The sequence below is a fragment of the Photobacterium sp. HL06 genome, assembly GCF_059552575.1.
Genome location: NZ_CM183914.1, coordinates 172,611 through 228,976 on the forward strand (window position 1 = coordinate 172,611; position 56,366 = coordinate 228,976).

Genomic DNA, 56,366 nt, shown 5'->3' on the forward strand with positions numbered 1-56,366 from the left:
GAGGAGGGCTGCCATTAGCGTCTCGTAGTCGAGGCGCATTTCCGCAAGGATGCGGGCTACGGCAATCGGATGGATAATATATGGTTCGCCGCTGGAGCGGGTCTGCCCTTCGTGGGCATCTCGCGCAACGAGATACGCCTGCCTGAGCGCCTCAATTTGAGACTCAGGCAGGTATTCGATTGCGACTTCTTTCAGGCTATCAAAAAGATACAATTCGCCCGGTTCCCTGAATTAACGGTGGTCGCCTGCAATAGCGCTAACGGCTGCTAGCTCTGCTGCTTCTTGCTCTTGAAGTTCCTGACGCTCGCGAGCATCCAGGATATCTTTAGTGATAAGGCCTTCTTCGATTTCACGAAGCGCGATCACTGTATACTTATCGTTTTCTTCCGGAACCAGTGGATCCTTACCGCCAGTTTGCATCTGACGAGCGCGGCGTGAAGCAATTTGGATCAGATCGAAACGGTTGCCAATTTTATCAACAGCGTCTTGAACGGTTACGCGTGCCATGGAGGACTCCAGTGGTTATATATAAAAGAAGGAAAATTGTACAAAAATACTTACTGTTCTGCCAGTAGGGCATTAAGCATGCTGTTATATTTAGCAGCTTGTTTGTCTTGCTTCAATCGTTCTGCACGGATAATCGATTTAAAATCCATTAAAGCAGCATCGAAATCATCATTAACGATGACATAGTCGTACTCGTTGTAATGAGAGATTTCCGAGCGTGCGTCCTGCATACGACGGGCAATCACGGCTTCGCTGTCCTGGCCACGAGCGTTCAGGCGACGCTCCAGTTCCTCTTTTGACGGAGGCAGAATGAACAGGCTCTTGGCTTGTGGCATTTGTTTGCGAATTTGACGCGCACCCTGCCAGTCGATATCCAAAAAGACATCGATGCCTTTGTTAAGCTGCTCTTCAATCCAAGGACGAGACGTACCGTAGTAGTTACCAAACACTTCGGCATGTTCAAGGAATGCACCTTGTTCTGCCAGCTCAGTAAACTCCTCGACACTAATGAAATTGTAATGAACACCGTGTTCCTCACCCGGACGCATACCGCGTGTTGTGTGGGATACGGATACTTTCATGTCATAGGTCGGATTGGTTTCAAGAAGTGCGTTAATCAAGCTTGATTTACCAGCGCCACTTGGTGCCGACACGATGTATAGAGTACCTTTGCTCATTGCCTATTTCACTCAGTGATAGAAGGGCGCGCAGATTATCATGAACTGCGAGTAATTTGAATCAGGTAGTCAAAGAATAACCAATATTATTTAGTATCGTTAATCTACTGATCGCTCTATTAAAAGTAGCATGCGGATTTTACACTAAGTCAGCAAAGTTATTTAGCATCCCCTCAAAGCTGTAAACGTCAGCCACTTTTCGGCGATTGGCCGCTCCAATTTCCTGCCATTGTTCGGGGGTGGCGAGTAGTACCTGGAGGGCTTTAGAATAACCTTCGGGGGGGCTCACAAAGCGCTGGTTTTCTAAGGAAAGCATATTTTTGATATCCCCTACGTCCGTGGAAACAACGGGTAAGCCCATAGCCATTGCCTCTAGTATGGAAATGGGCATCTGCTCGGTGTCGGACGACAGGCAGAAGATATGACCTTGAGAGAGGAACTCCCATATATCCGTGATATACCCTTGAAATTTAATGCGTTCTGTTGCGTCTTTATCATTCACATATTGCTGCAGTTCAGCCAGTAAAGGGCCGCCACCTCCGATTAATAGCTTGCCCTGAGGAACGGTTTTGATAAACGTATCGATTAGTCGTGGAATATTTTTTTCGGCCCTCAGTGTGGCGAGGGTGATCAACACGGGGCTGGCTATTTCTTCTGAGGGATCGGGAGCTGAAAACCGTGGCGGGGCAGTGGGTACACCAATGCCATTGGGGAAATACGTCAGTCGATGGGCGGGGATGTGCCAGTATCTGTGAGCAATGGCCATCAGGTTCTGGGAGGGGACGACGACCCGGGTGTTTCCTGATAATGCCAAACGGCGAAAGAGATTGCGCCGGGGCAGGGGCGCGGCTTGCTCCTCTGGCCCAAATCCATCCTCCCAGTGAATGTGTTTGCTGGTGCCTGCATAGAGGCGATTGACTAATGCCCATTCCATGGCTCCCCAGTTGTATGTCATTAACACATCGTGCCGATGGCTGTTGAGGATGCACTTGATTGCGTGAAAACGCTGGACAAGGGTGAGTGCTTTCATCTCTCCGGAAGCAATAAACTCAATATCGACCTTGGCTGTGAGTTTGCTTTTTGCCTCGGTATTGCCATCGAGGGCGATGACTGAATGGGTGTAGTCCTTATGGCGAGCATTGGCGATTTGAGCGAAACGCACCTGAGGGCCGCCAATGGAGAAGGTTGAAAACACATGCAGCAAGTGTTTGGCCATTAGGCTTTTCTCTCTGGGGAATTGTCGGCGTGCTTGTGAACCTCGATGGCACGGCGGATGAATTCAGCCCTGTCTGAGACAGGTTGCCAACCCAGTAATGCCTTTTCCTCTCTATTATCAAAGGTGGCTGTCATTGCCCGGGAACGTAAATCGCGTAACGCTGGGATGGGGAGTTGCCGGCCTGCTATACGCTTTACTACCCACTTTCCTACTTCCTGGGCATAGAGCCACTCTGTCGGCTGTGGAATATATCTAAAGGGGCGATCAAGCTGGCTGTGTAGCATCGCCACATATTCTTTGGCATTCGGCCGGACATCACCAACGATATTCAATGCTTTTCCTTTGATATCGGGGGCGGTGAGGGCTGCCACGGTGGCACTGGCTACATCTTCGACCAATACAAAGGGTAAGGCATTATTGCCCATATTCCAGCCAATAAAGTGTTGGCAGTTATTGAAGAAACCAACACCGGTGTGGTTCAGTAATCCCCCTTCACCAATGACAACGCCGGGGCGCAATAGCACGAAATCCAGGCCCGGGCACTGATTGAGCAACTGCTGATCAGCCTGTGCTTTGGCCCGTGAATATTCAGCGCGGAGCTCGGGCTGGGGATCGGGTAAGGTGGCGCTAGTGATTGTCGTTTTACCTCCGAGGTAGAGAGAGGCGATAGAGCCGACATGAACCAGGCGGTGGGTGTTATGAGCCAAGCAGGCATCCGCGATGGTTTTGGCAGAGACGACCATTGCCTCGCGAATATCCTGCCATGAGCCGCTGCCGCCGCCATGGGCCAGGTTGATGACATAGCGAGCTTTGCTCACGGCGTTGTTGACGGTTTGTTTGTCGCGGACATTCCCCCGAAGTAGGGTGATCCCAGGCTGGTGAAATAATTCAGGCAATGCATTGAGGTTACGAGCCATGACGCCGACCGTGTAGTCGGCGGCCAATAACTGCTTGACGACCTGCTTGCCGATAAAACCCGTCCCGCCAATGACCAGTACATCAAACCGTCCATTATCTTCAAAAATGGGAGCTTCAAAAATGGGACCTGTTTTAGCCTCAGGCCCGGTATGGAAGGAGGGGAATCCTTCCTCGGCCAGTGTATGGCAAAAGCCGATGATATCCCGGCCCAGCTCGGCATTATGGAGCGGTGGTCTTTTCTGAGCCAGCGACTGGTAAAAGTGTTGCATGCTGGTCAGCATAGAGAGATAAAACGGGTCTTGTGACGGCCCTAGCCCGGCAATGGCGGTCGTATAATGAATGAGCTGCCGCATTCCTTGATAGAAGGTGGCACCAGCTTGGCGTGTTGCATTAATAGCAATATCGAGCGCGGGAAGAAACCGGCTGCGGGTGTGGCAGAGAAGCTGGTTATTGATGATGTCTATATCGATAACCCCATCTTCGCCGATAATTTTTATTTGCCACACCGGAAAATCTTGCCCCATGGCAAATGAAAAGTGAAAAGGGACACTCAGTTCACCGATCACATCAAGCCGTTGTACAAATGGCAGGCGTCCAGCAAGATACCGAGGCTTGCTGCTCCGGCACCGAATAGTGCCTTGAGGTTGCCCGAGCATGGCAAAGAGTTGCGACAGCGGATGGACGGCTTGTTCGAGTAATATATTGACGGGATCGCTAAACATCCAGTGGCCAAACTGCCCGGCATCGAGCTGGCGAAGCGGCATCTCGTAGTTGAGAGTGACGGATTTTACCGGGCCGATCTTCTTTTGTTCTAATAAAGCCTGGGCCTTGATAAGGGCGGGATGAAAGATGAAGTTCTGGTTAACTGCCAGGGTGAGCCCTTGTTGCCGGGCGAGATCTGTTAACGTTTCACACTGAGCCGGTGTTTCTGCCAGCGGCTTTTCAACCAAGATATGTTTGCCATGAGCAAGCAGGGTATGTGCCAGTGAATAATGATGGTTTGGGGGAACCAGAATATGCGCCGCATCAAATTCGATAGCATTAAGCACCTCGTCGACAGCGGCGAAAGTCTGTGTGATGCCGTACTTCTGGGCGAGGGAGTGTGCTGCTTGGATATTTGGATCAACTATCGCAACAATGTCGGCTTCCTTGATATTGGCGAGTGCTCTTACATGTATATCTGAAATGAAACCTGCGCCAAATAATACGACGCGGTAGGTCTTTCTTGCTTCCATTCATCAGCTCCAAGCGTTCATCCTATGACAAGTCGGTGTGATGCGACGGTTTGTTATCAATATCGGCGCATAACCACACGGCGACAATGTTAACTATAGCAAGAGAATAGGAGGTGGTTATCCTGGCGTGCCAGTTGGTAAGAAAAGAAGAAGTAGGATGGGGGGGGAAGTAAAGCCCTGATTAACAGGGCTTGGGTGGAATATTACTCAATATTCTGGATCTGTTCGCGCATCTGCTCGATCAAGACCTTCAGCTCAACCGCTGAGGCGGTGATATCGGTGCTGATTGATTTTGACGCCAGGGTGTTCGACTCACGGTTGAATTCCTGCATCATGAAATCAAGACGGCGGCCACATGCGCCCCCTTTTTTCATGATTTTCTGGGTTTCTTTGACGTGAGAGTCAAGGCGATCCAGCTCTTCTGCCACATCGCTTTTTTGTGCCATCAGGATCAATTCCTGCTCGATGCGGTTGGCATCCAGCTCCACCTTGGCTTCTTCAAAACGGGTTGTCAGGCGCTCACGCTGCCAGTTGATGATTTCCGGCATCTGCTGGCGGACTTTGGCCGCTTCGACAGCAATCGCTTCCAGGCGCTGGTCGATCAGGGCTTTCATGTTCTCGCCTTCGCTGGCACGGGCGGCGATGAAGTCTTTGATGGCTTCGTCAAAACCGGCTAGCAAATCTTTGTTGATAGCATCCAGATCCTGCTCCGGTGCTTCCATCACGCCCGGCCAGTTCAGAACCTGAAACGGCCCGATACTGCCTTCGCCGGAGGTTTCTTTGACCCACTTGGCGGCCTTGATCACTTGCTTGGCCAGATCTTCATTGATGCTCAGCTCACTGCTTGCGGCGGTGCTGGCTTCAAAGCGTAGGTTACACTCCACCTTGCCGCGGGCCAGGCGTTTGCGGAAACGCTCGCGCAGTACAGGCTCCAAGCCTCGGAATTGCTCTGGCATACGCAGGTATGTTTCCAGATAACGCTGATTGACAGAACGAATTTCCCAAACGGCAGTGCCCCAGTCGCCTTTTACTTCACGACGGGCATAGGCGGTCATGCTATGGATCATTGGCTGATGGCCCTTTTTCTATGATGGAATGTAACTACTTATTAGGCTTACTGCCATATAGCAGGAAGCGTAATAGAAAGAAGAGGATCGTAGTTACCAGATAGCGTTGATTATACTCACCATTAATGACAAAAGAAATGAAGTGCAAGGCTGTGCTTTTCATTTCGCAGCAGGGAGGCGATAGGGATTAACGTGCACTGCGCTTGAGAACTGGCTATAATCGCCGGTTAATGTAGCCCAGCTAAAGGTAAAGCCCCGATGCGTCCAAGCGGAAGAAGCACCAGTCAAGTACGTCCGATTACGATCACTCGTAATTTCACAGCACACGCTGAAGGTTCAGTATTAGTCGAGTTTGGCGATACGAAAGTGATCTGTACAGCCAGTGTAGAAGAAAATGTACCTCGCTGGTTAAAAGGCAAAGGACAGGGTTGGGTTACGGCTGAATATGGCATGCTGCCACGTGCGACCCATTCGCGTAATCGCCGTGAAGCTGCGAGTGGCAAGCAAGGCGGTCGTACGATGGAAATCCAGCGCCTGATCGCACGTAGCCTTCGCGCTGCTGTTGATTTGGAAGCCTTGGGTGAGCAGATGATCACCGTTGACTGTGATGTTATCCAGGCCGATGGCGGAACCCGTACTGCCTCGATCACCGGTGCGATGGTCGCGTTGGTTGATGCTATCAATTATATGATTGAAAAAGGGCTGCTCAAGAAGAGCCCGTTGAAAGGTATGGTCGCTGCAGTCTCGGTCGGTATCTATAAAGGTGAGGCAATCTGCGATCTTGAGTACCTTGAAGACGCCGCCGCCGAAACTGATATGAACGTGGTGATGACCGAAGAAGGCAAGATGATCGAAATCCAAGGCACCGCCGAGGGTGAGGCCTTCAGCCATGAAGAATTACTGGCAATGCTGGCTTTAGCAAAATCCGGCATTGACGACATTGTCAGCGTTCAGAAGCGAGCGTTGGAAAGTTAATGATTGAGCGACTCTATTGAGTCGCTTTTTTTTGTCTAAATTTTGGTGAAGCTGTGGTTCGGCAAAGTTTAGAACACGTTTAAAGCACGACTATTGCAATACAAAGGAGAAACCATGAAAGCATATCAGCGTCAGTTCATCGAATTCGCCCTGGAAAAAGGTGTTCTTAAGTTTGGTGAGTTTACTCTGAAATCTGGCCGTAAAAGCCCGTATTTTTTCAATGCGGGCCTGTTCAATACAGGTCGTGATTTAGCGCGCCTTGGCCGTTTTTACGCTGAAGCTTTGGTGGATGCCGGCATTGACTATGATGTGTTGTTTGGCCCGGCGTACAAGGGGATCCCAATTGCAACAACCACCGCGGTTGCGCTGGCTGATCACCATGATGTCGATACCCCATATTGCTTCAATCGCAAAGAAGCCAAAGCTCACGGTGAAGGCGGTAATCTCGTCGGCAGCGCGCTGGAAGGCCGCATCATGCTGGTTGATGATGTGATCACCGCGGGTACGGCAATCCGTGAGTCGATGGAAATCATTAAGGCAAACGGTGCTGATTTGGCCGGTGTATTGGTTGCGATTGACCGCCAGGAAAAAGGCAAGGGTGAGTTGTCGGCGATCCAGGAAGTTGAGCGTGACTTCGGCTGCGCGGTGATTTCTATTGTTTCGTTGGGGGATGTGGTGAGCTACCTGGCAGAGCAAAAAGGGATGGAAACCCATTTGGAAGCGGTGAAAGCGTACCGTGCGGAGTATGGGGTTTAGATATAGATCCTGCGCATCGGAGGCGGGATTGCGGGTTACGCTGCGCTCCGAGATGCGGGAAAGAGCGGTTCTGTGGCCCTGAGGTGAGGCTCTATGGAAATCTCATCTCCAGGAGCATAGGACTCCTCAAAAACGAAAAAGCGAGAGCCGTTGACTCTCGCTTTTTCGTTTTCATAATTTGCGCTTCTCGCTTCTCGCTTCTCGCTTCTCGCTTCTCGCTTCTCGCTTCTCGCTTCTCGCTTCTCGCTTCTCGCTTCTCGCTTCTCGCTTCTCGCTTCTCGCTTCTCGCTTCTCGCTTCTCGCTTCCGCTCTTAACCGAGCTCTGCACTCAGCAATCGCCAGTATTCATCAAAGCTTTCGGTTGGCTTGTACTTGAAATTAGAACGTACGAAACGGTTCAGGCTGCCTTCTACCTGGCCAAGCAGCTGAGCGGCGAGGATAGTTTCATCGACAGGGAAGCCTTTACCCTCACGTAGCTTACGCTCACGGAGGATTTGGCGCAGTTGGGTTTCGATACGCTCAAACAGCTGGTTGATCCGTGCCTGGAGGCGGTCCTGCTCAAACATCAGTGCGTGGCCGGTCATGATACGGGTCAGGCCTGGGTTGCGTTCGGCAAAGCCCAAGATGAGCTGCAGCACCATGCGCAGGCGGTTGAGGGTATCTTTCTCGTCATCGAGAATACGGTTGATGCGGGTTGTGATGGAATCCTCGATGAATTCAATCAGCCCTTCGAACATCCGCGCCTTGCTTGGGAAATGGCGGTACAGGGCGGCTTCGGAAACACCAACCTGTGCAGCCAGTTTGGCGGTAGTAATGCGTTGGCTGCCCTGGGCAGACTCCAGCATTTGCGCCAGCGCTTGCAAAATTTCTTCGCGGCGATTGTTTTTTTTGTTGCCAGCCATGAATAACCGTTCCTTTTCGAAATGAGTCTGTCGCCAGACAGCTTTGAAACCCGCTTATCTTAGCGATGCAGCTGCGCTGTGAAAAGCGCTGGCTGCAGATACTGATCTCTTTATCGACAAAAAAAGCCCAACCTGAAGAGGTGAGCTTTATATTTGATCTCATTCGACTAATTCGCCATCAGTTGATGGCGAATATCCGCGCCCTAATGTCGGTGCTTCTTAGCTACGGCCTGAGTGACCGAAGCCGCCTTCGCCACGATCGCTGGCATCAAAGTCAGACACGATATTGAAGTCGGCCTGTACCACAGGAACGAAGACTAGCTGGGCAATGCGATCGCCCGGCTCAATGGTAAAGGTGCTGTGTCCGCGGTTCCAAACCGATACCATCAGCTGGCCTTGATAGTCTGAGTCGATAAGGCCGACTAGGTTGCCCAGTACGATACCGTGCTTATGGCCAAGGCCTGAACGCGGCAAAATGGTTGCTGCCAGGCTCGGATCGGCAATGTGGACTGCAAGGCCGGTGGGTACCAGGTGTGTCTGGCCTGGTTCAACGGTTAGTGCCTCATTCAGGCAAGCACGTAGATCCAGGCCTGCAGACCCTTCCGTTGCATAGGCCGGAAGCGGAAACTCGTTACCAACACGAGGGTCGAGGATTTTTAGATCAATTTTTTTCATGCTTGTTCTCTTTGTAAAGTGCAATGATTTCACTGATCAGCTGCTGTCCGAGATCCTGCTTTGACGTTAGGGGTAGCGCTTTATCACCGGCTGGCCAGAACAGGTGCAGGGCATTACTGTCGCTGTTAAATCCTTGGCCTTGCTGGGACACATCATTGGCACAGATTAAATCTAGGTTTTTACGGCTGAGTTTGCCGCGGGCATATTGTTCCAGATCCTGAGTTTCGGCGGCAAACCCGACGGTGAAAGGACGCTGCTCGGTTAGCCCTGCGACACTGGCGACGATATCCGGGTTTTTGATTAGTTTGAGAACCATTTCATCTTCGCCGGATTTTTTCTTCATTTTCTGATCAGCAACGTCTGCCGGACGAAAATCGGCCACCGCGGCACAGGAGATAAAAATATCGTGGCTGGTGGCGGCTTCCATAGCAGCCAGGTGCATTTGCTTGGCACTTTCGGTGTCGATACGGCTCACACCTGCAGGGGTTGCCAGGTTGACCGGGCCGCTGATCAGGGTGATCTGTGCGCCGCGTTTGGCGGCGGCGTCGGCGATGGCATAGCCCATTTTGCCCGAGCTGTGGTTGGTCAGGTAACGAACCGGGTCAATCGCTTCCCGGGTTGGGCCAGCAGTGATCGCAATTTTGATACCGTTCAAGTCGGCTGGCTGGAAAAAATCTTCGGCAAGGTGGACTAGCTGCATTGGCTCGAGCATCCGCCCCGGGCCGACATCACCACAGGCCTGCTCGCCGCTGGCCGGGCCCCAGATATGAAAGCCGCGGCGCTTCAGGGTCGCAAGGTTTTCTTGGGTTGCGACGTTGCTGTACATCTGCTGGTTCATTGCCGGGGCAACAACGATCGGAGAGTCTGTTGCCAGGCATAGGGTACTCAGCAGATCATTTCCCATCCCGGCACCGATGCGGGCAATCAGATCGGCAGTGGCTGGTGCGAGTAACACTAGGTCGGCCCACTTGGCTAGCTCGATGTGGCCCATTGAAGCCTCGGCTGCGGGATCGAAAAGGCTGTCAGAGACCGGGTATCCTGAGACCGCTTGCATGGTCAGCGGAGTAATAAATTCCTGGGCGGCTTTGGTCATCACCACACGAACCTCGGCACCACGCTCAATCAGACGTCGGGTAAGTTCTGCGCATTTATAAGCCGCAATACCGCCGCTGATCCCCAGAAGTATTTTTTTTCCTGCCAGTGTTTGCATTGTTCTGCCTGTCTCTGTGAACCGATTCAATCTGGCCCACAAGATAGCATCAAAGAGCATGATATTCACCGCTTGATATCAAGGTACAACTTAGAGGAGGGGAAAGTTTTTGCTGTGAAAGCAGCCAATAAATGCCAAGAACATTCTAATTCAAACAGGATTTACCCAAGATAGAATGACGTTGTCGTAGCAAACTGTTGTTACTGGTTTTATTGTCCTGACGGAGGTTGGCAGCCTCTGGTGAACAGATGAGAGAGCTCGTAGGGCTATTCAACGTGTAATGTAACTGGCGTGTTTTTTTGCGAAGGTTTTCTCATAAGCTATCGCGAGTACTTGCCTCATTGTATGCAACGTCCTCTTCTGTACCTATTACAGAAGGGGAACGTTATGTCTTTAAAGCTTTTACCACCGGCTTCCCGTCCGCGGGAAAAGCTATTATCCCATGGCCCTGAAGCGCTAACCGATGCGGAGCTGTTGGCGATTTTCCTGCGCACAGGCATCGCAGGAATGAATGCACTTGAGCTGGCGACATACCTTCTCGATGAATTCGGGTCGCTACGAGCGTTGCTGGCTGCCACCAAAGAGGACTTTTGCCAGCATAAAGGCCTGGGGCCTGCCAAATACGCCTTGCTCCAGGCGGTTCTGGCCATGAGCCACCGGCATTTTGAAGAAACATTGAAAAGGGATGATGCGTTGACCAGCCCGGCACATACACGTCGTTACCTGAGCCAGAAGTTGCGAGATAGGCATCGTGAAGCCTTCTATGTTTTATTTTTGGATAACCAGCATCGGGTGCTGGCAGGAGAGGTACTCTTTGAAGGAACAATCGACTCAGCGAGCGTTTATCCGCGGGAAGTTGTAAAAAGATCACTGGAACTTAATGCAGCCGCGCTCATTTTAGCGCATAATCACCCGTCAGGCGTAGCAGAGCCGAGTCAGGCAGACCGTCGAATTACACGAAGAATCAGCGATGCGCTGGCCTTGGTCGATATTCGCATCCTAGATCATTTTATTGTCGGTGATGGGGAAATAGTTTCTTTTGCCGAGCGGAATTGGCTATAAAACAGCCAAAATTCGATCAAAAAGTTGAGAAAGGACTGCTCGGGACTTGAGCAACTGGTTTTGACTTAGTATAATGCGCGACCTTTGATAGCTGTGGTTATATGTGAAAAGTTTTTTTTGCATTGAATTAACCATGGTAGATATCGAGCTGAAACGATTTGGAGAAGACAGTAATGTCCCGAGTATGCCAAGTAACTGGTAAGCGTCCTGTAACGGGTAACAACCGTTCACACGCACGTAATGCCACCAAGCGTCGTTTTCTGCCGAACCTGCAAACTCATCGTTTCTGGGTAGAAAGCGAAAAACGCTTCGTTAAACTACGCCTTTCTGCGAAAGGTATGCGTATCATTGATAAGAAAGGCATCGATGCCGTTCTTACAGATATGCGTACTCGCGGCGAGAACGTTTAAGAGGATTTGAACAATGGCAAAAGGCATTCGTGAGAAGATCCGTCTAGTATCATCTGCTGGTACAGGCCACTTCTACACTACCGACAAAAATAAGCGTAACATGCCAGGCAAATTTGAGATCAAGAAATTTGATCCTGTAGTTCGCAAGCACGTTATGTACAAAGAAGCTAAAATCAAGTAATTGATTTTCTCTGTTCTTTGATAAAAACCCGGCATTACGCTGGGTTTTTTTATGCCTGCAATTTGCCACTTCCCTATTTCATTTTCTTCACTATGCCGTCCTGTTTGGGCTTTGGTGTTATGATTCATAGAGAGATAGGGGTTTGGGAGCAAAGGGAGAATCATGGGGATCAAGTTGTCACGGCGTGGCTGGAACAATGTCATTATTATTGCCGTTGTCCTATTTATTGCCGTCATTCAGTTTCCAGATTTGATCAGAGCACGGCTTGAACCGGATGGTGTAGCACCGCCCCCGGCCCTGCAGTCACTGTTGCCGGAGCAGGCCGCTGTTTCACGCTTAGTCCTGCCGCAGAATGTGCTGATGCTTCAAGGAAACCAGTGGGTTGCCGATCCTCAGATAGAAGGGGCACCCCAGAAGATTGTCGAACACTGGCAGTCCATTGCCGGCACTGTCGTCGATGAAGCAATGATAGCCCAGTTGAAGCCGCAGTTGAACGCACCGAGAACGGTTGAGGTATGGCTACAGTCTGCTGAAGAGCCGATACGGGTGACTGTGTATCAGTTACCGCAATTTTGGCTGCTGAGAAGCTGGCAGGGCGTTTGGCTGGCGGTTACAGTCGATGAGTCTTATCTATTTCCAAACTGATTTTATTACGGAATTGAACCATGCCTGAATTACCCGAAGTGGAAGTCAGCAGAATGGGGATCTCCCCCCATATCGTTGGCCACAGGGTGGCCGAAATAATTATCCGCAATCCTAAGTTACGCTGGCCAGTGCCAGAAGAGATCAGGCAAATTGAAGGGCAGGTGATCCGCAAGGTCAGCCGGCGGGCAAAATACCTGTTGCTTGAAACCGATATTGGCTATGCCATTGTCCACCTTGGTATGTCAGGTAGCCTGCGTATTTTGCCGGCTTCGGTGACGCCAGAAAAGCATGATCATGTTGATTTGGTACTCTCCAGCGGGGAAGTGCTGCGTTATAACGATCCGCGACGATTTGGTGCCTGGCTGTGGCAGCAGCCATTGGGGGAAGATCATACGGTACTGAGCAAGCTAGGGCCTGAGCCGTTAAGTGATGTCTTTACCGCCGATTACTTGATTGAAAAGGCCCAGGGAAAGCGAACGGCAATCAAGCAGTTTATTATGGATAACCAGGTTGTGGTCGGTGTGGGGAATATCTACGCCAACGAATCCTTGTTTAGCGCAGGGATCCATCCCAAAAGGGCGGCAGGCAATATATCTCGGCAACGCATGACGCTTTTGGTGGCTGAAATCAAAGCGGTGCTGGCCTTTGCCATTGAGCAAGGCGGTACGACCTTGAAAGATTTTAAAAATGCCGACGGCAAGCCGGGTTATTTTGCCCAGGAGCTGCTGGTCTATGGCAAGGGCGGCGAGCCGTGTCCGCGCTGCGATACGACACTGAGCGAGATGAAAATCGGCCAGCGGGCGACGGTGTACTGCAGCACCTGTCAGACCTAGGGTTAGTATTGCTTAACCCGGGATTCAGGATCATTGATGGTCTTTTTGCTGCTGGCGTATATCGCCACCACTGGCGGAGTGATATGATCCTGCCGTTTTTGAATCATTTGCTGTGGGCCTGAGGTGGCACATTGGCTGGGGTTGTAAGCGTATTATGAAATATCTTGTTACCGGTGCGGCCGGTTTTATTGGCAGTGCAGTCACCGAGCGGTTGTGCGCACAGGGCCATGAAGTTATTGGTATCGATAATCTGAATGATTATTATGATGTCGCCCTTAAGCAGGCTCGTCTGGAGCGGATTGCCCATCCGGCATTCACTTTTATCAAGCTGGATCTGGCCGATAGGGAGGGCATTGCTGCCCTGTTTGCGGAGCAGCAGTTTGACCGGGTGATCCACCTAGCAGCCCAGGCAGGGGTGCGTTACTCCATTGATAATCCGATGGCCTATGCCGACAGTAACCTGGTGGGGCACCTGACGATACTGGAAGGCTGTCGCCACCACAACATCCAGCACCTGGTATATGCCTCTTCGAGTTCGGTATACGGCCTGAACCAGAAAATGCCGTTTGATACCGCCGACAGTGTCGACCATCCGATCTCCCTGTATGCGGCGACGAAAAAGTCCAATGAGCTGATGGCCCATACCTATTCCCACTTGTACGGCGTGCCGACTACCGGTCTGCGCTTCTTTACCGTTTACGGTCCGTGGGGACGTCCTGACATGGCGCTGTTCAAGTTCACCAAAAAGATTGTTGATGGCGAGCAAATTGATGTCTACAACAATGGCGATATGCGCCGTGACTTTACCTATATTGACGATATTGTCGAAGGTATCATCCGTATCCAGAATGTGATCCCAGAGAAAACGGCAGACTGGAGCGTTGAAGCCGGCACGCCGGCAACCAGCTCGGCACCTTACCGGGTGTACAACATCGGCCATGGCAGCCCGGTCAAGCTGATGGGGTTTATCGAGGCGATGGAAGAGGCGCTGGGTATTGAGGCGAAGAAGAACTTCATGCCGATGCAACCGGGCGATGTCTATGCAACCTACGCCGATACCCAAGACTTATTCGAGGTTACGGGTTACAAGCCTGCAGTGAAAGTGAAGGAAGGGGTAAAAGCCTTTGTCGACTGGTACCGTGAGTTTTATCAGTGTTAACTGTTTATCACTACGGATGAAAAAAGGAGGCATCAGCCTCCTTTTTTTGCCTTTCGTACCGTTATCAGCCATGAAGTTTTTTGACCAGGGCCTCTGTCACATACGGGTCGACAAACTGGCTGACATCGCCTTTGTGCAGCGCGACTTCCTTGACGATAGTCGAAGAGATAAACGAGTTTTCTTCTGCCGGGGTCAGGAAGACGGTTTCCAGCTCCGGCATCAGGCGGCGGTTCATGTTGGCCAGCTGAAACTCATATTCAAAATCCGAGACCGCACGCAAGCCCCGTACCAGGATATTGGCCTGGTATTCCTTGGCAAAATCGACAAGCAGCCCTGAAAAGCCCACTATCTCAACATTATCAAGATGCTTGGTGATGGCTCTGGCCAGTTCTACCCGTTCCTCCAGGTCAAACAGCGGCTTCTTGCTCGGGCTGTATGCAATACCCACGACGACATGGTCGAACATGGCCGCGGCGCGCTCGATGAGGTCAAGGTGGCCGTTGGTGATGGGATCAAAAGTGCCGGGATAGATTACACGGGTTGTCATAATTAATACCAATAATAGTGATGTTTTTGAGCTTGACCGAATTTAGGCTATAAGCATATCGAGTGTAGATTTAACCCTGTCGACGTCAATATCTTTCATGATATCAGTGCCTTTGACACGGGTTCCCCAAGCCAGTTCGCCAATCGGTTTGCCGTACTGTTGCTCGGCATGCTGGCTGTAGACACTCGCGACATAGTCAAGGCTGTTATACGGTCCGGTTCTTTTCGGGTTACTGTGGGCGTACAGGCCGATCACCGGGGTACCCTGGGTGGTGGCTAGGTGGGCTGGCCCGGTATCCGGAGCCAGTACCACGTTGGCCTGGCCCAGCAGGGCGGTCAGCTGTTTCAGGCTGGTCTGGCCGATCAGGTTAGTGACCGGGTGCTGGCACAGGCCTTCAATCGCTTTGCCGAGTTCGATTTCGCGCGGGGCCGGGGAGCCGCAGAGGATCACCTTCATCCCCTTGTCGGTGGCATAATCGGCAAGCTCTGCATAGCGCTCGGTCAGCCAGTTACGTTCATCCTTGCTGGCAGCCGGAGAGATCACGAGGGTGGGGGTGCCTTCGGTATATTGCTTGGCAAAGCTGATATCCTGATCTGACAATGGAATATGCCACTCGGGGCGTTCAAAGGGCACGCCGAGGTATCTGGCGAAATCGGCAAAGTTATCCAGCACATGGAAGGCATTGGTATTCGGCAGGTGCTTGTTGGTAAACAGCCACTGCCCTTCTTTGGTGCGGCTGCGGCTAAAGCCGATCCGATACTTGGCCTTGATCCCCAGTGACAGGACGCTGGCTCGCAGTGCGGCCTGCATGTGCAGCAGGGCATCGAAGCGTTGTCCTTTCAAGGCTGACCAGACAGCGCGCATGCCGGCCAAGCCGGCTTTCTTGTCGAATATGACGACTTTGATGCCGGGAAGATTGCCAACCAGCTGGGCCTCTATTTTCCCTGTGATCCAAGTGATTTCGGTTTGCGGCCAATGTTTTTGAATAGCCTGGACAACGGCAATGGCGTGGCAGACATCACCGATGGCAGATAGCCGAAGAATACATAATGATTTTGGCGGAGAAGAAAAGAGCGCCATTGCTTATACCCAGTAATGATTTGAAGATGGAATTATGCAGTTCAGGTAAGTGATTGTAAAATACTCTGTCAAATCCAGCCTGGAGTATTAGCGTGCAAGAAATCCTATCCGGCAACCAGCGTATCTGGTTCGATCCTGAATTATTGCCCGAGCAGCCTGAAGCCTGCTTCGATCCTGATTACTGGCAGCAGGCCGGGCGGGTGATTGGTTCAGCTCAGGGAAGAGGAACAACCTGGTTTGTCCGTGGCGAAAAACTGGATATGGCACTGCGCCACTACCGCCGCGGCGGGCTATTCGGCAAGCTGGTCGAAGACTCATACTGGTTCAGCGGCTGGCACAAGACCCGCTGCGCCGAAGAGATCGCCCTGCTGGACAAGCTGGTGAGGGGCGGGGTGCGGGTGCCGCGACCGGTAGCTGCCCGGGCCAGCCGTAACGGCTTGCTTTACCAGGCCGATATCCTGGTAGAAAAGATTGCCGATGCCCGTGATCTGGTCGGGATCCTGCAACAAGAAGAGCTGCCGGAAGCGATCTGGCAAGCCGTCGGGGCCATGGTGCGCAGGATGCACGATCTTCAGGTGTGTCATACCGATCTCAACAGCCACAATATCCTGCTCGATAGCCGGCAGCAGGTATGGCTGATTGACTTTGATAAATGTTATGAGCAGGCTGGCGAATCCTGGAAAGTGAACAACCTGTCCCGCCTGCAACGTTCCTTTATCAAGGAGCAGGGCAAGCGGGGGATCCGTTTCACCGAGCCATGCTGGCAGGCTTTGCTGGAAGGCTACGGCAAAGCCTAGGGCGCTTCCTGGTTAGCCAGCTGCTGATTGAGGGTTGCCAGCGTTTTGTCGACCGCTCCCTGGTTTTGTTTGACGACCTGTTGTGCTGCAGCCCCCATTTTCTGCTGCTGCTCATCATCACCAAGGAGGGAGATAAGCATCTTAGCCAACGAGTCAGGCCCGTCGCAGACCCATACCGCCCCGGCATCCGTCAGCTGCTGGGTGATATCGGCGAAATTGTAATAGCTTGGTCCGGTAATGGTCGGCTTGCCCAGTGCGGCCGGCTCGAGCATGTTGTGGCCGCCGACGGTATCGCCGAGCAGGCTGCCGCCCATAAAGGTGATGTCCGCCGCGCCCTGGAAAATCAGCATCTCACCCATGGTGTCGGCCAGGTAGATCTGGGTGTCGGTGGAAACGGCTTTGCCGCGTGTGCGGCGGACATAGCTGAAATCGTTGTCGAGACACAGCTGCTCTACCTGATTGAAGCGCTCGGGGTGGCGTGGCACCAGGATCAACAGGCTGTCAGGCAAGGCTTGCAGAACTTGGTCGAAAGCCTTCAGAACCTGCTCATCCTCTCCCTTGTGGGTGCTGGCCGCCACCCAGACCGGACGTTGAGAACCTAGCTGTTGGCGCAGGGCGCCTGCCTTGTCGCGCACTTCCTTTGATATCTGGATATCAAACTTGATTGAACCGGTGACCGTGACGCGACTGGTCGGAATACCGAGGCTTATGAAGCGGTCTGCATCATCCTGGTGCAGGCAGAGCAGGTGGTCGAGATGCCTGCCCAGTAGATTGAAAAGTGGTTGGAAGCGGTGGTAGTTGCCGGCAGAGCGGGCGGACAAGCGGGCATTCATCACCATCACCGGCACACCGGATTGATGGACAGTGGCAAGTGTATTAGGCCATAGCTCAGTTTCCATGATCAGCATTGCCGAGGGGCGGACTGCCTTGAGAAAACCGCGGACACACCAGGCAAAATCGATTGGCATATAGCGATGCTCAACCAGATCCCCGAGCTTGGCAATTTGCTCTGCGCCGGTGCTGGTCGTCGTGGTTACAACGATAGCCTGGCCTGGGTTTAGTGCTTTCAGGGCCTTGATCACCGGGATGGCGGCAATGGATTCGCCGACAGAGACCGCGTGGATCCACACGGGATGTTTTCCGCTCGTCGGCGGGGTAAAACCGAAGTGCTCTTTCCAGCGCGGGCCGAACTTGGGTTTGTTGGGCTTGCTCTTGTAGAGCGGGTACAGCAAAAGGGGCGAGAGCAGTGCAAGCAGCAGGGTGTACAGGAGGCGAATAAACATAATTTGACGTTCAGCATTAGGGGATAGCCATATTATAACGAGTTATACGATCGAGAACAGGCTGGGAAATTTCACAATCTTCAGCGTGATTCAGTTAGACTATGTGCCATCAAAGAGCACTATTGATGACGGGGGTCGTACAAGTGGGGCAGCATAGCAGACGTTATTTGATGTATATCGCCCAGAATTATTCTTATGCCATCTTGCGGCCATTGCAGAAAGCGATTTTGCAGCAAGGTGGTGAGGTTTGCTGGTTTCTTGAAGGCAAGCAAGTGAACCCGGCTTTCTTACATCCCGACGAGCAAGTATTGCATTCGGTTGAAGAAGTAAAGGCCTGGTGCCCAGACGCAGTTTTTGTTCCGGGCAATGTGGTGCCAAGTTTTATTCCTGGAATAAAAGTTGGCGTCTTCCATGGCTTTAATTCAGGCAAGCGCAATCGCCGTGGCCGGGAAGATCATTTTGAAATCCGTGGCTGTTTTGATATGTACTGTACCCAGGGGCCAGATACCACACTGCCCTTTGAGCAGCTGGCGGTAGAGCACGGCTTCTTCCGTGTAGCCCAGACCGGCTGGCCAGCTTTAGATCCGCTGTTTATTCCGATGCAGGATAATCCATACATAAGCCAAGATGATAAGCGTCCTACAGTGCTGATGTGCTCGACGTTTTCCCGTAACTTGACATGCGCGCCGATCCTTTATGAGAAAATCAGAGCATTGGCAGCAACAGGAAAGTGGCGATGGTTGGTTCAGTTCCACCCGAAAATGGCTCCCGAAGTTGTAGATAAATACAAGGGATTGCAGAGTGACAATCTCCGCTTTGTCGAGACAGACAATGTGCTGCCGCTGTTGCAGGCGGCTGATGTGATGTTGTGCGACACTTCTTCTGTATTGCTGATGTTTTTGCTGCAGCGCAAGCCGGTAGTGACTTTCTGTAACCAGTCACCAGCCAACCACCTAATCAATATCACCGAGGTTGAAGAGGTCGAAGGGGCCCTAGAACAGGCGTTGCAGCGTCCGACGGCATTGATGGACGAGGTTGAGCGCTACTGCCAGCTTATTCATCCTTACTCAGATGGGGCGTCGAGTCTCAGGGTGCTTGAGGCAACCGATAACATGATCGACAGAGGCCGGACCGGGCTGAAAAGCAAACCCCTAAACCTTTTACGTCAGTTTAAAATGCGTAAAAAAATGGGCTACTGGAAATGATGAAAGCCTTGCTTTCGAATAGATACTGATAGTTTATATTTCATTATATAATGCTTTGGAGTGAGTAAGTGAAAAAAATCAAAGTGCTAGCGATAACACACCATAACAGAAAAAATATTAACCCGATTAGACCTGAAGCCTCTCAGATTATTGGCTTTCATAACTCTGGCGATATTGATGTTACAGTGATGTGTAATCCTGACTCAACATTAATACCATTCTTTGAAAAAGAAGGTATTAATGTTATTACTGACTCATTAGATAAGAAGATCAACATATCTACAATATTGAAAATTAGAAAGTATATTATTGAAAATAAGGTAGATATTATCCACTTATATAATAATATTGCCTGTTCTAATGGCTGTTTAGCTGCGATAGGACTAGATGTTAAAGTGGTTGCTTATAGAGGGCAAACAGGCAATATAAGTAGAATAGATCCATTTAGCTATTTAACACTACTGAGTCCAAGGTTGGATAAGATTATTTGTGTTGCAAAAGCTGTTGAATATGATTTGAAAAAACATGTTTGGGGAAATAAAGATAAAGTTGTAACAGTATATAAAGGACATGATCAATCATGGTATCAAAAACAACCTGCAGATCTGTCTTTTTTAGAATTACATGAAGATAGCTTTAAAATTTCATTAGTAGCAAACCTCAGGCCAAGGAAAGGTTTGCATATATTAATGGAAGCCCTGGCATTGTTACCAAATGATATGAATATTGATGTTTTGCTTGTGGGGGCAGACCCTCAATCAGAAAAAATTCAACAGATGATTGCTCGTAGCGGTAAACCGGAAAAGATTCACGCTTTAGGCTACCGTGAGGATGCACCAGAAGTCGCAGCGGCTTCAGATCTGACCATACTTCCAACAACCAAGAGAGAGGGACTATGTCGCGCGGTGTTGGAAGCTAACTCTTACGGTATACCTTCCATTGTATCCGATACTGGGGGCAATGCCGAACTGGTAGCCGATGGAGAAACGGGAATCGTTGTTCCTCCTAGCGATGCTAAAGCACTAGCGGAGGCGATACTCAAACTCTACAATAACCGCTTGTTGTGTGAGCAATTTGGTGCGGCGGCTAAGCAGCGTGTCATTGATAAATTTAATGTAGAACAAGGCGTTGATGCCACATTGACATGTTACAAAGAGCTCCTAGATTTAGAATAAGTTACAGTATTTTCATTCAAAAGTTGGGGGACTGCTAGGTTCCCCATTTATTCTGGTTATTCAACGTTAATAATATCTATAGCGGTTATTTATAGTACTTTCTAGTTCGCTTCCTTATGCTTTTTAAAAGCTTACCTAATACCTTGTTGTATATCTGATCAGTGTTTTTGAACATATGCATGATGTAGTGCTTTTTGACTATCAATTGACGCTTAAATGTATTTTTCTTGGTTGGGTTTCTATCCATATAACTGAAATAGCGTAATAGAGACCGTTTATTTCGCTGATGATGATAAAACCCACTTTGATTTATATTATTACTATAAAATTCAAAGAACAGCGTCTTAAGATATTTTATTTTAGCAATAGATTCAATCACTTGATGCCCTACACCATAAAAGTGTAAATAATGTGTTATAGCCGGATAACGTAAAGCTATCTCTTTATCTTCAGCATTAAAAGGATCAAAAATAATGGTAAACCGGGTCAGTTCAATATCCTTAAAGTGCTTTTTTTTATCCGAGTTTGGTGGAAGTAATGGAGTAAAAAGCAAAGCTCGATCGATATTGAGCAGCGAAGAAAAGTGTGATATTCCATATGCACCCATACTTGCCCCATAACCTAGTCTTTCAGGAAATTTTTTCAGCATTAATGATATATTATGAAGGTGTTCTTTTAGCTCAGGACACAAAAACCAATGGTTTTCATTTATTGTATTAATTGCCACAACATTAATCTTTTGTTTAGCCAAAAACTTAAAACACCACGCATGCACCCCAGCATTTACTTGCTTTTTTGTGAGTAACATTCCTGCAGGGTTAAAACACACAACGACTGGCTTGTCATAGTCAAAAAAAGCGTACTCTATTAATGAGTTACTAATAACAACTCGGTCTTCATTTCCCATCGCCATATCGTCCATTTATAAACTGAAATTACCTGTTATTTTTTATATCGAGGTTTTAAAGATACTGCCTCACGCAAGAATCTCTGTGACCACTTTTTACTACTGCTGCCAAAGTTATGCGGTCCCTGGGGACCTAAATAGTGATAGAGAACCTTATCCACAAAATGTGCTTTTTCTCCCGCCATTTCTAATAACGGAGAGGTTAAGTACTTATCACTACAGCGCCTAACATATTGACCATCTTCTGTTACTAAATCTTCAAGTTTTATTTTTTTGAGCTCTAGCCAAGACCTTATACGTCCAGTGTACAAATAGAAATTAAGCGTCTTTTTAACTTCTTCAGCCGTCAAGGTTAAAGACGCAGGGTTAACTTTTTTCCATAGCGAGTATTTGAACGTTTTTAAGTGATTGGCGCGCCACTTAACATATCGATATAGATTTAGTTTTTGGATAATAAATGGGTACGCTGAGCAGTTAGCACCAAGCTTGCCATTAATAGTGTAAGAACCAAAAGTCATCCAACACTGTTTCTCATCATAGACTTTTTTAAGGTATTCTAGAGCATTCGAATCAGCAAGTGCATCATCCCCATCAATGAGTACAATAACATCATCATCATTGGGCTCAGCCAGCTTTATTGTTTCAGCAATGTTTCCCATTGAATAGAGCTTTTGGGGATGGCGAATTAAATGAAATCGCTCATCTGAACTGATATTTTCCTCAATTACTTCGCAGCTGTTATCCGTAGACAAATCGTCACCAAAATACACTTCAAAGTTGGAGTAAGTTTGTTCTTTTAATATGTCAATGTTCTTTTTAAGGTGCTCTGACATATTATACACAGCACTAATGACAATAAATTTCATCGCTATTCACACTTTTATTTATGTTATTTGTTGTTTTTGTAGCTAAATTTCCACTGAGCAGCAAGTACATACTGAAAAGATAAAAAACAAATGGGTGTGATCTTTCAAACGGCATATCAGTTAAACTTAAAGTTAGGTAAATACTAATCAACACCCAAATTAATGTCCTATTTTCTACTCCTTTCGATGAGCAAAGGGGGTAAATGACCAATAGAAGAGTAATCACAATACCAAATATTCCATATTTAGCTAAGTCATTAATCCACTGATTATGAAAATGCTTGAACTTTGCAGCTTCTTGGTTATAGGTATTTTCCTTAATCATTTGTTCCTTTATCTCTACCTGCCCAGTATCACCGACCCCAAGTAACCAGTGAGATTTTATAATTTGAACCCCAGCTTTCCACATTTGTAGACGTAATCCAATAGAGGTGTCCATCTTGTCGGATTGAATTTGTTGAAATTCCCATACGGTGCGTTCAATACGTTTCTCGATTGGGTTTTTTAGCATAACCCCAACAGATAACAGAATCAGAATCGAAGAAAAGACAACCTTAGAGTTCAACATTTTTAGGTTGAAAACACGAATAAGCAATATCACAGATCCCACACCAAATGCCAACCATGGGCCTCGTGAAACAGACAGAATTAATGGGAATAGTGCAGTAGCTGCAAGAGCTAATGAGACTAACTTAAGTGTCTTGTTTTTTTCAACTAGAGCGAAATAGATATTCGCATTTATTAAAAATGCACTAACGATCCCAACCCTTATAGGGTTAATTGTCCAGTGTCTATTAAATAAATTACCGTCAAAATATTGAATTAGTAAAAATGGAATAGTACTGGCAGATAAAAGCCAGATTAAGTTTCGAAAAGAAAACCTATCCCAGTAACTATGAGGAAGAATAGATAGATAAATTAAGCCTAAACTAATTACTCTAAATCTGCTAGAAGAGATCCCATAAGTAAAATAAGCTACAACAGCAAACACAAAATTCAAAGATATTAACCATAAGAACTTATTTTGTCTTATGTTTTTCAGGATATCCCTATAACCGACAAATGAAAGTCGGAAAATTAGAGCAAGCAATATCAATACATTAAGAATTTTGTCACCATTTGCGAATACAAACATCCCACTAAAGCACCAAAACAATGGTAGTAGTATTATTGACTCAATTATTAATTCTTTGTTTCTTTTAATCATATCTTGCATATCTAATCTTATATTTTATATGGATTTTTGCCGCCATTAGGGCGGGTTTTCAATAAGCGTAAAATCCACATGTACTGCTCAGGTCTTGTGCGAATAAAGTCCTCTAGGCAGGCATTCATCATGCGGGCATCTTGTTCCTCTGTCTCCAGCGGGAAAGGATCAAGCGGTGGTCTGACTTCAATTTCATACTGGCCTGTTTCCAGGTTATAGAGTGCCATCAGCGGGACAACCTTGGCCCGGCTGAGCTTTGCCAGCCCCGACATGGTGGCTTTGGTAGTTGCAAAAAAATCGACAAACACGCTGTGCTCCGGCCCCAGGTCCTCATCGGGCAGGTAATAGCCCAGATAACCTTCTTTGATCGAGCGGATATAAGGCTTGATCCCGCAGCTTCGCTCAAAAATTCGACCGCCGTATTGTACACGTTGCAGGTGCATTAACCAGTCTGTCAGCGAATTTTTTTGCTTCTTGGCCATACCGATCACAGGGTGACCGCGCGATGTCAGCAGCACCGCGGGGACATCAATGGCCCAGGTATGCGGGGCCAGCAGGATGGTATTGCTTCCGGATTCTGCCTGGGCCTTAAGGTGTTCTTCGCCCCGGATTACGGTATTTTGCTCCAGCCAGGTTCCCCAGTATTTGGGATGCAAAAATCCCCATTGGAACCGGGGATTGTAGGTTTGTTGATCAAGATGGTCTTTCATTTAGCGGGTGTTCACTATTGCTTGTTGAGGGTTGCCATATATTCAGCTACCCCCTCAGCCACTGACTTAAACGGCTTGTCGTACCCTGCCGCACGGACCTTGGTCAGATCCGCCTGGGTAAACGCCTGATAGCGGCCTTTCAGGTGCTCAGGGAACGGGATCTCTTCCACTTCACCTTTACCGTGGTGCTTGATCACGGCCTTGGCCACTTCACGGAACGATTCGGCATTACCGGTACCGCAGTTGAAAATACCCGAGACACTGTTTTGCCAGAACCACAAGTTCACCTGGCAGACGTCGCCAACATAAACAAAATCTCGCTTGAAGGTATCGGAGCCTTCGAATAGCTTTGGGTTATCGCCATTATTGATTTGGGTGTTGAGGTGGAAAGCCACCGAGGCCATGCTGCCTTTATGCTGCTCGCGTGGGCCGTAGACGTTGAAGTAGCGAAAGCCAGTGATTTGGGATAATGTCTCGCCATGCTCTTCGGCATCTTGCCACAGGCGGCGGACATAGTTGTCGAACTGCTGCTTGGAGTAGCCGTACACATTCAGCGCGCCTTCATACTGCTTTTCTTCGATGAAGTCATGATCGCGGCCGCCGTAGGTTGCTGCCGAAGAGGCGTATAGGAACGGGATCTGGCGCTCCAAACAATAATGCAGCAGCTCTTTCGAGTACTCATAGTTGTTCAGCATCATGTATTTGCCATCCCACTCGGTGGTGGCCGAGCATGCACCTTCATGGAAGACAGCATCGATAGGGCCGAATTCGTCACCGGCCATGATCTGGGTGATGAAGTCTTCCTTATCCATGTAATCGGCAATATCCAGATCAACCAGGTTGGCAAACTTGGTGCCGTCTTTTAGGTTATCAACCACCAGGATGTCGTTGCGGCCTTGCTCATTCAGAGCCTTTACGAGGTTGCTGCCGATCATGCCGGCGCCACCAGTTACAATAATCATGGCTATTCCAGTCTTCGATACATTGGGACAACGGCCGCATAACTGCCACCGCTATAAATATTCTTTGTGATAACATTACACTATTGCCATCGGGCGACGGAAGTGAGAAGCAAATGAAGACCCGCGACAGAATTATTCAGGCAGCACTGGAACTTTTCAACGAAAGTGGTGAGCCAAACATAACCACGAACCATATTGCCGCTCATCTGGGGATCAGCCCCGGCAACCTGTATTATCATTTTCGTAATAAAGAAGAGATTATACACAGTATTTTTGATGAATACGCCCGGGATTTAAGTATTCGTTTTCAGCCTCAGGATGAATCGAATGTAACTGCTGATAATTTATTGGGTTATCTCGATGCCGTGTTTATGCTGATGTGGCGCTATCGTTTTTTCTACGCCAATCTGCCAGATATCTTGCGCCGGGATCCTGAACTGCAGCAAAAATACCTGGCCGCCCAGGAAGAGCTGCACCAGAACATTATGGGGATGATGAACAGCTTTCGCGCCAGCGGGCTGCTTGATCTTGATGATGACGAGCTGCTCAGCCTGGCCAATACCCTGAAACTGGTGGCATCCAGCTGGATCTGCTACCAGACGACCCAGGCCGTAGGGGCAAAAATCACCAAGGCCGTTATTTATCAAGGGGTACTGCAGATGCTAAGTATTGTCCGCCCACTGGCGACGGAAAAAGGAAAAGAGCAGGTTCTGCAGCTTGAATCGCACTACTGTGAGCAGGTAACACGAGATACCTAGAGCACTATTACGGGCAGCTAAAAAGCTGCCGTCATGCATGGCTTGCTGATAATGGCTACGGGTAAAGGGAAGAAATACGTACCAGCTTTACGTTTTGTTCTGCCAGCATGGGCAGTTGCTCCTCAAGGGTAGCCAATGTCACTGGGTAGGGGTGGCCAATCGCGATGGCATAGCCATTGCGCTTGGCGCGCATTATGGCCTGTTTTAACTGCTGGCGGACAAACTGTGGGGTGCGGTAGTGATCGAGGAAGATGTGCCGGCGCAAGGCGGGGACACCCCGCTCCCGTGCCTGCCTCAGGGCCACTGACTTTGCCGTTGTCCGGCTGTCGAGAAAGTTGACCCCTTGCTCATCCAGCACTGCCATGACCCAGTCCATCGCGTCGGTATTCTGGGTCAGGGCACTCCCCATGTGATTGTTCATCGCGACGGCATTGGGCACACGGCTCAGGGCGTGGCGCAGGGTTTGCTGGAGCTCGCCCTGTGACATAGCCCCGGTGAGGGTCGTCAGTTCCAGAGGCGCCTGGCGCTGTGGCTCCATTGGCATATGAAGTAGCGTATCACGCTGCTCCTGTCTGGCCTGCTGGGCTGTTGCGAGATCAAAAGGGGTGTCCGGTAGAATGGAAATACTAATTTCTGCGGGCAGGCTAGATAGCGAAGCAGGCATGGCCTGGTAGCCAAGATCGTCAATGACAATGGCCAGCCGGGCCGCGTGGGCATTACTTAGCTGGGCCAAACTGAAGAGCAGAGAAAACCAGAGTGCATTCCATCGCATTTCAGGTGTCCTTATAGAGCTGTGCTTACCTTGTCAGCCAGCCTTTAGGGTTAATGGGGTTACCTTTACGGCGTATTTCAAAGTACAGCCCTGTGCGTTCTTGGCCGCCGCTGTCACCGACGAGGGCGATGGCATCGTTGGCCTGGACAATGTCGCCGACTTTTTTCAGCAGGGTCTGGTTGTAGCCATAAAAGCTCATATCCCCTTTGCCGTGGTCGATAACCAGCATCAGGCCGTAGCCACGTAGCCAGTCGGCAAACACGATTTTTCCTGAATATACGGCTTTGACCTGGCTCCCCGCAGGCTTGCTGATCACCATGCCCTTCCAGCGTAGCTCGCCTTGCTGGGGGGTGTCGTAATTGTGGAGGATTGATCCTTTGACCGGCCACGGTAGTTTGCCTTTGTGCCTGGCCAGCCCGTCCATCGGTGCCCGGCGTGCCGCTTCGGCTGCCGCCTTGGCTTTGGCTATCTCTTGGATCAAGCGCTTTTCGTTGGTTTTCAGCTCTGACAGATATTGGGTATCCGATTTGAGCTGGCTTTTGATGGTACGAACCGTTTTTTTACGCTGTTGCTGCTCGGCTTCCAGCTTGCTTTTTTCGGCCTTTAGCTGGGTGAGTAAGGCCTGCTGCTGCTGGCGTTGCTGAGTCAACTGGTGTTTTTTGAGTTGCAACTCTGTGGTGGTGGCTGCCAGCTCATTGAGTGTATTGGCGCGTGCTTCGCTAAGGTGCTCAGCATACACCGACATCCGATCGAGCTCGGTACTGTCTTCGCCGCTGAGCAGGGTGGCTAGCTGGCTGTTTTTGCCCTGGCGGTACTGGGTGTTCAGAAGCTCTTTGAGCATCTCCTGCTGGCCGAACTGTTGCTGTTGAAGCTGCTGCTGCTCTTTCTGGAGCCTGCTGATTGAGCTGTCGAGCTGGGTGAGCTGATTGTCTGCCTGGTGGATTTTTTTGGCCGTTGCCGCGATGCCGAGCTCTTGTTGCTTGAGCGATTTTTGCAGCGCGTTGATTTTTTTCTGCTTGCTGCCGAGCTGATCCTGCTGGCGTGAAATTTCCTGCTTCACTCCGTCAAGCTGGTTCTGGTTGGCTGCGTTTGCAGGCAGTGAAAATGCCAGGCATAACAAAGCGCCAGTGCATAATGCACTGGCGCGGAGAGTGTGGCTTAGGTGTTTGATCTTATCCCGCATGGGATTGATTATTTCAGATCAAACAGCACCTGACCAGTCATCTCTGAAGGGATTTCCATATCTGTTAGCGCCAACATCGTTGGTGCAAGATCAGACAGTTTACCGCCTTCTTTCAGGGTTAGTGACTTGTCACCCACATAGACTAGCGGCACCGGCAGGTTGGTGTGCGCTGTGTGGATGCCGCCAGTTTCAGGGTTAACCATCATCTCGGCATTACCGTGGTCGGCGGTGATCAGTAGCTGGCCATCAACTTCTTTGATCGCTTCAACTACCTGACCAATACAGCTATCCAGCGCTTCACAAGCTTGTACGGCCGCATCGTAAACACCAGTATGGCCAACCATGTCGCCATTTGGGTAGTTACAGATGATAGTATCGAACTCGCCGCCTTTGATGGCTGCAACTAGTTTTTCAGTTAGCTCTGGCGCACTCATCTCTGGCTGTAGATCGTAAGTTGCTACTTTTGGTGAAGCGACAAGCGAGCGTGTTTCGCCTTCAAATTCGCTTTCAACGCCGCCGTTGAAGAAGAAGGTCACGTGTGCGTACTTCTCTGTTTCAGAGATGCGCAGCTGTTTCTTGCCTTTTTTCGATAGCCACTCACCCAGCGTGTTTTCCAGGCTGGCAGGTGGGTAAGCGACAGCGAGGTTAATATCGGCAGCATACTGGGTTAGCATTACCACCTCTGCCAGAGCAGGAACCTGGGCGCGTTCGAAGCCGGCGAAATCCGTTTCGAATGCACGGGTGATTTGACGGGCACGGTCGGCGCGGTAGTTCATGAAGATAACCGCATCGCCATCTTCCATGGCGGCAACGTCCTGGCCTTCGGCACGGATTTCTGTTGCTTTAACAAATTCATCGTTTTCATCACGTGCATAAGCAGCGTCAAGGGCTTCAACGGCTGATGCAGATGAGAACTCCGCTTTTGCTGCTGTTAGCAGATCATAGGCAACTTCAACACGGTCCCAGTTGTTGTCACGGTCCATAGCGTAGTAGCGACCGACCAGTGAAGCAACGCGACCTTTACCTAGCTTGGCAAATAGCGCATCGAAACGCTCCAGTGATGCCTGTGCACTACGTGGCGGCGTATCACGACCGTCCAGGAAGCAGTGAAGGTAGATCTTTTCTGCGCCGCGTTTTGCTGCCATTTCAACCGCTGCTGCGATGTGATCTTCATGGCTGTGAACACCACCCGGTGACATCAGGCCCATGATGTGAACTGCTTTGCCAGCATTGATGGCTTTATCCATTGCCGCTACCAATGCTTCATTTTCAAAGAAGTCGCCGTCAGCAATTGACTTGGTGATGCGGGTCAGGTCTTGGTAGACAACCCGGCCAGCGCCGATGTTTGTGTGACCAACTTCAGAGTTACCCATCTGGCCGTCAGGCAGGCCTACATCCATGCCTGAGGCAGAAATCAGGGTATTGGCTTCATTTGCCATCAAGCCATCAATAACAGGCGTATTTGCGTTCGCAATTGCGTTGTCGGAATTGTCTTCGCGGTAACCCCAGCCATCCAGGATAACTAAAGCCAGTGGCTTCTTAGCAGACATATGCTGTCCTCTCATAAAGTTAGAAATCTGAGTATAATTTAGACCAATTACATTAAATATCTGATGAAAGATGAAATATCTAAGGTGATTGGTCTGGTTTATGTGTAATTTTACTACAACTTGTGGCAAAAACTGTAGGGCAAGATCAAACAATGCTGTAAATAGATTGTTATCTTCCTACGTGAAATATATTCATTTCTGCCCTTGAGTGTAAGCCCCGACTGAGAGTTTTTTTCTATTTCATTGAAAGGTGGACGCTAAAAACGATCGCGCAAGGCGTATACTATTATCGCCGGAATCGAGTGAGCCATGGCGCGGAATTGTTGACACCAGCTGTACAACAAAGTTGCCGCGGGTATACTCGGGTTCCTTTTTAGGTGGAGTTTGGCCCTGATTTCAGGTGTCTGGTATTCGGAAAATAGAGCGAAAGTCATGCAGCAATACATCGATTTTGTTACAAGTAATCCAATGTTATCCCTGGTATGGGTTGGTTTGGTAGTGGCGATCATTGCGTCTTATGTGAAGCAGAAGACCGCGGGCTACACGATTGTTACCCCAAATGAAGCAACAGGCATGGTGAACCGTGAAGACGGTGTATTCATCGATATCCGCAGCCGTGATGAGTACCGCCAGGGTCATATTGCGGGCGCTCTTCACATTTTGCCAAGTCAAATTAAAGAACAGAACTTTTCAGATCTTGAAAAGCATAAAACCGCCCCAATCATTGTGGTATGCAAGACAGGCCAGACAGCACAAGAGAGTGCCAATCTGTTACATAAAGCCGGTTTTGAGAATGTCAATTTGCTGAAGGATGGCCTGATTTCTTGGAATGAAGCCAACATGCCGCTTATCCGCAGCAAATCGAACAAAGGCAAGAAGTAATATCTTGCCGCTCGGATAACGCATCATTCGATAACGTTGTCCGATGCAGACCGAATTTGTGCAGCGTGTGATGATTATCATGGTTGCGAATATTTATGATCTCATGTGATGAGATTGAAAGAGAAAAAAGGACACGAAAATGGCTGAAGCAGCAAACAACGAAGCACAACAGAACTTCCAGATCCAGCGTATCTTCCTGAAAGATGTTTCTTTCGAAGCGCCAAATTCACCGGATATGTTCCAGAAAGAGTGGAACCCTGATGTGAAACTTGATCTGGATACCCAGAGCCGTGAACTAGGTGAAGGTGTTTTCGAAGTTATTCTACGTCTGACCGTTACAGTGAAGAATGCTGATGACACTGCGTTCCTGTGTGAAGTTCAGCAAGGTGGTATTTTCTCTGTTGCTGGAATGGAAGCGCCTCAGCTTGCACACTGCCTAGGTGCATTCTGCCCGAACATCCTGTTCCCATACGCACGTGAAACTATCTCGAGCCTAGTGGTTAAAGGTACGTTCCCACAGCTTAACCTGGCACCAGTTAACTTTGACGCTTTGTTCATGAACTACCTTCAGAACCAAGCGCAAGCTAACCCTGAAAACACTGAAGCTTAATTAGCTCAATGGCCGTTATGAATCAGAACGTAGATAAAGCGATCACCATGACAGTGCTGGGTGCCGGCTCTTACGGTACCTCGTTGGCAATTTCACTGGCCCGTAATGGCGCTAACGTCATTCTGTGGGGCCACGAGCCTGAGCATATGGCGCAGCTCGAAGTGGATCGGGCGAATGAGGCATTCCTGCCTGGGGTTCCGTTTCCCGACACGCTGATCGTCTCAGCGGACCTGGAAGCTGCCGTTCAGGCTTGCCAAGACTTGCTGGTGGTCGTACCAAGCCATGTGTTTGGTGAAGTCCTGTCTAATGTGAAGCCTTTCCTACGTGAAGATTCACGTATTTGCTGGGCAACCAAAGGGCTTGAGCCTGAAACAGGCCGTTTGCTGAAAGAGGTTGCCATCGAGGCCTTGGGTGAAGGTGTGCCTCTGGCAGTATTATCTGGCCCGACGTTTGCCAAAGAGCTGGCTGCGGGGATGCCAACGGCGATTGCCGTTTCTTCGCCGGATGAAACGTTTGTCCGTGAGCTGCAGGAGAAAATCCACTGTAGCAAAACGTTCCGTGTTTATAGCAACACCGATTTTATCGGTATGCAGCTGGGCGGGGCGGTGAAGAACGTGATTGCAATTGGTGCTGGTATGTCTGATGGTATTGGTTTTGGTGCCAATGCACGTACGGCGTTGATCACCCGCGGGCTTGCTGAAATGTGCCGCCTTGGCGCGGCACTGGGCGCGCAGCAGGAAACCTTTATGGGGATGGCTGGCCTGGGCGATCTGGTCTTGACATGTACCGACAACCAGTCGCGAAATCGTCGTTTTGGCTTGGCGTTGGGTCAGGGCAAAAACGTCGAGCTAGCCCAGGACGAAATTGGTCAGGTCGTTGAAGGTTATCGTAATACCAAGGAAGTGTGGGTACTTGCCCAGCGCTACGGGGTTGAGATGCCAATCACCGAGCAGATTTACCAGGTGCTTTATCAGGATAAAGATGCCCGTGAGGCTGCCAAAGATCTGCTCGCTCGTGAGAAAAAAGACGAGTGACGGCCAATCAGAGTAACAGCAGCATCTCCGGGTACTGACTAATAGTGCCTGCCGGTGAGATCTGTGCTGGATAATAATAAAACAACGCGAGCTTGCCAGCTCGCGTTGTTTTTTTTTCTGAGCGCGTTAAAGTTAAACAGATAACGATTTGATGACAAAGTAGACAGAGGGTGATGTGAGGGAATGTCAACAACATGAGGTCTGGCAGGCAATCAAGCGGGAAGCGAGAGAGCAGTCAGAACAAGAACCGATGTTAGCCAGCTTTTATCATGCAACGATTATCAAGCACGATAATTTAGCCGCTGCGCTCAGCTATATTCTGGCCAACAAGCTGGCAACGCCGTCTATGCCGGCCATGGCAGTGCGTGAAGTGATTGAGGAGGCCTTTGTCGCAGATTGTATGATCTCCGAGTCAGCTGCCTATGATATCCGTGCCGTTGTCGAGCGTGATCCGGCGATAGAGATGTACTCCATCCCTCTGTTGTACCTGAAAGGCTACCATGCCCTTCAGGGCTACCGTGTTGCTAACTGGCTGTGGAAGCAGAAGCGGATAGCGCTTGCTGTTTACCTGCAAAACCAAATTTCGGTTGCCTGCCAGGTGGATGTCCATCCGGCAGCGACGATTGGGCAGGGGATCATGTTCGACCATGCGACCGGTATTGTGATCGGCGAAACTGCTGTGGTCGAAAATGATGTCTCTATCCTGCAGGATGTAACCCTGGGCGGAACGGGTAAAGAAGGTGGTGACCGCCATCCGAAGATCCGTGAAGGGGTGATGATCGGTGCCGGTGCCAAGGTGCTGGGCAATATTGAAGTCGGCGAGGGCGCGAAAATCGGTTCCTGCTCTGTGGTGCTCAACCCGGTACCGCCGCATACCACAGTGGCCGGTGTACCCGCGAAAGTTGTCGGCCGCCCGAGCAGCGAAAAGCCAGCGATGGATATGGATCAGCAGTTCAACGGTACAGCTCAGACATTTATGGCTGGCGACGGGATTTAATCCACACTGTGTGTGGGGAGCGCTGCGCTTAGGGAAGCGGGTTACGCTTCGCTTCGAGAAGCGGGGAAGAGCGACTCATGGCTTTTTAAGGCCCAAGGACCCAACAAAAAGCGAGAGTTTGGTGACTCTCGCTTTTTAGTTTCATAATTTGCGTCGCTTCTCGCTTCTCGCTTCTCGCTTCTCGCTTCTCGCTTCTCGCTTCTCGCTTCTCGCTTCTCGCTTCTCGCTTCTCGCTTCTCGCTTCTCGCTTCTCGCTTCTCGCTTCTTGCTCTTAGATCGCCCCCTCAAACCCAAGCTGGCGCCAGGCTTCGTAGCCGATGATTGCGGCGGCATTGGATAAATTCAAGCTGCGGCTGTCCGGGTGCATTGGGATGCGCAGGCGTTGCTCTAGCGGCAGGCTTTCAATAAGCTCGGCAGGAAGGCCACGGGTTTCAGGGCCAAACAGCAAGACATCCCCTTCTTTGAACTCGGCATTGGTATGGTAGTTGGTGGTTTTGGTGGTGCAGGCAAAAATTCGGCGGTCGCCAATCGCTGCCATGAAAGCATCGAAGTCTTTATGGCGGTGTACATGGGCCAGATCGTGGTAATCCAGTCCGGCACGGCGCAGTTTCTTTTCTTCTAAATCAAAGCCGAGCGGTTCAATAAGGTGAAGGTTGGCACCGCAGTTGGCGCATAGGCGAATTATATTGCCAGTATTGGGGGCAATTTCAGGTTCGTACAGGGCGATATCAAACATTGTGTGCATGTCAGTTTGGAAGTTTGGCCATATTGTAACGAAAAAGAATGGCGATCAGACAGTGGATTGTCTGATCGCCTCGCTGGCTCATAAGCAGTTAATGAGTCAGGGGGAGGGTGATAGTGATCTGTAGCCCGCCAAGAGGGCTGCGACTGGCCTTGATCGTGCCGCTGTGCTGGCGGATAGCACTTTCTGTGATTGCCAGCCCGAGCCCTGTACCGCCGCTACTGCGATCCCTGGCGGTTGAGACGCGGTAGAACGGGCGAAAAATATCATCCAGCTCTTCGTCCGGTACTCCTTCTCCATTATCGTCAATAACAACAGCGAGCATGTGATCCTGAACGCTGAAGGTCACCTTAATCACATCGTTGCCGTATTTGATGGCATTGCGCACGACATTTTCCAGTGCACTGATCAATAGGTTGGGGTTACCACTGATAGGCCACTCACTCAACGCACTGTAACTGAAGTGTTTGTTGTTTTGCTCGGCTTCAAAACGAGCATCTTCCAGCATCTCATACCACAGGCTGCGCGCATCGGAGTGCTCTCGTAGTTCATGGCTGTTGACCTGCATCCGTGATAGTTCCAGCAATTCACCAATCATTTTCTCTAGCCGTTCAGCTTCGGTGTCGACTCTGTTCAGCTCCTTGCTTTCCCCTTGTTTGCGCTTGGCCAGTGCTGTCGCCATCCGTAGGCGGGTAAGCGGGGAGCGAAGCTCATGGGAGATGTCTGATAGCAGACGCTGCTGGCCGCTGATCATTTGGTTGATGGCCTGAACCATCTGGTTGAAGCTGGCACCGGCTTGCTTAAACTCCCTTGGCCCGGATTCCAGCTTTGGATCGGCCTCGAACTGCCCGGTTGCAACCCGTTCGGCTGCCTGTTGGAGACGGCGAGCAGGCAGGCTGATAGCCCAGGCCAGCCATAACAGCAACGGGGTGCTGACGAGCATAGTGACGAGCAGGAGCTGGAAAGGCTTATCGAGGATCTGAATGAAAAATGGCGGTGGTTTACGCCAGACCCGGCCGACATACATCAGCACTGTCTGCTGCTGGTGGGTGAGGGCAAAAGGTCCGGCCATCATCCATCGCCCGTATAGCTTTTGCCTCGGATCGCTTGGGCTGTCGGCCATGGTAATAAAGTTACGAAGGGCCTTGTTGCGGCCGTCAGGGGTAATTATTTCACCATCAGCGGTGGTGAAATAGAGCTGAAAACCCTTATGGCGGTCATGGTTAGTAAAGCGCTGCAGCCTGCTTTTTAGCGGCCCCCTATCGTGGGCGATTTTATCGGCAATACTCTGGGCCGATGCCTGAAAGCGTTGTTGCTGTTGCTCAGGAATCGTATGCTGGGCGCGGGGATCGAGGTTGGGCAGCAATACAATGGTGACGACGACAATGAGCAGTGTCAGCCAGAATATAGCGAAGATCCGGCCATACAGGCTGGAAAAACGTGGCAGCTTCATCATGCACCTCCTTGCGGCGGGAGTGGGTTCATCACCGATGCAGTTGATGGCATTATATCTCCTCGACCAGCAGGTAGCCTTTGCCGCGCAGGGTCTTGATCCTTGGTTTGCCGTCGGTGCGATCCGGTAGCTTTTTACGCAAATTCGAGACATGCATATCAATCGCACGGTCAAATTGCGCCAGGCGTTTGCCCAGTACCTCGAGACTTAGCTCATGCTTGGCAATGATTTTACCGGGATGTTGAATGAAGTAGCTCAGCAGGGCCAGCTCGGTGCCTGTCATCTCAACGGGCTGCCCTTTGCAGAACACTTCCTGCCGTCCCGGGTAGATATCGATATCTTGATAGGTCAGGCAATCTGGGGCATTTTGTGCTTCATTCCCGGCAGTTTGGGTCCGGCGCAAAATGGCACGCATACGTGCCAGCAGCTCGCGATCGCTGAACGGCTTGGGTAGGTAGTCATCGGCCCCTAGCTCCAGCCCCAGAACGCGGTCTATCTCCTCGCCTTTAGCCGTTAGCATTAGCACCGGTGTGGCATATTTTTCCCTGAGCTTGCGTAGCATTTCGGTGCCATTCATTTTGGGCATCATGACATCGAGCAAAATTAGGTCGATGCTGTCATCGACCTTGCTGAGTCCTTGCTCGCCATTATTTGCCTCTATGATGTCGAAGCCTTCCATTTCGAGAATGTCAGTGAGCAGTGAGGTTAGCTCCGTGTCGTCATCGACCAGCAGAATTTTTGCCATGATAGTTACCTTATTGTTCCAGTCCCGCAATACTCAGGCAAATACGCGACAAGGTGAATGAGATAGCCTCAGTATCGCTAAACTCGTATCCATAACCAAGTTAATGTCAGTTGGCTTTACGCAGTTTTACGTTCTTTAGACAGCAGTTTACCTTGCAGTCGTTATTCTTAACCCATACCCGCTGACGGACATTTGGAGAAGAACATCATGACTACATTCAAGAAAACACTGCTAATGGCAATTGCACTTCCTCTGGCTTTGGGTTCTGCCTCTGTGCTGGCTTTTGGCGGGGATCATAACGGCGGTGGCCACCATGGCGGCTATTACGGCGGAAAAGGTGGCTGTGGTATGCAAGATGGCCGAAAAGCCTTTCGCGAGCTGGATCTGACCGATACCCAGAAGCAGCAGATGAAAGAGATGCGCCAGGCCAACCGTGAGGCAATGAAAGGCAATTTTGCTGAAAAACATGCTGATATGCAGGCTAACCACCAGAAGATGCAATCATTGTTGCTGGCGGCCGATTTTGACGAGAGTGCTGTACGTGAACTGGCCCAGCAGATGTCTGAGCAACAAGTTGAGCGCCGGGTGGCAATGATGAAGCAGCGCCACGAGATGCTTAATATTTTGACGCCGGAGCAAAAGACCAAGCTCCAACAGCTACAGGCTGATCGCGCCGAACAGTGTGAAGCGCGCTGGGCTGAAAAAAATCAATAACCTCCTTTACTCGATAAAGCTGCGACCTCAGGTTGCGGCTTTCTTTTAGCTGTACAAAATAATAAATCGCTCAGGAAATTACTGTTCCTTACTATTTTTGTTATTAATTTTCATCATAAAAAAGCTATACTGCGGGATATTGCCCAGTGAGTGCTTATGATCAGGCGTGATTATCATGGATGAAAATGCACAGTCTCCCACGGTTATCACTCTCCCTCATGCACGACTGGTGGCTCTGATGACAGGTTATATACTTAAGGCAGGGTACAGCTTAGTGTACTGCATCAGCCTGGTCGTCAACCAGAATGCTAACAGTTTCGTTTCATATCCGCGGCCCAATTTGGCTAATTTCATGCAGCTGACCTAAGTCAGAGATGATCGTGATGTGAATCAACAAATTTTTTCATCAAAATTGTAATACTCCTACATTAGTAGGAAAGTTACAGTTTACACGAGCATAAGCCCGGCAAGTCGGCTTATGGTACCGAGAGGGGGAACCTCGGTAACTCGTGCCGGATTTGATTTTTCAATTCCCAAAGTCAGAGGGTAACCATGATTAAGAAGATTGGTGTATTGACCAGTGGTGGTGACGCACCTGGTATGAATGCGGCGGTTCGCGGTGTTGTACGTGCTGCATTGTCAGAAGGCCTAGAAGTGTATGGTGTATATGACGGCTATCAGGGCCTGCACCAGAACCGTATTGAAAAGCTGACCCGCTCAAGCGTGTCAGACGTGATCAATAAAGGCGGTACATTCTTGGGTTCAGCACGCTTTCCTGAGTTTAAAGACGAGAAAGTCCGTGCCCAGGCTATCGAGAACCTGAAAATCCACGGCATCGACGCATTGGTTGTGATCGGTGGTGATGGTTCATACATGGGTGCAAAGAAGCTGACTGAAATGGGCTACCCATGTATCGGTCTGCCAGGCACAATCGATAACGACGTTGCAGGTACTGACTACACAATCGGTTACCTAACGGCACTGAATACCGTTATTGATGCAATTGACCGCCTACGTGATACGTCATCTTCTCACCAGCGTATTTCTATCGTTGAAGTGATGGGTCGCCACTGTGGTGATCTTACCCTGATGTCTGCAATTGCAGGCGGTTGTGAATACATCATCACACCGGAAACCGGCCTGAACAAAGAAGAGTTGCTAGCGAAGATCAAAGAGGGTATCTACAAAGGTAAGAAGCACGCAATTATCGCGCTTACTGAATTGATGACCGATGCCAACGAGCTAGCTAAATACATCGAAGACGAGACCGGCCGTGAAACACGTGCGACGGTTCTGGGTCACATCCAGCGTGGTGGCCAGCCAACGGCATTTGACCGTATTTTGGCATCTCGTATGGGTGCTTTCGCCGTTGAGCTTCTTATGGAAGGCCAGGGCGGTCGTTGTGTGGGTATCCAGAATGAAAAAATGGTTCACCATGACATCATCGATGCTATCGAGAACATGAAGCGCCCAGTTCGCAAAGATCTGTATGCGCTGGCTGACAAGCTGTTCTAAATAAAAGGCTTCGCTTTGAGAAGTGAAAAAAGCGGGAGTTGTTTGACTCTCGCTTTTTTGTTTCTACAACCTGCAACGCTTCCTGTTTTTCAGATATTAAAAAGGCCACCCGAAGGTGACCTCTATCACTATCATCAATTAGGGATGATTATTTTTTTGCTTCAGCTGCTGCTTTAGCGATAGCTGCGAAGCTTGCTGCGTCTAGCGCTGCACCACCAACTAGAGCACCGTCGATGTCTGGTTGTGCGAAGTATGCTGCTGCGTTTTCTGGCTTAACAGAACCGCCGTACTGGATCACAACATTCTTAGCAACTTCTTCACTCTGCTCTGCGATGTGAGCACGGATTTCTGCGTGGATGCGCTGTGCATCTTCAGCTGTTGCTGCTTTACCTGTACCAATTGCCCAGATTGGTTCGTATGCGATGATTGCGCCATTTAGAGCTTCAACGCCTTGAGTTTTGATCACTGCGTCAAGTTGACGAGCACAAACAGCAACTGTTTCACCAGCTTCATTCTGTGCTTCAGACTCACCGATACAAAGAACAGGAGTCAGGCCGTGCTCTTTTAGGAATGCAAATTTCTTAGCCACGAACTCGTCTGACTCGTTGTGGTATTCACGACGCTCAGAGTGACCGATGATGATGTGGCTTGCACCGAAGTCTTTCAGCATTTCAGGAGAGATATCGCCTGTGAATGCACCGCTCGCGTTAACGTCAACGTTCTGGGCACCTAGGATGATTTTGCTCTCGCCTTTACCGATTAGCTGCTCAGCCAGGTCAAGATACATAACTGTTGGAGCGACTGCTACGTCAACACCTTCAACACCTTTTAGTTCAGCATCAAGGCCCTTAAGTAGGTTAGATACCATTTCCTTGCTACCGTTTAGCTTCCAGTTACCCATAACCACAGGATGGCGCATAGCTTTTCTCCAAATCAATTTGATGTAAAAAATAATACCAAAAAGCGTAATTATCTGATCCTTTCAGACAACTATGCTGTTTGGTATCCAGCCATTTTGTAAAAATATAACAGCTCGAGCTGATATTTTTACTGTCCAAAATCATTTCTGTGCTCGGTTGTACCTTTTTCATCAGCAAAAGTGAACTCTCGACTGAAAATATTTTTAAATATTTCATTTTTGCGGACGAATAAGACGAAAAAATACAGTGATCGATGGTTGAAATATAGCCTATTTGCTTGGCCTGTCAGCAAGGAATCAGGTAAGTTGGGCATGCTGTTACACAGATCTTCTGTATTTTTATCTATTAACAGCATGTCTGAATGTCATGGAGGAAATTGTGCCTAATCTTGTTATGGAATATGCCGACCCGGTTGCTGAACGTGTCAATGTACCGGGGTTGCTGGAAGATTTACATCAAACCTTATTATCATGCGGGTTGTTCGAGGCCGACTCGGTAAAATCCCGTAGTTATCCCTGCCATACCTGGCTGGTTGGCGCCGAAGGGGATCTGAATACTTTTATCCATATCGAGCTGAGCATGTTGTCTGGGCGGACTCCGGAGCAAAAGCGGGAACTGGCCAGAAGTTTAATTACAGTTCTGGAGAAGCATGCTAGTACGATCAATAGCCTGACTGTCGATATTCGCGATATGGATAGTGACAGCTTTATCAAGGTCAGTTGCTAACCCGGTATTTATCCTCTCACTCTTCCATCGCCTTGGGCGGTGTGTCTTGTTGCGGATCTGGCCGGGAGAAAGGCATGATTTTCGCCTGGTGCTCGGTTAGGGTCTCGGGGGCATTAAGCGCCTGAGCAAAGCGTTTTAGCTGCAATTGTAGCTCGGCCATCAATAAAATATTGGTATGGTTTGGGTTTTTCCCCTTAGCAATTAACTGATTGATGTGGCTCATCTGGGCGCGAAGCCGTGGTTGCATGTCGGCACCAGCATTGCTGATGATTTCTTCGCTCATTGACAGCCGCAGTGCTTCCAGCTCTTCTGGTGCCTTCTCAGCCATTAACTTAAGCTCATCAAAAGATGGTAAGGTTTGCATAACGGATCCCCTATATAGCCAGTGGCTACGTCCTTGATATTCGCTGTGGAGTATCAATGAGTTGGTATGAGTTATGCTTTTAAAGGTAGCCAGCTTGGCAGAGACAAGCTGACTCATTTATGAGATGTTGCACGAGATTGCACTGAGACAAAGTGAGTGCTGCTGTCTCGTTTGGCGGAGAGGGGAGTGCCTACCAGTAGTGCTCCATGGTGATTTGCCCCGCTTTGCGGCGCAGGTTTTTGCTAAAGCCCATCGACTCGAGCACGGCCTTCGTTTCTCTTACCATTTCCGGATTACCGCAGAGCATGATCTGGCTCTGCTCGGGGGTGAGCGGCAGGCCGATATGGCGTTCCAACATACCGTCGGCAATCGCGAGTGGAACCCGGCCGGTTAATGCGAGGGAGGCTGGTTCACGGCTAACAAAAGGCTGGACAATCAGCTGGTCAGGATAGTTGGCTTTGAGTTCGTTGATTTCAGCCTGATAGCTGAGATCAGCGGCGTAACGAACCGCATGGATCAGCACGACTTTACGGAATCGGCGCCAGACATCGGGCTCACGCAATATCGATAAATAAGGGCCAATAGCCGTCCCGGTCGCCAGCAGCCACAAATGCTCGCTGTCAGGCACCTCATTAAGGGTAAAGAAGCCATTGGCTCGCGCTGAAATGAACACGGTATCGCCGCTGTCCAGGGCATGGAGGCGCGGGGAGAGCAAACCGTCAGCGACCCGGGTGGCATAGATTTCAATATTGCTGTCGCTGGGCGGGTTCACAAAGGAGTAGGCTCGCTGGACCATTTTACCGTCAATTTCCAATCCTAGCTTGGTAAACTGCCCGGCTTTGAAGGGTTCAATGTTAGCGCGCAAGACAAGACTAAATAGGTCACTATTCCAGTGACGGTTGGTGATAACCTCTGCAGGGATCCAGTCAGCCATAATATTCTCCTATTATGATTTTTGTATTCGATAAGCGCAGCGCCTCTCTCCGGCAATAATGTGTTCATTTCTTTCTACGCGGTACTCGTTACCCAACAGACGTTGGAAAATTGAGAGCTCTGATTGGCATAATGAAGGACAGCGTTTGGCGGCATGGCAAATTGGGCAATGGTTCTCTACCATAATGAAGCCTTCACCGTCCTGGTGTAGCTGGGCCATGTAACCTTCCTGTTCCCTCAGTGTAGTCAGTATTTCCAGTTTTTCTTTTAAATCAGAGCAAGTTGCCAATGCATGCCGGTATTGTTCAAAGGTTTGATTCTCTCTGCGTTCAACCACTTGGTGAAGCCCGTCAGCACCAAATATCTCTTCTACAGAATCAAGCATTTGAATAATAAGATCACCATGTCGATCGGCAAAACGGCGGTGGCCCTTGCTGGTCAGGTTCCAGTGCCGGGTAGGACGGCCAACCTTGGCTTTGATGTCCTGGAAATCAACCAGGCCATCTTCTTCCAGTCCTTGCAGGTGCTGCCGGACTCCCATGGTTGTGAGCTTGAATTCCTCGGCTAGCACCTTGGCTGTCACGGGGCCGTCTCGCTTCATGCGATTGAGTATTTTATCTATGGTTTTCATATCAGCTGTTCTTTCCTTTATTGGTTTATTATGTAGCCAGCCAAGTAAATAAAGCAACAACTTTACAAAGTTAAGTATAAGCCATATAGGCAAGTTGGGGGGAGATAAGGCGTCGGATTGTTGAGACTGCGGCGAGAAAAAAGGCGTGCTTTACTGCACGCCTTTTACGTTGAAGCTGGGGAAAATTACAGGATATGCCCTTTGATAGCGTCATCCTTACGCGCCAGGTAGTGGGTCGACTTAATACGACGAATTGTGCGGCACTTACCTCGGATCAACAGGGTTTCTGTGGTCGCGATATCACCCTGGCGACTGATCCCATCGAGCAGATCCCCTTTGGTGATCCCGGTACCGGCAAAAATCACATTGTCGCTTTGGGCCATGTCTTCCATACGCAGTACTTTGTTTGTCTCGATACCCATCTCGCGGCAACGGTCGATTTCGACCTGGCCTAACTGGCGGTTTTCCTCACTGTCGCCTTTAACGTGATGGCGAGGCAGTAGGCGGCCGTGCATGTCGCCACCTAGGGCGCGGATGGCGGCTGCCGAGACAACCCCTTCAGGGGCACCGCCGATACAGTACATTACGTCAACTTCGCTATCTGGCATACAAGTCAGGATCGAGGCTGCGACGTCACCATCAGGGAAGGCAAAGACGCGTACGCCCATTGCCTGCATCTGTGCGATCACTTCGTCATGGCGAGGTTTCGCCAGCGTGGTGACGACTAGGGAATCAAGGGATTTGCCAAGCGCGGCGGCAATGTTTTCAAGGTTCTCAGGCAGGGACAGACTCAGGTCGATACAGCCTTTTGCTGCCGGGCCGACAACCAGTTTTTCCATATACATATCTGGCGCTTTCAGGAACGAGCCTTTTTCGCCAGCAGCCAGTACCGCCAGGGCATTATTCTGGCCCATCGCTGTCATACGGGTGCCTTCGATAGGATCGACCGCGATGTCGACGGCATCACCACCGGTTCCCACCTTCTCGCCGATATACAGCATAGGCGCTTCATCAATCTCGCCTTCACCGATAACAATTTCACCTTCAATCTCGGTCTGGTTCAGCAGGGTGCGCATTACTTCAACGGCTGCGCCATCGGCTGCGTTTTTATCGCCACGGCCAAGCCATTTGTAGCCAGCCAGGGCTGCACCTTCGGTGACACGAGAAAATGCCATTGCTAAATCGCGTTTCATGGTTACTCCAGAAAGAAAAGAAAAAAGGCTCAATAAATTCTGGCCGCGATTCTATCACAGCTTGTAGTGAAACGTTTGCGTTAATTTATTTTCGCAGAAATGGCGGAATTTAACCGGAGTTCAAGCCAATCATTGGCTAGGCCATTTGGCCGGGGTAAAAAGAAGGCCTGCATCAGCAGGCCTTCTTAAGGGGGAACAGAGAGGGTAAAGCTTAGATGTCGTCTTCTTCGACGGCCCAGCCTTTGGCACACTCAACAGCACGCTTCCAGCCCTTGTAGCGGCGTTCACGCTTCTGCTCATCTTCACTTGGGACGAAGTTACGATCCAGTACAGCCTTGTTCATCAGTTCATCGATGCTGCCCCAGAAACCAACCGCCAGGCCGGCCAGGTAGCCAGCACCCAGTGCTGTGACTTCCGTAACCACAGGGCGGTGTACTTCTGTTGCCAGAATGTCAGATTGGAACTGCATCAGGAAGTTATTGGCAACGGCGCCGCCATCAACACGCAATGAAGCTAGGTTGATGCCAGAATCTGCCTGCATCGCATCCAGTACGTCGCGAGTCTGGTAGGCCACACTTTCCAGGGTGGCACGGATGATATGATTGGAGTTAACACCACGGGTCAGGCCGACAATTGCTCCACGTGCATACGGGTCCCAATACGGTGCGCCAAGTCCGGTAAAGGCTGGTACCACATATACGCCGTTGGCACTACCTACCTTCTCAGCAAAGTATTCTGAATCTTTGGCATCATCGAGCAGTTTCACTTCATCACGCAGCCACTGAATGGATGCGCCGCCCATAAATACCGCACCTTCGAGGGCATAAGCCACATCGCCAGTTGGTCCACAGGCCAAGGTAGTTAGCAGGCCATTGTTCGAGGTAACTTTTTCCTTGCCGGTGTTCATCAGAAGGAAACAGCCGGTGCCGTAAGTGTTCTTCGCTTGACCAGGTTGGACACACATCTGGCCAAACAGTGCAGCTTGCTGATCGCCAGCAATACCAGCAATCGGAATACGCGTACCACCTTTACCGCCGATATTGGTTTGGCCGTAGACTTCTGATGATGCTTTTACTTCTGGCATCATAGAGAGTGGGATGTCCAGCGCCTTCAGCAGCTTCTCATCCCATTGCATGCTATTGATGTTAAACACCATGGTACGGGAGGCATTGGTGTAGTCAGTGACGTGTACACGTCCCTGGGTCATTTTCCAGATCAGCCAGGTATCAACAGTTCCGAACAGTAGGTTACCGGCTTCAGCTTCCTCGCGAGCGCCTTCAACGTTATCTAGGATCCATTTGATCTTGGTGCCAGAGAAGTACGGGTCAACAACCAGGCCGGTATTTTCACGAATGTATTCTTCTAAGTCTTGCTCTTTCAGGGTCTCGCAAATGCTTGCGGTACGGCGGCACTGCCAGACAATGGCGTTGTACACTGGCTTGCCGGTGTTCTTATCCCATACGATGGTGGTTTCGCGTTGGTTGGTGATACCTATACCCGCTACCTCATCAGAACGAATCCCCGCTTTAGCTAGAACCTCAACCAATGTAGAGCTTTGGGTTGCATAGATCTCTAGAGGATCATGCTCTACCCAACCTGCTTTAGGATAGATCTGAGTGAATTCGCGTTGTGACGTACAAACAATATTGGCGTCGTGATCAAGCACAACGGCACGGGAGCTGGTGGTACCCTGATCAAGTGCAACGATGTACTTTTTCTCTGTAGTCATGATGAAAATCCTTTAGTTCTAATTATAGGGTAGAGAGTCAATTAAGCTTTTGCTGTTTCACTGTCGCTAGCGTTTTCGCGCTCTTCTGCAACTGTTTCAGTGTTGCCCGGCAGGTAGGCACCGATGGCTTTCGGGTATAGCCAGCCACCGAAACAGGCACCGCAGATTGGCGCAAGGATTGGCACAATCATATAAGGAATGTCTTTACCGCCGGTCAGTGCCATGTCGCCCCAGCCAGCCATAAAGGCAAAGAATTTAGGACCGAAATCACGGGCAGGGTTCATGGCAAAGCCTGTTAGTGGACCTAGCGAGCCGCCGATTACTGCGATTAAGATACCGATAAGCAGTGGACCCATTGCGCCGCGAGGGGCACCGTTCTTATCATCAGTAAGGGCCAAAATGGCAAACATTAATACTGCTGTTATTACAAATTCAACTGCAAAGGCACCGCTGAAAGAGAGGGCTGCATGTGGGTAGGTCGAGAAGATGCCGGCAGTTGCCAGACTTGCTTCGCTGCCACGAACGATCTGGTTAGCGGCTTCAAATTCGGTGAACAGGTTGCTGTATAGTGTGTAAATTAGAGCGGCAGTACAGAATGCGCCTAGCATTTGAGCGGCAATATAAGGAGCAACTTTGCGCTTGTCAAAACCATGGAAGAGAGCCAGGGCAATGGTCACCGCAGGGTTAATGTGGGCACCGGAGACACCTGCCGTACAATAGATAGCAATTGCCACTCCCAAGCCCCACATGATGCTGATTTCCCACTGGCCGAATTCAGCACCGGTCAGTACCAGTGCGGCAACACAGCCAACACCGAAGAAAATCAACAGCCCTGTCCCTATAAACTCAGCGATACATTCGCCAAGCAGCGTATGTTGTTTCGGAGAAGTCATTTTTCAGTCCTTTTGTCTTATGTTGTAGGGGTATTATTGTTATATCTTTTATGTGTTCTTAATGTACTCGTTTTGTTCGTAATTAAAATGTTACAGAATAAAAACTGTGCGTTCGAGCATAGAATTAGTTCGAACTCGCGCGTTCGCGCAAGCGATTGCGTTTTTTTTGAACGAGATCGAGTTTTGAACTGTGCAGTGCAATCAAGTGATTATTGGTGTGTGAGTTTTTAATGTAAAGCTTTGATTTTGAGATAAAAAATCCGACCTTGAGAAGGTCGGATGTGCCAGAGGGGCAAATTCTTGGATAACTCCAAGAGAGATACGATCAAGATAAAAATTAGCATGGCAACCCTGCATTAAAATAGAGTTAGATCGCAATTCTAAGCATTCTATTGTGCTCAATGCATGTATCTCGGAGTATTTGCTTAGTTCCTCTGCATTGTGAGGAAAAAAACAGTCCCAGCAAGGCTGACAGGGATATGAAAATCGGAGTTGGCGAGGATACTGCGTGGCTTCTAGCAGGCGGTAAGCAAAATTACCATCAGATTTGTGCAAAATTCACTCATTTGTTGCAAAGCGGTGGATTTGTAGATGCTAGAAGGCGGCAGCCCCGTTAGAATAGGGGCAACAGTAATGTAAACATGCCTGTGGGATATTACCTTAACGGTTTAAGGTGAGAAGGATAGGCTGAGATCAGGTGAACAATATGTCATTAGAAATGTTGGAAAAGCTAGAAGCCAAAGTACAAATGGCTGTTGATACAATTTCCCTGTTGCAAATGGAAATTGAAGAACTAAAAGAACAAAACGATAGCCTGTCGACTGAAGCTCAGGAGCTACGTACAGGCCGTGAAGTGCTGGAACAAGATAATGAGAAGTTACGTAATGATCACCAGGCGTGGCAGGATCGTGTACGTAACCTGCTAGGTAAGATGGATCATGTAGAATAAAAAGCAGAGCCTTTTGGCTCTGTTTTTTATCTGGATGATATTGTGCCGGTTTTTACCGGGGCTACCCTGGGATCCGGCTCCAGGATCACTCGATATCGAGTGGTTCTGGTGAAAGGATGACCCCTGTGCTGTCGGCATAGATGTGGTCTTCCGGGAGGAAGGTGACACCGCCAAAATTAACGGCAACATCTACTTCACCGATACCTTGCTGATCGGCGCCTACCGGGGTTGAAGCCATCGCTTGAATGCCGATTTCCAGCTCGTCTAGCTCATCAACATGGCGTACGCAGCCGTAGACAATTAACCCTTCCCATTCATTGCTGGCAGCAAGTTGAGCGACATCGGCATCAACCAGTGCGCGCCGCAACGAGCCCCCGCCATCGATCAGTAGTACACGGCCCACACCGGACTGTTGCAGTACCTCACGGATCAGGCCGTTATCTTCAAAGCACTTAATGGTGGTTACCTGGCCGCCAAATGAGCTGCGGCCGCCATAAGAACTGAACATTGGCTCAACAACATCGACCTGGTCGAGGTAAATATCGCATAGTTCGGACGTATTATATTCCATAAGTTCGCTTCTTCTTGTGGCAATAGAAAAGGGTTGGTTCACAGCCTGCTGAGAGATGATCCGCCGTTGGCTGCCTTATAACCTGTTGAAAGTATAACCAGTCAGTAAGGCATTGCAATAATGGCCCTCACAAAGCGGGGCCAAATTAGCAAGGACCTTACTATGACGCAGCAAGTACCACGCCGGCAGCAAACAGCAGGTTGGTGAGCAGGGCACATTTTACCATTGTGGCCATCATGGGACGCAGGGCGGCACCATCAGCAGATTGGAATACCTGTTTGCCGTGCTTAAACAATAAAGGTGCACTCAGGGCAAACAGCCAGCCAAACGGGGAGTGCAGCTCTATTGCCGCAAAGAGTGCCAGGCAGAGTATGCTGCCAGCCAGCAGAAACAAGTGGTATTTGCGCCCCCAGTCAGGCCCCATACGCACGGCCAGGGTGAGCTTACCGCATGCTCGGTCATTATCAATGTCACGTAGATTGTTGATATTTAAAACACCAACGGCGAGCAGGCCGCAGGCTGTGGCGGGCAGCATAATGATAGAATCGATCTGCCCGGCTTGTAGGTAATAGGTACCGGCAACCCCGAGCCAGCCAAAGAACATCAGTACCGAAAGATCGCCCAAACCGCGGTAGCCATAGGGTTTGTTACCCACGGTATAGGCGATAGAGGCGGCAATTGCCATCAGGCCAAGCAGCATAAAGCCAAACATATCCTGAAGATTATTACAGGCGATAAAGATCAGGCTCAGCCCACTGAATATGGTCAGAATAATATTGAGGATCATAGCGTTGCGCATCGCCGCTGGCGTTACCAGGCCGGATTGAATGGCACGCTGCGGGCCAAGGCGGTGTTCGTTGTCCGTGCCTTTGACGGCATCACCATAGTCGTTGGCCAGATTTGACAGGATCTGGAGTAGGAGCGCGGTCAGCAGGGCCAGGCCTGCGACTAAAGCAGAAAAACTTCCTTGCCATCCTGCGACTGCACTACCACATACAATAGATGCGATGGCCAATGGCAAGGTTTTGGGTCTTGCAGCATCGAGCCAGATTGCGAGTGAAGATGAATTCATAGTGTGCTTATTTCGGGATCAGTCGAAGAGGTATTATGGCGTAAACACAGAGATGGGCAACTTTATCGCGATAATGTTTGTTCAAGAACAAAAAAACGGTACCCAAGGGCACCGTTTCGATAGTTGGTATAGGTTAAATTGATGACTGAGGCTTAAAGGATAAAGCGGCTCAAATCTTCATCTTCAACCAGCTCGCCGAGGCGTTCGTTGACATAAGCCTCATCAATGATCAGCTTATCGCCTGATTTCTCGGTGGCATCAAAAGAAAGCTCTTCCATCAGGCGTTCCATGACCGTGTGCAGGCGGCGGGCACCGATATTTTCGGTACGCTCGTTAACCTGCCAGGCTGCATCGGCCAGCTTGTTGATCCCGTCTTCGGTGAATTCGATATCGACAGATTCCGTTGCCATCAGCGCTTGGTACTGTTCAGTCAGCGATGCGTTCGGCTCGGTAAGAATACGCTTGAAGTCGCTGCTGGTTAGGGGTTCCAGCTCAACACGGATCGGTAGGCGGCCCTGCAATTCAGGGATCAGATCAGACGGTTTCGCTACCTGGAATGCACCTGATGCAACAAAGAGGATATGGTCAGTTTTTACCATCCCGTGCTTGGTTGATACTGTGCTGCCTTCTACCAATGGTAGCAAGTCACGCTGAACCCCTTCGCGAGACACATCAGGGCCGGATGATTCACCGCGTTTGCAGATTTTGTCGATTTCGTCGAGGAACACGATGCCGTTGTTTTCAACTGCAAAGATTGCCTGCTCTTTCAGCTCTTCCTGGTTAACCAGTTTCGCCGCTTCTTCCTCCGTTGCCGCCTTCATTGCGTCTTTGATTTTCATCTTGCGCTTTTTGGTGGTGTTGCCAGCAAGGTTTTGGAACATGCCCTGGAGCTGGTTGGTCATGTCTTCCATACCCGGAGGAGCCATGATCTCGACACCCATCTGCGGTGCTGCCACTTCGATTTCGATCTCTTTGTCGTCCAGCTTGCCTTCACGCAGTTTTTTGCGGAAAGACTGGCGAGCCGTTGAGCTGCTATCTGCTTCTTCGTTCTGGCCCCAGGCATCACGTGCCGGTGGTAGCAGAATATCTAAAATACGGTCTTCGGCCAGCTCTTCAGCGCGGAAACGGACTTTTTCCATTGCCTGCTGATGGGTCATTTTCACCGCGACATCTGTTAGATCACGGATGATGGTTTCTACTTCTTTACCGACGTAGCCCACTTCGGTGAATTTGGTCGCTTCAACCTTGATAAATGGCGCGTTTGCCAGTTTGGCCAGGCGACGGGCAATTTCAGTCTTGCCGACACCTGTTGGGCCAATCATCAGGATGTTTTTTGGGGTTACCTCAACACGCAGCTCTTCAGGAAGCTGCATGCGGCGCCAGCGGTTACGCAGGGCAATCGCCACAGCGCGCTTGGCGTTGTCTTGACCGATAATATGACGATCAAGCTCATGAACGATTTCGCGAGGAGTCATCTCAGACATTACGGCTTCCTTACTTGGTATCAAGCTCTTCGATTGTATGGTGGTGGTTGGTGAAGACGCAGATATCACCAGCAATGTTCAGTGACTTTTCCGCTATTTCACGGGCGCTAAGATCCGTGTTCTCAAGCAGGGCAGTCGCTGCGGCCTGAGCAAAGTTACCACCGGAGCCGATAGCAATCAGATCATGTTCTGGCTGCACCACATCACCGTTACCTGTGATGATCAACGAGCCGGTTTCATCGGCAACAGCCAATAGGGCCTCTAGCTTGCGTAGCATACGATCGGTACGCCAGTCTTTGGCCAGTTCCACCGCTGACTTGAGAAGGTGGCCTTGGTGCATTTCCAGCTTGCGCTCGAAACGCTCGAATAGGGTGAAGGCATCAGCCGTGCCGCCGGCAAAGCCTGCAAGAACTTTGTTGTTGTATAAACGGCGCACTTTGCGAGCGTTACCTTTCATAACGGTATTGCCCAGGGAAACCTGACCATCACCAGCGATAACGACTTTACCGTTTCGACGTACAGATACGATAGTTGTCACGGTTTTACCTCTTTGATTCTCTCCGGCCTGTGCCGGTATCGGTATTATTGTTTATCTGGGGATGAGGATTTATTTTTTCAAGGTATCACTCGCGGAAAAAGAAAAGGATGCGATTGCATCCTTTTCTTTTTCTGTGTCGTTAGCCGATGGCTCGGGACCGTAGGTTTATTCCCAGAACCAGATCGCACAAGGTTCGATACCGGCCCGGCGCAGCATGTTGCGGTCACTCTCGGCTTTGCGTTTTTGCGGATAAGGGCCAAGGATCACCCGATACCAGTTGCCTTTTTCACCCTGGCTGATCTTGATCTGGCTGGTCAGCCCCTGGAAAGCGATCATGGCCTTGCGTTGTTCGGCCTGGTCTTGGCTGCGGTAGGCACCACACTGCATCAGGTATGGGCGGCTAGGCTGCTGCTCTTGCTTGGTTTCAACCTGGACTTCCTTGTTTTCCAGCTCTTCAATATAACGCCACTTTTCTTCCGGCTTTGGCGGCAGGGATTTTTCCTGTGGCTTAACCTTAGGTTTTGGCTGTGGCTTGGGTACGGGTTTTGGTTGAACGGTTTCAGGCTCGGGAGCCGGGCTTGTTGACAGAAAAAACAGGCCATAACCGAGTGCACTGACAAGGCACAGCGCAATGAATGCCCATTTGATCGGGAAGCCACCGGTAGGTGGGGCTTTACGAGTGTTGCGAGCTGGCTTTTTGGGCGAGCGTCCGCGCTTTACATAATCTTTGGTGGCCACAGTAAGGATAAACACAACGGGAATAACAATTCTCGCTATGTTACAAAGTTGCGCTGGAGCTGACTAGTGTCGTGATCAGATCTGGAGGAAATGGTTGCACTAAATTAAGTGAATTTTGTGAGCTTATACCCAAATCATAAGCTCACTGAAAGGGGGCTTGTGGATTAATTTGCTGGTGGTGCGGCACTTTCGCGGATCACCAGCTTGGCATCGAGTAGGCGAGACCCTGACGAGATATCTTTGCCCTTGAGGATCTCAAGTAACATTAACATCGATTGGCGGCCAATTTCGTAGCGCGGCTGGGAAACCGTTGTTAGCGGTGGATCGCAGTATTCGGCAAACTGAATGTCATCGAAACCGACAATCGATATATCTTGTGGCACCCGGAAGCCTAAACGCTTGGCCTGCTGCATGGCACCGATAGCCATGACGTCGCTGTGGCTCAGCAAGGCGGTTGGCGGCTCAGGCAATGACAACAGCGCTGTTACGGCGCGGGCTCCGGCAGCAAAGGTAAAATCCCCTTTGACGGTATAGGCCGGGTTCAGCTCGACGCCGGCACGGCGAAGTGCCTGCTGGTAGCCTTGTGAGCGGAACTGGCATAGTGCTGCCGTATCCGGGCCGGAAATCTGAGCAATACGTTTGTGGCCCATCTGGGTCAGGTAGTTGACCGCTTCAAATGCTGCCGTGAGGTTGTCGATATGCACCGTTGGCAGTTCGAGTTCCGGGGCAAACTCACAGGCCATGACCATTGGCGGCAGGTTTTTTTGTTCCGGCTTGCTAACATCAAACGGCAGATCGGTACCGAGTAGCAACATACCGTCTGCCTGCTTGGTAAAGACCAGGTTGACGAATGAGTTCTCGCGGGTTTTTTGCTGCCCGCTGTCACCGAGCAGTACCAGGTAGCCATGCTCCATGGCGGCTTCCTCGATACCCCGGATGATCTCTGTAAAGTAAGGATCACAGATATCCGGCACGATAGTGACAATGGTTTTTGATTCGTTGCGACGAAGATTTCTAGCCAGTGAATTTGGGGAATAGCCAGCATCCATGACGGCTTGCTCAACCTTTTTCCGGGTTGAGGCCGACACTTTTTCCGGGTTCATCAAGGCACGGGAGACCGTGGCTGTTGAGACGCCGGCGAGCTGGGCAACATCCTTCATTGTCGCCATATTTGCAGTTCCTCTCTATATTATATTTCTCTCATAATTGCCGGAGGATCATAGCCAAACCGGGCAGATACCTATACCAGCGAGCCTATTATTGTAGGCGCTCTGCTGGGGATTAAACATGCTCAAAATAGCATAAATTACATTCAAGGTGTGACGTGTGTCGCATTGTTCATTTTAAGTTAAATCCTGTGGTTCGACATCCATCGACCACCTGACTTTTCGTGCCAGGGGGAGCAACTGGATGGCCGGTTTGGCGATCACTAGCATTCGCTGCAGGGTTTTGCGATCCGGAGCCTGGACCAGTAACTGCCAGCGATAGCGGCCAGCACGACGTGATAGCGGGGCGGGGTTGGGGCCCATGACCAGGGTATCCTGGTTATACAGCGGGCTGGATTCGAAAATGCCGCGAACTTGCTGTAAAAACTGCTCAACCTGGTCACTACTGTTTGCTTCTGCGCGGAACAGGGTCAAATAAGTGTAGGGCGGCAAAAAGGCCTGCTTGCGCTCGTTGAGGGCGCTGATGGCGAACTGATCATAACCTTTATGCAACAAAGCCTGGAGCAAGGCATGTTCAGGATGATGGGTCTGCAAGACAACCTCGCCGGGTTTGCTAGCCCTGCCTGCCCGCCCGGCTACCTGGACGAATAACTGGGCCAGGCGCTCGGATGCCCGGAAGTCATTACTGAACAGGGCACTGTCGACATCGATCAGGCTGACCAGGGTGACATCCGGGAAGTGGTGTCCCTTGGCCAGCATCTGGGTGCCGATTAGGATCTGGTATTCATTGTTTTTGATCGCTTCAAGGTAGTTTTCCAGGCTGCCTTTGCGGCGGGTACTGTCGCGGTCAATCCGCACGGTTTTGTACTCGGGGAACAGGGTCGCTAGCTGTTGTTCCAGTTGCTCGGTACCGACCCCGACGGCATTGAGCTGGGTCGAGCCGCAATTGCCGCATTGCGGCATCACCGGGCGCTGGGTAGCGCAGTGGTGACAGCGCAGTTCTCCTGATTGCTGGTGGAAGGTGTAGTAAGCATCACAGCGCTTGCATTCAGCCAGCCAGCCGCACTCGTGGCAGATGATGGCTGGTGAATAGCCGCGGCGGTTGAGAAACAGCATCACCTGGTTACCGGCTTCGAGGTGCTTGCGCATCCGGGCTATCAATGGCGCAGAGAGTCCGGCTTCAAGGTAGAGGCCTTTGACATCCAGTACCCCGTGTCGGGCCAGCTGGGCGTTGCCCGCCCGGCGGGTGAGCGTCAGGTGGTGGTATTTTCCGGTTCTGGCATTGTGCAGGCTTTCCAGTGCCGGTGTGGCCGAGCCTAGGATCACCGGGATATCTTCCCGGTTGGCCCGCATGACAGCCAGATCCCGGGCGTGGTAGCGCAGGCTGTCCTGCTGTTTGTAGGAGGCATCATGCTCTTCGTCGACAATGATGATACCGAGGTTGCGAAATGGCGTGAACAGCGCAGAACGGGTGCCAATAATGATCCCCGCCTGGTTATCGCGCCCAGCCAGCCAGGAAGACAACCGTTCGGTGTCATTGAGGCCCGAGTGGACTGTTTCCAGCGGTACATTGAAACGGCGGCGGAAGCGGTTGATGGTTTGCGGGGTCAGGCCGATCTCCGGCACCAGGATCAATGCCTGCTTACCGGCCGCCAGTACGGGCTCGAGCAGGTTAAGGTAGACTTCGGTTTTACCCGAGCCGGTCACCCCTTCGAGCAGGTAGCAGCCAAACGCCGGGTTGGCATTGATGGTAGCGACCGCCAATGCCTGCTCGTCATTGAGCTTTGGCTTTTCTTCGGTGATGGCAAAATCGCGTTGCCAGTCAACGGTACTTGGCTGTTCTTCAGTCGCTTCAATCCAGCCTTTGTCGCACAGGGTTTTCAAGGTTGCCGAACTGACTTCATCGGCCAGCAGGCTCTCGTGACTGGTCTTGCCATGACGCAAGGTGTTGAGTACCTGGGCTTGGCGCGGAGCACGGCTTAGCGAAGCCAGTGGCTGATCGCGGCCGGTTTCCGTGAGTTGCCACATTTTCAGGCTGGCAGGTGAGGCTGCACGGCCTTTGCGCAATAACGTCGGCATGGCATTGGCTAGGGTGTCGCCGAGCGGATACTGGTAATAACTACTGGCCCAGGTGAGCAGGCCAAACAATGGCGGCTGCCACAGAGGCTCGTTGTCGAGGACGGCATTGATGGCTTTAAGCTGATTGAGCGGGAAATCCGATTGATCGGTGATTGCCATAACGAGGCCGACCAACTGCTGGCGACCAAAGGGGACCCGTACCCGGCCACCGATAACGGGGGAGTGGTCAGGCTTGATCAGATAATCGAACTGTTTATCCAAGGGGACAGGAAGGGCCACTCGGGCAATGTTGGGCGTCATAACAAACCGCATAATCCGCATATACTAAGATAAGGAAGTGTACATTGCCCGGCAGCGGGCGGCAAAGCGGTGAAAAAAGGAGCGCATTGGTTGATCTGGACGACGCGATTGATTACTATACGTCGCCTAATTTATCGTATTGGCGTCAGCTTGCTGGCAGCCAGACGTTATACTGTTATTAACGCGTGTGGTGCCCGGCTTTGGATCGGGAGAGCGACACGGCCTTAGCTTTGAGGTTATCCCATGAAACAAGGTATTCACCCAGAATACACAGCAGTGAACGCTAAATGTTCTTGCGGCAACACTTTCGTATTTAACTCTACTATGGGTAAAGACATCAACCTTGATGTATGCGACAAGTGCCACCCTTTCTACACAGGTAAGCAGCGTCAGGTTAACACTGGCGGCCGTATCGACAAGTTCAACAAGCGTTTCGGTGCGCTTTCTAGCAAGTAATTGCCAGATGAATTCCGAAAAAGGGATGCGCAAGCATCCCTTTTTTTATCTGCAGGTAATGATTGATACGCTTTTCACCATTTAGCATTTTCTCCTTTATACTCTTTCCTTTCTGAACGCTTTGCGCATCAAGTAGCACGTTTCCTACCCATTTTTCTGTTGTTGGATCATAAATACGCTATACCTGAGTATTCAGGTGGGGATTTATTGGCTCGACCAGCGTTGCTGAGCTAGGATTTTGTATCGCTATAGAATATGATCTACCTCCCAATACCGTACTGAACATCATTTTCATTCAGGATCAAGACCACTATGTCTGAAGATTTTCGCCAACAAGCACTTCACTATCACGCATACCCTGTACCAGGTAAAACCGAAATTTCACTCACCAAACCGGCTAATACGGTTGAAGATCTTGCTTTGGCTTACAGCCCTGGTGTCGCAGAGCCTGTGCGAGAGATCGCGCAAAACGCTGAAAACGTTTATAAGTACACTGGTAAAGGCAACATGGTTGCCGTGATCACCAACGGTACTGCAATCCTGGGCCTAGGTAACCTTGGTCCTCTGGCTTCTAAGCCGGTTATGGAAGGTAAATCGCTACTATTCAAGCGTTTTGCCGGTTTGGACTCTATCGATATTGAAGTGAAGCACCGTTCCATTGATGAGTTTGTTGATACGGTGGCAAACATTGCTGATACGTTTGGTGGTATTAACCTGGAAGATATCAAGGCACCTGATTGTTTTGAAATTGAAAAGCGCCTGATTGAGCGTTGCGCGATCCCTGTTTTCCACGATGATCAGCATGGTACAGCCATCGTAACAGCTGCGGGAATGCTGAATGCCCTTGAGATCCAGGGTAAAGACATCAGCGAGTCGGTGATTGTCTGCCTAGGGGCTGGCGCTGCAGCTGTCGCTTGTATGGAGCTGCTGATCAAATGTGGCGCCCAGCGTGAGAAAATCTACATGCTGGACCGCAAAGGTGTGATCCATACCCGTCGTGATGACATCAATGAATATAAGCAGCTGTTTGCTAACAATACTGACAAGCGTACGCTGGAAGATGTGATCGAAGGAGCTGATATCTTTGTCGGTGTTTCAGGTCCTAACCTACTGACCCCGGAAGCGCTTGGACTAATGGCAGATAAGCCTGTGGTATTTGCCTGTTCGAACCCGGATCCTGAAATTAAGCCTGAGCTGGCCCACGCAGTACGTGATGATCTGATCATGGGTACAGGCCGTTCTGACTACCCGAACCAGGTTAACAATGTGATTTGTTTCCCGTTCATTTTCCGTGGTGCACTGGATGTTCGTGCTAGCGAAATTAATGATGACATGAAACTGGCGGCCGTTCACGCGATCCGTGAACTGGCAAAAGAGCCGGTGCCGACTGAAGTTGTGACTGCTGCGGGTGCCGACAAGTTGGAATTCGGTGCTGATTACATCATTCCGAAGCCAATGGATCCTCGCTTGCTTCCTCGTGTTGCCAAAGCGGTTGCCCAGGC

Annotated in this window: 59 protein-coding genes (2 of these 59 cut by a window edge); 22 read left to right on the forward strand and 37 right to left on the reverse strand. The window is 50.2% G+C overall.

Annotation, left to right across the window (positions count from 1 at the left end; all coding sequences use genetic code 11):
- The 6 genes from spoT to AC51G0_RS00805 all read right to left on the reverse strand — a co-directional run.
- Positions 1–213, reverse strand: partial view of a bifunctional GTP diphosphokinase/guanosine-3',5'-bis pyrophosphate 3'-pyrophosphohydrolase gene (gene spoT / locus AC51G0_RS00780; protein WP_496300284.1) — the start only. 1,890 nt of this gene lie to the left of the window's left edge; only the first 213 of its 2,103 coding nucleotides appear in the window; its start codon is at positions 211–213; its stop codon lies beyond the left edge, outside the window.
- A gap of 18 nt (positions 214–231) precedes the next feature.
- Positions 232–507: a DNA-directed RNA polymerase subunit omega gene (gene rpoZ, locus AC51G0_RS00785; RefSeq protein ID WP_036821454.1), complete on the reverse strand. Its 276-nt coding sequence runs from the start codon at positions 505–507 to the stop codon at positions 232–234.
- Positions 508–557: 50 nt separating this feature from the next.
- Positions 558–1,184: a guanylate kinase gene (gene gmk, locus AC51G0_RS00790; protein ID WP_496300285.1), complete on the reverse strand. Its 627-nt coding sequence runs from the start codon at positions 1,182–1,184 to the stop codon at positions 558–560.
- Between the two features lie 139 nt (positions 1,185–1,323).
- Positions 1,324–2,400 (reverse strand): glycosyltransferase family 4 protein, encoded by a 1,077-nt coding sequence (locus AC51G0_RS00795; RefSeq protein WP_496300286.1) that lies wholly within the window; start codon positions 2,398–2,400, stop codon positions 1,324–1,326.
- On the reverse strand, positions 2,400–4,553 hold the full coding sequence (locus tag AC51G0_RS00800; protein WP_496300287.1) for a Gfo/Idh/MocA family oxidoreductase: 2,154 nt from the start codon (positions 4,551–4,553) through the stop codon (positions 2,400–2,402). Before AC51G0_RS00800 ends, AC51G0_RS00795 begins: the two co-directional genes overlap by 1 nt.
- A gap of 203 nt (positions 4,554–4,756) precedes the next feature.
- Complete coding sequence (locus AC51G0_RS00805) at positions 4,757–5,620, reverse strand: YicC/YloC family endoribonuclease (protein WP_496300288.1); 864 nt, start codon at positions 5,618–5,620, stop codon at positions 4,757–4,759.
- Positions 5,621–5,878: 258 nt separating this feature from the next.
- On the opposite strand from AC51G0_RS00805, the gene rph reads away from it, so the two are divergent.
- Positions 5,879–6,595: a ribonuclease PH gene (gene rph / locus AC51G0_RS00810; protein ID WP_496300289.1), complete on the forward strand. Its 717-nt coding sequence runs from the start codon at positions 5,879–5,881 to the stop codon at positions 6,593–6,595.
- A gap of 114 nt (positions 6,596–6,709) precedes the next feature.
- A complete protein-coding gene (pyrE, locus tag AC51G0_RS00815; protein WP_496300290.1) occupies positions 6,710–7,351 on the forward strand; it encodes an orotate phosphoribosyltransferase in 642 nt (213 codons plus the stop codon).
- A gap of 311 nt (positions 7,352–7,662) precedes the next feature.
- On the opposite strand, the gene slmA is transcribed toward pyrE, so the two are convergent.
- The 3 genes from slmA to coaBC all read right to left on the reverse strand — a co-directional run bounded on the left by slmA (position 7,663) and on the right by coaBC (position 10,138).
- Positions 7,663–8,253, reverse strand: coding sequence for a nucleoid occlusion factor SlmA (gene slmA / locus AC51G0_RS00820; RefSeq protein ID WP_265697567.1), 591 nt, complete (start codon positions 8,251–8,253; stop codon positions 7,663–7,665).
- A gap of 219 nt (positions 8,254–8,472) precedes the next feature.
- Positions 8,473–8,928 (reverse strand): dUTP diphosphatase, encoded by a 456-nt coding sequence (dut, locus tag AC51G0_RS00825; protein ID WP_496300291.1) that lies wholly within the window; start codon positions 8,926–8,928, stop codon positions 8,473–8,475.
- Positions 8,915–10,138, reverse strand: coding sequence for a bifunctional phosphopantothenoylcysteine decarboxylase/phosphopantothenate--cysteine ligase CoaBC (gene coaBC / locus AC51G0_RS00830; RefSeq protein WP_496300292.1), 1,224 nt, complete (start codon positions 10,136–10,138; stop codon positions 8,915–8,917). Before coaBC ends, dut begins: the two co-directional genes overlap by 14 nt.
- A 387-nt stretch (positions 10,139–10,525) precedes the next feature.
- Here coaBC and radC point away from each other — a divergent pair, with 387 nt between their 5' ends.
- From radC to AC51G0_RS00860, 6 genes are all read left to right on the forward strand, one after another.
- Positions 10,526–11,200 (forward strand): RadC family protein, encoded by a 675-nt coding sequence (gene radC, locus AC51G0_RS00835; RefSeq protein ID WP_496300293.1) that lies wholly within the window; start codon positions 10,526–10,528, stop codon positions 11,198–11,200.
- Between the two features lie 173 nt (positions 11,201–11,373).
- Positions 11,374–11,610, forward strand: coding sequence for a 50S ribosomal protein L28 (gene rpmB / locus AC51G0_RS00840; RefSeq protein WP_107349761.1), 237 nt, complete (start codon positions 11,374–11,376; stop codon positions 11,608–11,610).
- Positions 11,611–11,623: 13 nt separating this feature from the next.
- Complete coding sequence (rpmG, locus tag AC51G0_RS00845) at positions 11,624–11,791, forward strand: 50S ribosomal protein L33 (protein ID WP_004405486.1); 168 nt, start codon at positions 11,624–11,626, stop codon at positions 11,789–11,791.
- A gap of 162 nt (positions 11,792–11,953) precedes the next feature.
- Positions 11,954–12,436, forward strand: a complete 483-nt coding sequence (locus tag AC51G0_RS00850; RefSeq protein ID WP_496300294.1) for a hypothetical protein — start codon at positions 11,954–11,956, stop codon at positions 12,434–12,436.
- 20 nt (positions 12,437–12,456) lie between these two features.
- Positions 12,457–13,269, forward strand: a complete 813-nt coding sequence (mutM, locus tag AC51G0_RS00855) for a bifunctional DNA-formamidopyrimidine glycosylase/DNA-(apurinic or apyrimidinic site) lyase (RefSeq protein ID WP_496300295.1) — start codon at positions 12,457–12,459, stop codon at positions 13,267–13,269.
- 154 nt (positions 13,270–13,423) lie between these two features.
- The gene (locus AC51G0_RS00860) at positions 13,424–14,428 is read left to right on the forward strand and encodes an NAD-dependent epimerase (protein ID WP_496300296.1); all 1,005 of its coding nucleotides are present in this window, start codon (positions 13,424–13,426) and stop codon (positions 14,426–14,428) included.
- Between the two features lie 64 nt (positions 14,429–14,492).
- Here the strand turns inward: AC51G0_RS00860 and coaD are convergent, their stop codons facing one another.
- On the reverse strand, positions 14,493–14,975 hold the full coding sequence (gene coaD, locus AC51G0_RS00865; RefSeq protein ID WP_496300297.1) for a pantetheine-phosphate adenylyltransferase: 483 nt from the start codon (positions 14,973–14,975) through the stop codon (positions 14,493–14,495).
- Positions 14,976–15,017: 42 nt separating this feature from the next.
- Positions 15,018–16,055 (reverse strand): glycosyltransferase family 9 protein, encoded by a 1,038-nt coding sequence (locus AC51G0_RS00870; RefSeq protein WP_496300298.1) that lies wholly within the window; start codon positions 16,053–16,055, stop codon positions 15,018–15,020.
- A 92-nt stretch (positions 16,056–16,147) separates the two neighbouring features.
- On the opposite strand from AC51G0_RS00870, the gene AC51G0_RS00875 reads away from it, so the two are divergent.
- Positions 16,148–16,852, forward strand: a complete 705-nt coding sequence (locus AC51G0_RS00875) for a 3-deoxy-D-manno-octulosonic acid kinase (RefSeq protein WP_496300299.1) — start codon at positions 16,148–16,150, stop codon at positions 16,850–16,852.
- On the opposite strand, the gene waaA is transcribed toward AC51G0_RS00875, so the two are convergent.
- Positions 16,849–18,135 carry a lipid IV(A) 3-deoxy-D-manno-octulosonic acid transferase gene (gene waaA / locus AC51G0_RS00880; protein ID WP_496300300.1) on the reverse strand — a complete coding sequence of 429 codons (1,287 nt, stop codon included), beginning with the start codon at positions 18,133–18,135 and terminating at the stop codon, positions 16,849–16,851. The two genes, AC51G0_RS00875 and waaA, sit on opposite strands and share 4 nt — an antisense overlap.
- Before the next feature lie 125 nt (positions 18,136–18,260).
- Here waaA and AC51G0_RS00885 point away from each other — a divergent pair, with 125 nt between their 5' ends.
- Both AC51G0_RS00885 and AC51G0_RS00890 read left to right on the forward strand, forming a co-directional pair.
- Positions 18,261–19,340, forward strand: a complete 1,080-nt coding sequence (locus AC51G0_RS00885) for a CDP-glycerol glycerophosphotransferase family protein (RefSeq protein ID WP_496300301.1) — start codon at positions 18,261–18,263, stop codon at positions 19,338–19,340.
- Positions 19,341–19,408: 68 nt separating this feature from the next.
- Positions 19,409–20,515 (forward strand): glycosyltransferase, encoded by a 1,107-nt coding sequence (locus AC51G0_RS00890; RefSeq protein ID WP_496300302.1) that lies wholly within the window; start codon positions 19,409–19,411, stop codon positions 20,513–20,515.
- Between the two features lie 85 nt (positions 20,516–20,600).
- On the opposite strand, the gene AC51G0_RS00895 is transcribed toward AC51G0_RS00890, so the two are convergent.
- From AC51G0_RS00895 to rfaD, 5 genes are read right to left on the reverse strand one after another with little or no spacing between them, the layout of a single operon-like run.
- Positions 20,601–21,437, reverse strand: coding sequence for a hypothetical protein (locus AC51G0_RS00895; RefSeq protein ID WP_496300303.1), 837 nt, complete (start codon positions 21,435–21,437; stop codon positions 20,601–20,603).
- Between the two features lie 20 nt (positions 21,438–21,457).
- Positions 21,458–22,288: a glycosyltransferase family 2 protein gene (locus AC51G0_RS00900; RefSeq protein WP_496300304.1), complete on the reverse strand. Its 831-nt coding sequence runs from the start codon at positions 22,286–22,288 to the stop codon at positions 21,458–21,460.
- On the reverse strand, positions 22,269–23,504 hold the full coding sequence (locus tag AC51G0_RS00905; RefSeq protein ID WP_496300305.1) for an O-antigen ligase family protein: 1,236 nt from the start codon (positions 23,502–23,504) through the stop codon (positions 22,269–22,271). Before AC51G0_RS00905 ends, AC51G0_RS00900 begins: the two co-directional genes overlap by 20 nt.
- 8 nt (positions 23,505–23,512) lie before the next feature.
- Entirely contained in the window at positions 23,513–24,205 is a 693-nt protein-coding gene (locus AC51G0_RS00910) for an LpxL/LpxP family acyltransferase (RefSeq protein ID WP_496300306.1), read from the reverse strand.
- Positions 24,206–24,219: 14 nt separating this feature from the next.
- The gene (gene rfaD, locus AC51G0_RS00915) at positions 24,220–25,167 is read right to left on the reverse strand and encodes an ADP-glyceromanno-heptose 6-epimerase (protein WP_496300307.1); all 948 of its coding nucleotides are present in this window, start codon (positions 25,165–25,167) and stop codon (positions 24,220–24,222) included.
- Between the two features lie 113 nt (positions 25,168–25,280).
- Between rfaD and AC51G0_RS00920 the strand changes: the two genes are divergently transcribed.
- Positions 25,281–25,925, forward strand: coding sequence for a TetR/AcrR family transcriptional regulator (locus AC51G0_RS00920; RefSeq protein WP_496300308.1), 645 nt, complete (start codon positions 25,281–25,283; stop codon positions 25,923–25,925).
- 55 nt (positions 25,926–25,980) lie between these two features.
- Here the strand turns inward: AC51G0_RS00920 and AC51G0_RS00925 are convergent, their stop codons facing one another.
- From AC51G0_RS00925 to gpmM, 3 genes are read right to left on the reverse strand one after another with little or no spacing between them, the layout of a single operon-like run.
- Positions 25,981–26,697: a divergent polysaccharide deacetylase family protein gene (locus tag AC51G0_RS00925; RefSeq protein ID WP_496300309.1), complete on the reverse strand. Its 717-nt coding sequence runs from the start codon at positions 26,695–26,697 to the stop codon at positions 25,981–25,983.
- Between the two features lie 25 nt (positions 26,698–26,722).
- The gene (locus AC51G0_RS00930) at positions 26,723–27,880 is read right to left on the reverse strand and encodes a peptidoglycan DD-metalloendopeptidase family protein (RefSeq protein WP_496300310.1); all 1,158 of its coding nucleotides are present in this window, start codon (positions 27,878–27,880) and stop codon (positions 26,723–26,725) included.
- Positions 27,881–27,888: 8 nt separating this feature from the next.
- Positions 27,889–29,430, reverse strand: a complete 1,542-nt coding sequence (gpmM, locus tag AC51G0_RS00935) for a 2,3-bisphosphoglycerate-independent phosphoglycerate mutase (RefSeq protein WP_496300311.1) — start codon at positions 29,428–29,430, stop codon at positions 27,889–27,891.
- 432 nt (positions 29,431–29,862) lie between these two features.
- On the opposite strand from gpmM, the gene AC51G0_RS00940 reads away from it, so the two are divergent.
- From AC51G0_RS00940 to cysE, 4 genes are all read left to right on the forward strand, one after another.
- On the forward strand, positions 29,863–30,312 hold the full coding sequence (locus AC51G0_RS00940; RefSeq protein ID WP_496301830.1) for a rhodanese-like domain-containing protein: 450 nt from the start codon (positions 29,863–29,865) through the stop codon (positions 30,310–30,312).
- A gap of 139 nt (positions 30,313–30,451) precedes the next feature.
- Positions 30,452–30,922, forward strand: coding sequence for a protein-export chaperone SecB (gene secB, locus AC51G0_RS00945; RefSeq protein ID WP_496300312.1), 471 nt, complete (start codon positions 30,452–30,454; stop codon positions 30,920–30,922).
- Between the two features lie 17 nt (positions 30,923–30,939).
- Positions 30,940–31,956, forward strand: coding sequence for an NAD(P)H-dependent glycerol-3-phosphate dehydrogenase (gene gpsA / locus AC51G0_RS00950; RefSeq protein ID WP_496300313.1), 1,017 nt, complete (start codon positions 30,940–30,942; stop codon positions 31,954–31,956).
- 175 nt (positions 31,957–32,131) lie between these two features.
- Positions 32,132–32,953 (forward strand): serine O-acetyltransferase, encoded by an 822-nt coding sequence (gene cysE / locus AC51G0_RS00955; protein WP_496300314.1) that lies wholly within the window; start codon positions 32,132–32,134, stop codon positions 32,951–32,953.
- Positions 32,954–33,224: 271 nt separating this feature from the next.
- Here the strand turns inward: cysE and trmL are convergent, their stop codons facing one another.
- From trmL to AC51G0_RS00970, 3 genes are all read right to left on the reverse strand, one after another.
- Positions 33,225–33,689: a tRNA (uridine(34)/cytosine(34)/5-carboxymethylaminomethyluridine(34)-2'-O)-methyltransferase TrmL gene (gene trmL, locus AC51G0_RS00960; protein WP_496300315.1), complete on the reverse strand. Its 465-nt coding sequence runs from the start codon at positions 33,687–33,689 to the stop codon at positions 33,225–33,227.
- 97 nt (positions 33,690–33,786) lie between these two features.
- Positions 33,787–35,148 carry an envelope stress sensor histidine kinase CpxA gene (cpxA, locus tag AC51G0_RS00965; protein WP_496301831.1) on the reverse strand — a complete coding sequence of 454 codons (1,362 nt, stop codon included), beginning with the start codon at positions 35,146–35,148 and terminating at the stop codon, positions 33,787–33,789.
- 52 nt (positions 35,149–35,200) lie between these two features.
- On the reverse strand, positions 35,201–35,893 hold the full coding sequence (locus AC51G0_RS00970; protein ID WP_496300316.1) for a response regulator: 693 nt from the start codon (positions 35,891–35,893) through the stop codon (positions 35,201–35,203).
- A gap of 207 nt (positions 35,894–36,100) precedes the next feature.
- Here AC51G0_RS00970 and AC51G0_RS00975 point away from each other — a divergent pair, with 207 nt between their 5' ends.
- Both AC51G0_RS00975 and pfkA read left to right on the forward strand, forming a co-directional pair.
- Positions 36,101–36,607: a CpxP family protein gene (locus AC51G0_RS00975; RefSeq protein ID WP_496300317.1), complete on the forward strand. Its 507-nt coding sequence runs from the start codon at positions 36,101–36,103 to the stop codon at positions 36,605–36,607.
- Between the two features lie 552 nt (positions 36,608–37,159).
- Positions 37,160–38,122 (forward strand): 6-phosphofructokinase, encoded by a 963-nt coding sequence (gene pfkA / locus AC51G0_RS00980; RefSeq protein ID WP_496300318.1) that lies wholly within the window; start codon positions 37,160–37,162, stop codon positions 38,120–38,122.
- Positions 38,123–38,270: 148 nt separating this feature from the next.
- Here pfkA and tpiA read toward each other — a convergent pair whose 3' ends face one another.
- On the reverse strand, positions 38,271–39,041 hold the full coding sequence (gene tpiA / locus AC51G0_RS00985) for a triose-phosphate isomerase (RefSeq protein ID WP_496300319.1): 771 nt from the start codon (positions 39,039–39,041) through the stop codon (positions 38,271–38,273).
- A gap of 379 nt (positions 39,042–39,420) precedes the next feature.
- Between tpiA and AC51G0_RS00990 the strand changes: the two genes are divergently transcribed.
- Entirely contained in the window at positions 39,421–39,768 is a 348-nt protein-coding gene (locus AC51G0_RS00990; protein ID WP_496300320.1) for a 5-carboxymethyl-2-hydroxymuconate Delta-isomerase, read from the forward strand.
- Between the two features lie 16 nt (positions 39,769–39,784).
- Here the strand turns inward: AC51G0_RS00990 and AC51G0_RS00995 are convergent, their stop codons facing one another.
- The 6 genes from AC51G0_RS00995 to AC51G0_RS01020 all read right to left on the reverse strand — a co-directional run bounded on the left by AC51G0_RS00995 (position 39,785) and on the right by AC51G0_RS01020 (position 45,511).
- Positions 39,785–40,132, reverse strand: coding sequence for a DUF3135 domain-containing protein (locus AC51G0_RS00995; RefSeq protein ID WP_496300321.1), 348 nt, complete (start codon positions 40,130–40,132; stop codon positions 39,785–39,787).
- Between the two features lie 190 nt (positions 40,133–40,322).
- Positions 40,323–41,066: a ferredoxin--NADP reductase gene (locus tag AC51G0_RS01000; protein WP_496300322.1), complete on the reverse strand. Its 744-nt coding sequence runs from the start codon at positions 41,064–41,066 to the stop codon at positions 40,323–40,325.
- A gap of 12 nt (positions 41,067–41,078) precedes the next feature.
- The gene (locus AC51G0_RS01005; protein ID WP_496300323.1) at positions 41,079–41,696 is read right to left on the reverse strand and encodes a helix-turn-helix transcriptional regulator; all 618 of its coding nucleotides are present in this window, start codon (positions 41,694–41,696) and stop codon (positions 41,079–41,081) included.
- A gap of 185 nt (positions 41,697–41,881) precedes the next feature.
- Entirely contained in the window at positions 41,882–42,889 is a 1,008-nt protein-coding gene (gene glpX / locus AC51G0_RS01010) for a class II fructose-bisphosphatase (RefSeq protein ID WP_496300324.1), read from the reverse strand.
- Between the two features lie 211 nt (positions 42,890–43,100).
- On the reverse strand, positions 43,101–44,618 hold the full coding sequence (gene glpK / locus AC51G0_RS01015) for a glycerol kinase GlpK (protein WP_496300325.1): 1,518 nt from the start codon (positions 44,616–44,618) through the stop codon (positions 43,101–43,103).
- A gap of 41 nt (positions 44,619–44,659) precedes the next feature.
- Positions 44,660–45,511 carry an MIP/aquaporin family protein gene (locus AC51G0_RS01020; protein WP_496300326.1) on the reverse strand — a complete coding sequence of 284 codons (852 nt, stop codon included), beginning with the start codon at positions 45,509–45,511 and terminating at the stop codon, positions 44,660–44,662.
- A 706-nt stretch (positions 45,512–46,217) separates the two neighbouring features.
- Between AC51G0_RS01020 and zapB the strand changes: the two genes are divergently transcribed.
- Positions 46,218–46,460: a cell division protein ZapB gene (gene zapB / locus AC51G0_RS01025; protein WP_496300327.1), complete on the forward strand. Its 243-nt coding sequence runs from the start codon at positions 46,218–46,220 to the stop codon at positions 46,458–46,460.
- Between the two features lie 85 nt (positions 46,461–46,545).
- On the opposite strand, the gene rraA is transcribed toward zapB, so the two are convergent.
- The 7 genes from rraA to priA form a co-directional block, all read right to left on the reverse strand.
- Positions 46,546–47,031 (reverse strand): ribonuclease E activity regulator RraA, encoded by a 486-nt coding sequence (rraA, locus tag AC51G0_RS01030; protein WP_496300328.1) that lies wholly within the window; start codon positions 47,029–47,031, stop codon positions 46,546–46,548.
- Positions 47,032–47,191: 160 nt separating this feature from the next.
- Positions 47,192–48,103, reverse strand: coding sequence for a 1,4-dihydroxy-2-naphthoate polyprenyltransferase (locus AC51G0_RS01035; protein ID WP_496300329.1), 912 nt, complete (start codon positions 48,101–48,103; stop codon positions 47,192–47,194).
- A 152-nt stretch (positions 48,104–48,255) separates the two neighbouring features.
- Entirely contained in the window at positions 48,256–49,587 is a 1,332-nt protein-coding gene (gene hslU / locus AC51G0_RS01040) for an ATP-dependent protease ATPase subunit HslU (protein ID WP_496300330.1), read from the reverse strand.
- Positions 49,588–49,597: 10 nt separating this feature from the next.
- Positions 49,598–50,125 carry an ATP-dependent protease subunit HslV gene (gene hslV / locus AC51G0_RS01045; RefSeq protein WP_496300331.1) on the reverse strand — a complete coding sequence of 176 codons (528 nt, stop codon included), beginning with the start codon at positions 50,123–50,125 and terminating at the stop codon, positions 49,598–49,600.
- 165 nt (positions 50,126–50,290) lie between these two features.
- Positions 50,291–50,863: an SPOR domain-containing protein gene (locus tag AC51G0_RS01050; RefSeq protein ID WP_496301832.1), complete on the reverse strand. Its 573-nt coding sequence runs from the start codon at positions 50,861–50,863 to the stop codon at positions 50,291–50,293.
- 164 nt (positions 50,864–51,027) lie between these two features.
- Positions 51,028–52,032 carry a DNA-binding transcriptional regulator CytR gene (cytR, locus tag AC51G0_RS01055; RefSeq protein WP_496300332.1) on the reverse strand — a complete coding sequence of 335 codons (1,005 nt, stop codon included), beginning with the start codon at positions 52,030–52,032 and terminating at the stop codon, positions 51,028–51,030.
- A gap of 174 nt (positions 52,033–52,206) precedes the next feature.
- Positions 52,207–54,408: a primosomal protein N' gene (gene priA / locus AC51G0_RS01060; RefSeq protein ID WP_496300333.1), complete on the reverse strand. Its 2,202-nt coding sequence runs from the start codon at positions 54,406–54,408 to the stop codon at positions 52,207–52,209.
- A gap of 243 nt (positions 54,409–54,651) precedes the next feature.
- Here priA and rpmE point away from each other — a divergent pair, with 243 nt between their 5' ends.
- Both rpmE and AC51G0_RS01070 read left to right on the forward strand, forming a co-directional pair.
- Positions 54,652–54,864 (forward strand): 50S ribosomal protein L31, encoded by a 213-nt coding sequence (gene rpmE / locus AC51G0_RS01065; RefSeq protein ID WP_075762978.1) that lies wholly within the window; start codon positions 54,652–54,654, stop codon positions 54,862–54,864.
- A 312-nt stretch (positions 54,865–55,176) separates the two neighbouring features.
- A protein-coding gene (locus AC51G0_RS01070; RefSeq protein WP_496300334.1) for a malic enzyme-like NAD(P)-binding protein crosses the window boundary here: on the forward strand, positions 55,177–56,366 show its 5' portion. It continues 61 nt past the right edge of the window; 1,190 of the gene's 1,251 nt are visible here — the first part of the coding sequence; its start codon is at positions 55,177–55,179; its stop codon lies off the right edge, out of view.

Bases quoted from the DNA above. Each gene is read 5' to 3' on its own strand.
- coaBC (WP_496300292.1), bottom strand. From the start codon at position 10,138: ATGCAAACACTGGCAGGAAAAAAAATACTTCTGGGGATCAGCGGCGGT.
- cpxA (WP_496301831.1), bottom strand. From the start codon at position 35,148: ATGAAGCTGCCACGTTTTTCCAGCCTGTATGGCCGGATCTTCGCTATA.
- rpmG (WP_004405486.1), top strand. From the start codon at position 11,624: ATGGCAAAAGGCATTCGTGAGAAGATCCGTCTAGTATCATCTGCTGGT.
- AC51G0_RS00970 (WP_496300316.1), bottom strand. From the start codon at position 35,893: ATGGCAAAAATTCTGCTGGTCGATGACGACACGGAGCTAACCTCACTG.
- gpmM (WP_496300311.1), bottom strand. From the start codon at position 29,430: ATGTCTGCTAAGAAGCCACTGGCTTTAGTTATCCTGGATGGCTGGGGT.
- AC51G0_RS00910 (WP_496300306.1), bottom strand. From the start codon at position 24,205: ATGAAAGACCATCTTGATCAACAAACCTACAATCCCCGGTTCCAATGG.
- AC51G0_RS00870 (WP_496300298.1), bottom strand. From the start codon at position 16,055: ATGGCGCTCTTTTCTTCTCCGCCAAAATCATTATGTATTCTTCGGCTA.
- gpsA (WP_496300313.1), top strand. From the start codon at position 30,940: ATGAATCAGAACGTAGATAAAGCGATCACCATGACAGTGCTGGGTGCC.
- cytR (WP_496300332.1), bottom strand. From the start codon at position 52,032: ATGGCGACAATGAAGGATGTTGCCCAGCTCGCCGGCGTCTCAACAGCC.
- AC51G0_RS00900 (WP_496300304.1), bottom strand. From the start codon at position 22,288: ATGAAATTTATTGTCATTAGTGCTGTGTATAATATGTCAGAGCACCTT.
- AC51G0_RS01005 (WP_496300323.1), bottom strand. From the start codon at position 41,696: ATGAAAACCATAGATAAAATACTCAATCGCATGAAGCGAGACGGCCCC.
- AC51G0_RS00795 (WP_496300286.1), bottom strand. From the start codon at position 2,400: ATGGCCAAACACTTGCTGCATGTGTTTTCAACCTTCTCCATTGGCGGC.
- AC51G0_RS00805 (WP_496300288.1), bottom strand. From the start codon at position 5,620: ATGATCCATAGCATGACCGCCTATGCCCGTCGTGAAGTAAAAGGCGAC.
- AC51G0_RS00800 (WP_496300287.1), bottom strand. From the start codon at position 4,553: ATGGAAGCAAGAAAGACCTACCGCGTCGTATTATTTGGCGCAGGTTTC.
- AC51G0_RS00975 (WP_496300317.1), top strand. From the start codon at position 36,101: ATGACTACATTCAAGAAAACACTGCTAATGGCAATTGCACTTCCTCTG.
- radC (WP_496300293.1), top strand. From the start codon at position 10,526: ATGTCTTTAAAGCTTTTACCACCGGCTTCCCGTCCGCGGGAAAAGCTA.
- mutM (WP_496300295.1), top strand. From the start codon at position 12,457: ATGCCTGAATTACCCGAAGTGGAAGTCAGCAGAATGGGGATCTCCCCC.
- rpmE (WP_075762978.1), top strand. From the start codon at position 54,652: ATGAAACAAGGTATTCACCCAGAATACACAGCAGTGAACGCTAAATGT.
- priA (WP_496300333.1), bottom strand. From the start codon at position 54,408: ATGACGCCCAACATTGCCCGAGTGGCCCTTCCTGTCCCCTTGGATAAA.
- tpiA (WP_496300319.1), bottom strand. From the start codon at position 39,041: ATGCGCCATCCTGTGGTTATGGGTAACTGGAAGCTAAACGGTAGCAAG.
- AC51G0_RS01000 (WP_496300322.1), bottom strand. From the start codon at position 41,066: ATGGCTGACTGGATCCCTGCAGAGGTTATCACCAACCGTCACTGGAAT.
- AC51G0_RS00895 (WP_496300303.1), bottom strand. From the start codon at position 21,437: ATGGACGATATGGCGATGGGAAATGAAGACCGAGTTGTTATTAGTAAC.
- slmA (WP_265697567.1), bottom strand. From the start codon at position 8,253: ATGGCTGGCAACAAAAAAAACAATCGCCGCGAAGAAATTTTGCAAGCG.
- AC51G0_RS01035 (WP_496300329.1), bottom strand. From the start codon at position 48,103: ATGAATTCATCTTCACTCGCAATCTGGCTCGATGCTGCAAGACCCAAA.
- pfkA (WP_496300318.1), top strand. From the start codon at position 37,160: ATGATTAAGAAGATTGGTGTATTGACCAGTGGTGGTGACGCACCTGGT.
- glpK (WP_496300325.1), bottom strand. From the start codon at position 44,618: ATGACTACAGAGAAAAAGTACATCGTTGCACTTGATCAGGGTACCACC.
- AC51G0_RS00885 (WP_496300301.1), top strand. From the start codon at position 18,261: ATGACGGGGGTCGTACAAGTGGGGCAGCATAGCAGACGTTATTTGATG.
- waaA (WP_496300300.1), bottom strand. From the start codon at position 18,135: ATGTTTATTCGCCTCCTGTACACCCTGCTGCTTGCACTGCTCTCGCCC.
- AC51G0_RS00850 (WP_496300294.1), top strand. From the start codon at position 11,954: ATGGGGATCAAGTTGTCACGGCGTGGCTGGAACAATGTCATTATTATT.
- coaD (WP_496300297.1), bottom strand. From the start codon at position 14,975: ATGACAACCCGTGTAATCTATCCCGGCACTTTTGATCCCATCACCAAC.
- dut (WP_496300291.1), bottom strand. From the start codon at position 8,928: ATGAAAAAAATTGATCTAAAAATCCTCGACCCTCGTGTTGGTAACGAG.
- rfaD (WP_496300307.1), bottom strand. From the start codon at position 25,167: ATGATTATTGTAACTGGTGGCGCCGGCATGATCGGCAGCAACCTCGTA.
- AC51G0_RS00860 (WP_496300296.1), top strand. From the start codon at position 13,424: ATGAAATATCTTGTTACCGGTGCGGCCGGTTTTATTGGCAGTGCAGTC.
- zapB (WP_496300327.1), top strand. From the start codon at position 46,218: ATGTCATTAGAAATGTTGGAAAAGCTAGAAGCCAAAGTACAAATGGCT.
- rpoZ (WP_036821454.1), bottom strand. From the start codon at position 507: ATGGCACGCGTAACCGTTCAAGACGCTGTTGATAAAATTGGCAACCGT.
- secB (WP_496300312.1), top strand. From the start codon at position 30,452: ATGGCTGAAGCAGCAAACAACGAAGCACAACAGAACTTCCAGATCCAG.
- AC51G0_RS00920 (WP_496300308.1), top strand. From the start codon at position 25,281: ATGAAGACCCGCGACAGAATTATTCAGGCAGCACTGGAACTTTTCAAC.
- gmk (WP_496300285.1), bottom strand. From the start codon at position 1,184: ATGAGCAAAGGTACTCTATACATCGTGTCGGCACCAAGTGGCGCTGGT.
- AC51G0_RS00930 (WP_496300310.1), bottom strand. From the start codon at position 27,880: ATGCGGGATAAGATCAAACACCTAAGCCACACTCTCCGCGCCAGTGCA.
- AC51G0_RS00925 (WP_496300309.1), bottom strand. From the start codon at position 26,697: ATGCGATGGAATGCACTCTGGTTTTCTCTGCTCTTCAGTTTGGCCCAG.
- pyrE (WP_496300290.1), top strand. From the start codon at position 6,710: ATGAAAGCATATCAGCGTCAGTTCATCGAATTCGCCCTGGAAAAAGGT.
- AC51G0_RS00995 (WP_496300321.1), bottom strand. From the start codon at position 40,132: ATGCAAACCTTACCATCTTTTGATGAGCTTAAGTTAATGGCTGAGAAG.
- trmL (WP_496300315.1), bottom strand. From the start codon at position 33,689: ATGTTTGATATCGCCCTGTACGAACCTGAAATTGCCCCCAATACTGGC.
- hslU (WP_496300330.1), bottom strand. From the start codon at position 49,587: ATGTCTGAGATGACTCCTCGCGAAATCGTTCATGAGCTTGATCGTCAT.
- glpX (WP_496300324.1), bottom strand. From the start codon at position 42,889: ATGAAACGCGATTTAGCAATGGCATTTTCTCGTGTCACCGAAGGTGCA.
- rpmB (WP_107349761.1), top strand. From the start codon at position 11,374: ATGTCCCGAGTATGCCAAGTAACTGGTAAGCGTCCTGTAACGGGTAAC.
- rph (WP_496300289.1), top strand. From the start codon at position 5,879: ATGCGTCCAAGCGGAAGAAGCACCAGTCAAGTACGTCCGATTACGATC.
- rraA (WP_496300328.1), bottom strand. From the start codon at position 47,031: ATGGAATATAATACGTCCGAACTATGCGATATTTACCTCGACCAGGTC.
- AC51G0_RS01020 (WP_496300326.1), bottom strand. From the start codon at position 45,511: ATGACTTCTCCGAAACAACATACGCTGCTTGGCGAATGTATCGCTGAG.
- AC51G0_RS00940 (WP_496301830.1), top strand. From the start codon at position 29,863: ATGCAGCAATACATCGATTTTGTTACAAGTAATCCAATGTTATCCCTG.
- AC51G0_RS00905 (WP_496300305.1), bottom strand. From the start codon at position 23,504: ATGCAAGATATGATTAAAAGAAACAAAGAATTAATAATTGAGTCAATA.